The organism is Klebsiella sp. GW_Kp182 (assembly GCF_040062275.1).
In the GTDB taxonomy this organism is placed as follows: domain Bacteria; phylum Pseudomonadota; class Gammaproteobacteria; order Enterobacterales; family Enterobacteriaceae; genus Klebsiella; species Klebsiella michiganensis.
Map to the genome: position 1 here is coordinate 55,299 of NZ_JBEAFQ010000041.1, position 56,681 is coordinate 111,979.

54 protein-coding genes are annotated in these 56,681 nt (G+C 55.0%); 22 read left to right on the forward strand and 32 right to left on the reverse strand.

Annotation, left to right across the window (positions count from 1 at the left end; genetic code table 11):
• The first annotated feature begins 232 nt into the window (after window positions 1-232).
• Complete coding sequence (locus tag ABLU88_RS17760) at window positions 233-2,494, forward strand: TonB-dependent siderophore receptor (RefSeq protein WP_348837388.1); 2,262 nt, start codon at window positions 233-235, stop codon at window positions 2,492-2,494.
• A 269-nt stretch (window positions 2,495-2,763) separates the two neighbouring features.
• On the opposite strand, the gene ABLU88_RS17765 is transcribed toward ABLU88_RS17760, so the two are convergent.
• Window positions 2,764-3,114: an AraC family transcriptional regulator gene (locus ABLU88_RS17765; RefSeq protein ID WP_025107696.1), complete on the reverse strand. Its 351-nt coding sequence runs from the start codon at window positions 3,112-3,114 to the stop codon at window positions 2,764-2,766.
• Between the two features lie 445 nt (window positions 3,115-3,559).
• Here ABLU88_RS17765 and bamA point away from each other — a divergent pair, with 445 nt between their 5' ends.
• A complete protein-coding gene (gene bamA / locus ABLU88_RS17770) occupies window positions 3,560-5,983 on the forward strand; it encodes an outer membrane protein assembly factor BamA (RefSeq protein WP_025107695.1) in 2,424 nt (807 codons plus the stop codon).
• 319 nt (window positions 5,984-6,302) lie between these two features.
• A complete protein-coding gene (iraM, locus tag ABLU88_RS17775) occupies window positions 6,303-6,692 on the forward strand; it encodes an anti-adapter protein IraM (protein ID WP_004097807.1) in 390 nt (129 codons plus the stop codon).
• Window positions 6,693-6,848: 156 nt separating this feature from the next.
• On the opposite strand, the gene ABLU88_RS17780 is transcribed toward iraM, so the two are convergent.
• On the reverse strand, window positions 6,849-7,130 hold the full coding sequence (locus ABLU88_RS17780) for a YjcB family protein (protein ID WP_004097808.1): 282 nt from the start codon (window positions 7,128-7,130) through the stop codon (window positions 6,849-6,851).
• A 543-nt stretch (window positions 7,131-7,673) separates the two neighbouring features.
• Here ABLU88_RS17780 and ABLU88_RS17785 point away from each other — a divergent pair.
• Complete coding sequence (locus ABLU88_RS17785; RefSeq protein ID WP_025107694.1) at window positions 7,674-9,278, forward strand: EAL domain-containing protein; 1,605 nt, start codon at window positions 7,674-7,676, stop codon at window positions 9,276-9,278.
• Here the strand turns inward: ABLU88_RS17785 and soxS are convergent.
• Window positions 9,263-9,592, reverse strand: coding sequence for a superoxide response transcriptional regulator SoxS (gene soxS, locus ABLU88_RS17790; protein WP_004097813.1), 330 nt, complete (start codon window positions 9,590-9,592; stop codon window positions 9,263-9,265). The two genes, ABLU88_RS17785 and soxS, sit on opposite strands and share 16 nt — an antisense overlap.
• A gap of 84 nt (window positions 9,593-9,676) precedes the next feature.
• On the opposite strand from soxS, the gene soxR reads away from it, so the two are divergent.
• The 4 genes from soxR to ABLU88_RS17810 all read left to right on the forward strand — a co-directional run bounded on the left by soxR (window position 9,677) and on the right by ABLU88_RS17810 (window position 14,595).
• A complete protein-coding gene (gene soxR / locus ABLU88_RS17795; RefSeq protein ID WP_004097815.1) occupies window positions 9,677-10,135 on the forward strand; it encodes a redox-sensitive transcriptional activator SoxR in 459 nt (152 codons plus the stop codon).
• Between the two features lie 257 nt (window positions 10,136-10,392).
• Window positions 10,393-11,061: a glutathione S-transferase gene (locus tag ABLU88_RS17800; protein ID WP_025107693.1), complete on the forward strand. Its 669-nt coding sequence runs from the start codon at window positions 10,393-10,395 to the stop codon at window positions 11,059-11,061.
• Window positions 11,062-11,450: 389 nt separating this feature from the next.
• Complete coding sequence (locus ABLU88_RS17805) at window positions 11,451-12,800, forward strand: NCS2 family permease (RefSeq protein ID WP_004097818.1); 1,350 nt, start codon at window positions 11,451-11,453, stop codon at window positions 12,798-12,800.
• A gap of 148 nt (window positions 12,801-12,948) precedes the next feature.
• Window positions 12,949-14,595, forward strand: coding sequence for a Na+/H+ antiporter (locus tag ABLU88_RS17810; RefSeq protein ID WP_004109468.1), 1,647 nt, complete (start codon window positions 12,949-12,951; stop codon window positions 14,593-14,595).
• Window positions 14,596-14,643: 48 nt separating this feature from the next.
• Here ABLU88_RS17810 and ABLU88_RS17815 read toward each other — a convergent pair whose 3' ends face one another.
• A complete protein-coding gene (locus tag ABLU88_RS17815; RefSeq protein ID WP_025107691.1) occupies window positions 14,644-15,525 on the reverse strand; it encodes a LysR family transcriptional regulator in 882 nt (293 codons plus the stop codon).
• 103 nt (window positions 15,526-15,628) lie between these two features.
• Between ABLU88_RS17815 and ABLU88_RS17820 the strand changes: the two genes are divergently transcribed.
• From ABLU88_RS17820 to ABLU88_RS17850, 7 genes are all read left to right on the forward strand, one after another.
• Window positions 15,629-16,039 (forward strand): CidA/LrgA family protein, encoded by a 411-nt coding sequence (locus ABLU88_RS17820; RefSeq protein WP_004097823.1) that lies wholly within the window; start codon window positions 15,629-15,631, stop codon window positions 16,037-16,039.
• Complete coding sequence (locus ABLU88_RS17825; RefSeq protein ID WP_046876820.1) at window positions 16,032-16,721, forward strand: LrgB family protein; 690 nt, start codon at window positions 16,032-16,034, stop codon at window positions 16,719-16,721. Before ABLU88_RS17820 ends, ABLU88_RS17825 begins: the two co-directional genes overlap by 8 nt.
• A 597-nt stretch (window positions 16,722-17,318) precedes the next feature.
• Window positions 17,319-17,858: a fimbrial protein gene (locus ABLU88_RS17830; RefSeq protein ID WP_032747511.1), complete on the forward strand. Its 540-nt coding sequence runs from the start codon at window positions 17,319-17,321 to the stop codon at window positions 17,856-17,858.
• Window positions 17,859-17,919: 61 nt separating this feature from the next.
• Window positions 17,920-18,606, forward strand: a complete 687-nt coding sequence (locus tag ABLU88_RS17835) for a fimbrial assembly chaperone (protein ID WP_025107688.1) — start codon at window positions 17,920-17,922, stop codon at window positions 18,604-18,606.
• Window positions 18,560-21,148 (forward strand): fimbria/pilus outer membrane usher protein, encoded by a 2,589-nt coding sequence (locus tag ABLU88_RS17840; protein ID WP_047724832.1) that lies wholly within the window; start codon window positions 18,560-18,562, stop codon window positions 21,146-21,148. The genes ABLU88_RS17835 and ABLU88_RS17840 overlap by 47 nt, the downstream gene beginning before the upstream one ends.
• Window positions 21,145-21,759: a fimbrial protein gene (locus ABLU88_RS17845; RefSeq protein WP_077265714.1), complete on the forward strand. Its 615-nt coding sequence runs from the start codon at window positions 21,145-21,147 to the stop codon at window positions 21,757-21,759. The genes ABLU88_RS17840 and ABLU88_RS17845 overlap by 4 nt, the downstream gene beginning before the upstream one ends.
• A gap of 23 nt (window positions 21,760-21,782) precedes the next feature.
• Window positions 21,783-22,886: a type 1 fimbrial protein gene (locus ABLU88_RS17850; protein ID WP_025107685.1), complete on the forward strand. Its 1,104-nt coding sequence runs from the start codon at window positions 21,783-21,785 to the stop codon at window positions 22,884-22,886.
• 38 nt (window positions 22,887-22,924) lie between these two features.
• Here ABLU88_RS17850 and actP read toward each other — a convergent pair whose 3' ends face one another.
• The 3 genes from actP to acs all read right to left on the reverse strand — a co-directional run bounded on the left by actP (window position 22,925) and on the right by acs (window position 27,024).
• Complete coding sequence (gene actP / locus ABLU88_RS17855; protein WP_025107684.1) at window positions 22,925-24,574, reverse strand: cation/acetate symporter ActP; 1,650 nt, start codon at window positions 24,572-24,574, stop codon at window positions 22,925-22,927.
• On the reverse strand, window positions 24,571-24,885 hold the full coding sequence (locus ABLU88_RS17860) for a DUF485 domain-containing protein (RefSeq protein ID WP_025107683.1): 315 nt from the start codon (window positions 24,883-24,885) through the stop codon (window positions 24,571-24,573). Before ABLU88_RS17860 ends, actP begins: the two co-directional genes overlap by 4 nt.
• 180 nt (window positions 24,886-25,065) lie before the next feature.
• Window positions 25,066-27,024 carry an acetate--CoA ligase gene (gene acs, locus ABLU88_RS17865; protein ID WP_047724829.1) on the reverse strand — a complete coding sequence of 653 codons (1,959 nt, stop codon included), beginning with the start codon at window positions 27,022-27,024 and terminating at the stop codon, window positions 25,066-25,068.
• 411 nt (window positions 27,025-27,435) lie between these two features.
• Here acs and gltP point away from each other — a divergent pair, with 411 nt between their 5' ends.
• Window positions 27,436-28,749: a glutamate/aspartate:proton symporter GltP gene (gene gltP / locus ABLU88_RS17870; protein ID WP_004109428.1), complete on the forward strand. Its 1,314-nt coding sequence runs from the start codon at window positions 27,436-27,438 to the stop codon at window positions 28,747-28,749.
• Between the two features lie 36 nt (window positions 28,750-28,785).
• Here the strand turns inward: gltP and ABLU88_RS17875 are convergent, their stop codons facing one another.
• From ABLU88_RS17875 to alsR, 8 genes are all read right to left on the reverse strand, one after another.
• Window positions 28,786-29,469, reverse strand: coding sequence for a tetratricopeptide repeat protein (locus ABLU88_RS17875; RefSeq protein WP_014837150.1), 684 nt, complete (start codon window positions 29,467-29,469; stop codon window positions 28,786-28,788).
• Between the two features lie 204 nt (window positions 29,470-29,673).
• Window positions 29,674-31,821, reverse strand: coding sequence for a formate dehydrogenase subunit alpha (gene fdhF, locus ABLU88_RS17880; protein WP_077598876.1), 2,148 nt, complete (start codon window positions 31,819-31,821; stop codon window positions 29,674-29,676).
• Window positions 31,822-32,080: 259 nt separating this feature from the next.
• Window positions 32,081-32,992 (reverse strand): allose kinase, encoded by a 912-nt coding sequence (alsK, locus tag ABLU88_RS17885; RefSeq protein WP_116280007.1) that lies wholly within the window; start codon window positions 32,990-32,992, stop codon window positions 32,081-32,083.
• Entirely contained in the window at window positions 32,976-33,671 is a 696-nt protein-coding gene (alsE, locus tag ABLU88_RS17890) for a D-allulose 6-phosphate 3-epimerase (protein WP_032695089.1), read from the reverse strand. The genes alsK and alsE overlap by 17 nt, the downstream gene beginning before the upstream one ends.
• A 10-nt stretch (window positions 33,672-33,681) precedes the next feature.
• Window positions 33,682-34,662 (reverse strand): D-allose ABC transporter permease, encoded by a 981-nt coding sequence (gene alsC / locus ABLU88_RS17895; RefSeq protein WP_014837152.1) that lies wholly within the window; start codon window positions 34,660-34,662, stop codon window positions 33,682-33,684.
• Complete coding sequence (alsA, locus tag ABLU88_RS17900; protein WP_025107678.1) at window positions 34,641-36,173, reverse strand: D-allose ABC transporter ATP-binding protein AlsA; 1,533 nt, start codon at window positions 36,171-36,173, stop codon at window positions 34,641-34,643. Before alsA ends, alsC begins: the two co-directional genes overlap by 22 nt.
• A 65-nt stretch (window positions 36,174-36,238) precedes the next feature.
• Complete coding sequence (gene alsB, locus ABLU88_RS17905) at window positions 36,239-37,174, reverse strand: D-allose transporter substrate-binding protein (RefSeq protein ID WP_047724826.1); 936 nt, start codon at window positions 37,172-37,174, stop codon at window positions 36,239-36,241.
• Between the two features lie 60 nt (window positions 37,175-37,234).
• Window positions 37,235-38,122 (reverse strand): D-allose utilization transcriptional regulator AlsR, encoded by an 888-nt coding sequence (gene alsR, locus ABLU88_RS17910; protein ID WP_004097852.1) that lies wholly within the window; start codon window positions 38,120-38,122, stop codon window positions 37,235-37,237.
• A gap of 363 nt (window positions 38,123-38,485) precedes the next feature.
• Between alsR and rpiB the strand changes: the two genes are divergently transcribed.
• Both rpiB and yjdP read left to right on the forward strand, forming a co-directional pair.
• A complete protein-coding gene (gene rpiB, locus ABLU88_RS17915; RefSeq protein WP_032747528.1) occupies window positions 38,486-38,935 on the forward strand; it encodes a bifunctional allose-6-phosphate isomerase/ribose-5-phosphate isomerase RpiB in 450 nt (149 codons plus the stop codon).
• 69 nt (window positions 38,936-39,004) lie between these two features.
• The gene (gene yjdP / locus ABLU88_RS17920; RefSeq protein ID WP_032747529.1) at window positions 39,005-39,337 is read left to right on the forward strand and encodes a DDRRRQL repeat protein YjdP; all 333 of its coding nucleotides are present in this window, start codon (window positions 39,005-39,007) and stop codon (window positions 39,335-39,337) included.
• Between the two features lie 33 nt (window positions 39,338-39,370).
• Here the strand turns inward: yjdP and phnP are convergent, their stop codons facing one another.
• The 12 genes from phnP to ABLU88_RS17980 form a co-directional block, all read right to left on the reverse strand.
• Window positions 39,371-40,129, reverse strand: coding sequence for a phosphonate metabolism protein PhnP (gene phnP / locus ABLU88_RS17925; protein WP_109240456.1), 759 nt, complete (start codon window positions 40,127-40,129; stop codon window positions 39,371-39,373).
• Between the two features lie 15 nt (window positions 40,130-40,144).
• Complete coding sequence (gene phnN / locus ABLU88_RS17930; protein WP_014837158.1) at window positions 40,145-40,708, reverse strand: ribose 1,5-bisphosphokinase; 564 nt, start codon at window positions 40,706-40,708, stop codon at window positions 40,145-40,147.
• Entirely contained in the window at window positions 40,708-41,844 is a 1,137-nt protein-coding gene (gene phnM, locus ABLU88_RS17935; RefSeq protein ID WP_275050618.1) for an alpha-D-ribose 1-methylphosphonate 5-triphosphate diphosphatase, read from the reverse strand. The genes phnN and phnM overlap by 1 nt, the downstream gene beginning before the upstream one ends.
• A complete protein-coding gene (gene phnL / locus ABLU88_RS17940) occupies window positions 41,841-42,527 on the reverse strand; it encodes a phosphonate C-P lyase system protein PhnL (protein ID WP_004097859.1) in 687 nt (228 codons plus the stop codon). Before phnL ends, phnM begins: the two co-directional genes overlap by 4 nt.
• A gap of 197 nt (window positions 42,528-42,724) precedes the next feature.
• Entirely contained in the window at window positions 42,725-43,483 is a 759-nt protein-coding gene (gene phnK, locus ABLU88_RS17945; RefSeq protein ID WP_014227581.1) for a phosphonate C-P lyase system protein PhnK, read from the reverse strand.
• A complete protein-coding gene (locus ABLU88_RS17950; protein WP_004097861.1) occupies window positions 43,480-44,328 on the reverse strand; it encodes an alpha-D-ribose 1-methylphosphonate 5-phosphate C-P-lyase PhnJ in 849 nt (282 codons plus the stop codon). The genes phnK and ABLU88_RS17950 overlap by 4 nt, the downstream gene beginning before the upstream one ends.
• On the reverse strand, window positions 44,321-45,385 hold the full coding sequence (locus ABLU88_RS17955; protein ID WP_275050617.1) for a carbon-phosphorus lyase complex subunit PhnI: 1,065 nt from the start codon (window positions 45,383-45,385) through the stop codon (window positions 44,321-44,323). The genes ABLU88_RS17950 and ABLU88_RS17955 overlap by 8 nt, the downstream gene beginning before the upstream one ends.
• Window positions 45,385-45,969 (reverse strand): phosphonate C-P lyase system protein PhnH, encoded by a 585-nt coding sequence (phnH, locus tag ABLU88_RS17960; RefSeq protein WP_196546618.1) that lies wholly within the window; start codon window positions 45,967-45,969, stop codon window positions 45,385-45,387. The genes ABLU88_RS17955 and phnH overlap by 1 nt, the downstream gene beginning before the upstream one ends.
• Window positions 45,966-46,418 carry a phosphonate C-P lyase system protein PhnG gene (gene phnG, locus ABLU88_RS17965; protein WP_004097867.1) on the reverse strand — a complete coding sequence of 151 codons (453 nt, stop codon included), beginning with the start codon at window positions 46,416-46,418 and terminating at the stop codon, window positions 45,966-45,968. Before phnG ends, phnH begins: the two co-directional genes overlap by 4 nt.
• Window positions 46,419-47,144 carry a phosphonate metabolism transcriptional regulator PhnF gene (phnF, locus tag ABLU88_RS17970; RefSeq protein ID WP_032695092.1) on the reverse strand — a complete coding sequence of 242 codons (726 nt, stop codon included), beginning with the start codon at window positions 47,142-47,144 and terminating at the stop codon, window positions 46,419-46,421.
• Between the two features lie 217 nt (window positions 47,145-47,361).
• Complete coding sequence (gene yjdN / locus ABLU88_RS17975; protein ID WP_275050616.1) at window positions 47,362-47,796, reverse strand: VOC family metalloprotein YjdN; 435 nt, start codon at window positions 47,794-47,796, stop codon at window positions 47,362-47,364.
• A gap of 136 nt (window positions 47,797-47,932) precedes the next feature.
• The gene (locus ABLU88_RS17980) at window positions 47,933-48,268 is read right to left on the reverse strand and encodes a zinc ribbon domain-containing protein YjdM (RefSeq protein WP_004097870.1); all 336 of its coding nucleotides are present in this window, start codon (window positions 48,266-48,268) and stop codon (window positions 47,933-47,935) included.
• A gap of 539 nt (window positions 48,269-48,807) precedes the next feature.
• Between ABLU88_RS17980 and proP the strand changes: the two genes are divergently transcribed.
• On the forward strand, window positions 48,808-50,310 hold the full coding sequence (gene proP / locus ABLU88_RS17985; protein ID WP_148849496.1) for a glycine betaine/L-proline transporter ProP: 1,503 nt from the start codon (window positions 48,808-48,810) through the stop codon (window positions 50,308-50,310).
• A 146-nt stretch (window positions 50,311-50,456) separates the two neighbouring features.
• On the opposite strand, the gene cbpM is transcribed toward proP, so the two are convergent.
• The 3 genes from cbpM to ABLU88_RS18000 form a co-directional block, all read right to left on the reverse strand.
• The gene (gene cbpM / locus ABLU88_RS17990) at window positions 50,457-50,762 is read right to left on the reverse strand and encodes a chaperone modulator CbpM (protein WP_004097873.1); all 306 of its coding nucleotides are present in this window, start codon (window positions 50,760-50,762) and stop codon (window positions 50,457-50,459) included.
• Window positions 50,762-51,682 carry a curved DNA-binding protein gene (gene cbpA, locus ABLU88_RS17995; RefSeq protein WP_014227587.1) on the reverse strand — a complete coding sequence of 307 codons (921 nt, stop codon included), beginning with the start codon at window positions 51,680-51,682 and terminating at the stop codon, window positions 50,762-50,764. The genes cbpM and cbpA overlap by 1 nt, the downstream gene beginning before the upstream one ends.
• 150 nt (window positions 51,683-51,832) lie before the next feature.
• Entirely contained in the window at window positions 51,833-52,513 is a 681-nt protein-coding gene (locus tag ABLU88_RS18000) for a TerC family protein (RefSeq protein ID WP_004097877.1), read from the reverse strand.
• Between the two features lie 223 nt (window positions 52,514-52,736).
• On the opposite strand from ABLU88_RS18000, the gene ABLU88_RS18005 reads away from it, so the two are divergent.
• Window positions 52,737-53,519, forward strand: coding sequence for a DsbA family protein (locus ABLU88_RS18005; RefSeq protein WP_025107666.1), 783 nt, complete (start codon window positions 52,737-52,739; stop codon window positions 53,517-53,519).
• 33 nt (window positions 53,520-53,552) lie between these two features.
• Here ABLU88_RS18005 and ABLU88_RS18010 read toward each other — a convergent pair whose 3' ends face one another.
• The gene (locus ABLU88_RS18010) at window positions 53,553-54,149 is read right to left on the reverse strand and encodes a TetR/AcrR family transcriptional regulator (RefSeq protein ID WP_032747545.1); all 597 of its coding nucleotides are present in this window, start codon (window positions 54,147-54,149) and stop codon (window positions 53,553-53,555) included.
• Window positions 54,150-54,264: 115 nt separating this feature from the next.
• On the opposite strand from ABLU88_RS18010, the gene ABLU88_RS18015 reads away from it, so the two are divergent.
• Together ABLU88_RS18015 and ABLU88_RS18020 are read left to right on the forward strand one after the other, a co-directional pair.
• On the forward strand, window positions 54,265-54,852 hold the full coding sequence (locus ABLU88_RS18015; protein ID WP_032747547.1) for an NAD(P)H-dependent oxidoreductase: 588 nt from the start codon (window positions 54,265-54,267) through the stop codon (window positions 54,850-54,852).
• A gap of 256 nt (window positions 54,853-55,108) precedes the next feature.
• Window positions 55,109-55,744 carry a hypothetical protein gene (locus ABLU88_RS18020; protein WP_224354304.1) on the forward strand — a complete coding sequence of 212 codons (636 nt, stop codon included), beginning with the start codon at window positions 55,109-55,111 and terminating at the stop codon, window positions 55,742-55,744.
• A 35-nt stretch (window positions 55,745-55,779) separates the two neighbouring features.
• Here the strand turns inward: ABLU88_RS18020 and ABLU88_RS18025 are convergent, their stop codons facing one another.
• The gene (locus ABLU88_RS18025; RefSeq protein WP_004097886.1) at window positions 55,780-56,589 is read right to left on the reverse strand and encodes a polysaccharide pyruvyl transferase family protein; all 810 of its coding nucleotides are present in this window, start codon (window positions 56,587-56,589) and stop codon (window positions 55,780-55,782) included.
• Window positions 56,590-56,681: the final 92 nt, after the last annotated feature.

Consider the following 56,681-nt stretch of genomic DNA (forward strand, 5'->3'; position numbering starts at 1 on the left):
GTTCGGCGAATGCTATCAAAGAATAGCGCGGTGCGTTTATTTCTTCATTTTTGCCAGAGTAATAAATCTATTTTGGTCGCTCATTATTTATTGCTATCCCTATTTAAACGGGAGGGCCTGACTACGCCAAAAAAAGAGATGTTACGCCAGGCATGGAAGACATGACCGGTGTTTATCTGGCGGATGAAGAAGGCGTGCCCCGACGGCTAAAAAGAAAAACAGGGCATATTCCATGAAATACGATTCACACTACTCGCTGGCCGTGCTGATCCCGATGGCCATCTGGGGAGGGATGCTGCCGGCGCAGGCCGCTGACAGCAACACGCCAGACGATACGAAGAAATCAGAAACGGCTACGGCAAATGATGACGAAACCATGGTGGTCACCGCGGCGGCGCAGACGCTGCAAGCGCCCGGCGTATCGACCATCACCGCTGAGGAGATCCGTAAACACCCGCCCGCGCGCGATGTCTCCGAGCTGATTCGTACCCAGCCCGGCGTCAACCTCACCGGCAACTCCACCAGCGGCCAGCGCGGTAATAACCGTCAGGTCGATATTCGCGGCATGGGGCCGGAGAACACCCTGATTCTGGTGGATGGTAAACCGGTGACCAGCCGTAATTCCGTGCGCTATGGCTGGCGCGGCGATCGAGATACGCGAGGTGATACCAGCTGGGTACCGGCGGAAATGATCGACCATATCGACGTGATTCGCGGCCCTGCGGCGGCCCGCTACGGTAATGGCGCGATGGGCGGGGTGGTAAATATCGTCACCAAACCGGCCACCAGCGAATGGCATGGATCATGGAATACCTATATGAACGCACCTCAGCACCGTAAAGAGGGCGCGACGAAGCGGACAAACTTCAGCCTCAATGGCCCGCTATCGGATGAGGTCAGCTTTAATTTATGGGGAAATCTGAGCAAAACGCAGGCCGATGCCCAGGATATTAATTCCGGTCACGAAGCGGCGCGAACCGGTAGCTATGCGGGATCGTATCCGGCTGGACGCGAAGGCGTAGTGAATAAAGATATCCACGGTAAGCTGCGCTGGGAATTTGCGCCGATGCAGGCGCTGGAGTTTGAAACCGGCTACAGCCGCCAGGGCAACCTGTATGCAGGCGATACCCAGAATACCAATACCAGCACGCTGGTGAAAAGTATGTACGGTAAAGAGACCAACCGCCTCTATCGTCAGACTTATGGCGTCACGTGGACCGGCGGCTGGGATAACGGCGTGACCAGCAATACTTACGCGCAGTATGAGCACACCCGTAACTCGCGTATGAACGAGGGTCTGGCGGGGGGAACGGAGGGGATCTTCTCCAGCAGCGAATTCTCCGATATCGACCTGTCGGATGTGCTGCTGCACAGCGAGGTGAATATTCCGTTTACCCTGGGATTCGAGCAGAATCTGACGCTGGGTACCGAGTGGAACCAGCAGCGGATGAAAGATGGCGTATCGACCACCCAGTCGCTCTCTTATGGCTCCATTGACGGTATCTCGGCAACCGGGCGTAGCCCCTATTCCAGCGCCGAGATTTTCTCGCTGTTTACCGAAGATAATATCGCGCTGACCGAGAGCACTATGCTGACGCCGGCTCTGCGCTTCGACCATCACAGCATCGTTGGCAATAACTGGAGCCCATCGCTGAACCTCTCGCAGGGGCTGTCGGATGACTGGACGCTGAAGCTGGGCATCGCCCGCGCCTATAAAGCGCCAAACCTTTATCAGCTCAACCCGAACTATATTCTCTACAGCAACGGCCAGGGCTGCTATGCCAGCAGCTCAGCCTGTTACCTGATGGGGAACAGCGCTCTGAAGGCGGAAACCAGCGTTAATAAAGAGATTGGCCTTGAGTATAAGCACAACGGCTATCAGGCGGGGCTGACCTGGTTCCGTAACGACTATCATAACAAGATTGAATCGGGCTACTCGGCGGTGGGAACGGCCAGCAACGGCACGACCAATATTTATCAATGGGAAAACGTACCGAAGGCGCTGGTTGAAGGGCTGGAAGGCTCATTAAACCTGCCGGTAAGCGAAACGGTCAACTGGAGCAACAACCTGACGTGGATGCTGCAGAGTAAGAACAAGACCACCGGCGATCGCCTGTCGGTGATCCCGCAGTTCACCCTTAATTCGACCGTCAGCTGGCAGGTACGCGACGATCTTTCGCTGCAGAGTACTTTCACCTGGTATGGCCGACAAAAACCTAAGCGCTTCAACTATAAGGGCGAGGCGGTATCCGGCAGCGAGCTGAATGAAGTGAGCCCGTACAGCATCGTCGGGCTCAGCGCGACCTGGGATGTGAATAAAAACCTGAGCCTGACCAGCGGCGTGGATAACCTGTTCGATATTCGCCACTACCGCGCCGGTAACGCGCAGACCACGGGGAATTCGACGACCGGCGCCTATCTGTATGGCGCGGGCGCGGAGACCTATAATGAATCGGGTCGGACGTTTTATGTCAGCGTGAATACGCACTTCTGATTATCTACTCAAACACCCGCCGGGATAGTGAACTATTCCGGCTTTTTATTTTTTATGTCGGGGAAAAAGGCCGGAGATATAAATGATGACAAAATCTCCACGGCTTCTACACAATTAACTCAACTTAGCAGCTTACACTGTTTCCTGTTGATCGGGTCTGCTTGATCTCGGAAACGATTAACGGTGGCATCCTGCCATTTCCATTCTAACGTTGTGTTCCTCTTCCCCCTTCCATTCCCAACCGCAGCAATGCGGAGGAGGGGGATCCCCTATCCGGAGATACACAGGATTTTGCGAAACTGGCCAGGCGTAATCGCATAGTATCTTTTAAAGGTACGGTTAAAGGCGCTGATATCTTCATAGCCCGCCATAATACAAATATCAACGATGCGAAAAGCCGGTTTAACCTTTAATAAATCAAGGGCTAATTGCATCCGCTGTTGGCGAATATAGGCCATTGGCGACATATTAAAATAGTGACGAAACAGGCGAAAAAGATGCCATTCAGAATAGCCGGAAAAGAGGCTCAGCGCCCGCATGGTGAGCTTCTTTTCAAGATTGTTTTTTATCCATTGCACCAGCTCGCTAAGCACTGAACGCTGAATTTCATTTCGTGGCATGATATCTACTCATTTCATTATAATGGCAATCTGGCTGCATAATTTATTCACTGTCTCTTCATTTTATCTACGGGGTTATAGGTTAGTTTGTGGCTGTTCCTGGTTTATCCCAGAGAGCATCATTCCTAACAAGATCTTTTTCCCCCTTTCAATCAATGAGAAAGGGGGCTTTTTGTTTTTTTAATTAAAAAACAAAAGATGTTGAATTTTAATGTTGTCAGGAAATGCTTATCTGACTGGGTGGGAGAAGGAAAGTTCCATTAGAAAATAATTTTTTCACCATTCTCATATATCCATTTTTTCTCCATTTTCTCGTCATAATTGCGTGCAATTCTGCGCCTCGTTCAGGTTATTTAAAACGGCGTCAGAATCTGTCTGGCGCAATGAACTGCATTATTCCCAGCAGGTATCTGCTATTGCCAAATATCTTTTAGACGACACCTCCATGCTAAAAAAAACGAGTCTCATCGCCGGTCTATTGATTTCCCCTTTAACGCTTTACGCATCAACCGCCTATACGGTAGATGACATTCGTTTCGAAGGGCTACAGCGCGTTACCGTTGGCGCTGCGCTACTGAGCATGCCTGTTCATACGGGAGAAGAGGTTTCTAACGAGGATATCAGTGATTCGGTCCGCGCCCTGTACGCCAGCGGCAACTTTGAGAACGTGCAGATCCTGCGCGATGGCAGCACGCTGGTGGTGCAGGTCACAGAGCGGCCAACCATCGCTAAAATCAGCTTTTCCGGGAATAAATCCGTTAAGGATGATGCCCTCAAGGAGAATCTGGCCGCCAGCGGTATTGAAGAAGGCAGCGCGCTGGATCGCAATGCGCTCACGGAAATAGAAAAGGGGCTCCAGGATTTCTATTACAGCGTCGGGAAATATAGCGCTCAGGTCCATGCTGTCGTCACGCCGCTACCGCGTAATCGCGTTGATTTAACCTTTGTCTTTCAGGAGGGGGTATCGGCAAAAATTGCGCAAATTAATATTATTGGCAACCAGGCCTTTAGCGCAGAAACATTGCTGGACCAGCTGCAGCTTCGCGACAGCGTTCCGTGGTGGAACGTGATTGGCGATAAGAAATACCAAAAGCAAAAAATGGCGGCGGATCTTGAGACCATCCGTAGCTATTATCTCGATCGCGGCTACGCGCGTTTTACCATTAACTCCAGTCAGGTCAGTATTACTCCGGATAAAAAATCGCTGTATATCACGATCAATCTTACCGAAGGCGATCGTTATAACGTGGCCAGTACGGTCGTGACCGGCGATATGGCGCAGCATAACCAGGAAATTGAAGCGCTGGTGAAGCCTTTAGCGGGGAAATGGTACAGCGGCGCGGAAATCACGGCGGCTGAGAACAGCATTAAGACGCTGCTGGGAAAATACGGCTATGCCTGGCCGCAGGTTAATACCGCGCCGGATATTGATGAGACGAAAAAAAGCGTCGTTTTGCATATTAACGTCAATGCCGGACGCCGTTATTCGGTTCGTCAGATTCGCTTTGAGGGTAACGATACTTCCCGCGATGCGGTGCTGCGTCGCGAAATGCGCCAGATGGAAGGCGCGTGGCTGAATGACGAGAAAGTCGAGCAGGGGAAAACGCGGCTGGATCGTACCGGATTTTTTGAAACCGTCGACAAGCAGATCGTTCCGGTAAGCGGTAGCCAGGATCAGGTGGACGTGGTCTATAAGGTGAAGGAGCGCAATACCGGCTCCTTTAACGTTGGTCTGGGCTTTGGTACCGACAGCGGCGTGAGCTACCAGCTCGGCGTCACTCAGGATAACTGGCTGGGGACCGGCAATAGCGTCAGCTTCAACGGCACGCGCAACAGCTACCAGTCCTATATTGAGCTGGGAGCGACGAACCCTTACTTCACCGTGGATGGCGTCAGCCTCGGCGGCAAAATTTTCTACAACAGCTACGACGCCTCGGATGCCGATTCCGGAAGCTACAACCAGCAAAGCTACGGCGTTGGCAGTACGCTGGGATTCCCGATTAGCGAGAATAACGCCCTCAACCTTGGCCTGGACTATGTCCATAACCGCCTGACCAATATGGAGCCGGAGCTCACCACCTGGAGCTATCTTAACTCACGTGGCATCTATCCTGACGTCGTCACCAAAGACGGCGACAGCGGTGCGACCTATAGCGCCAATGACTATTTTGCCAGCGTTGGCTGGAGCTATAACAACCTCGATCGCGGTTTCTTCCCGCGGGCTGGGAATAAAAGCAGCCTGACCGCCAAGGTCACCGTACCCGGTTCGGATAACAGCTATTACAAAGTGACTTTCGATACCACCCAATATATGCCGCTGGCCGAGAGCAAAAGCTGGGTATGGATGGAGCACCTGCGCGCGGGCTATGCCGATGGGCTGAACGGCAAATCGGTGCCGTTTTACGATAACTTTTATGCCGGCGGATCGTCGTCGGTTCGCGGTTTTTCGTCGAATACGATTGGCCCAAAAGCGGCTTATTATCGTTGTAATGGTTCTGAAAGCAGCTACAGCACCTGTCCGCTGGACTCATCATCCGATGCGGTTGGCGGTAACGCGATGGCGGTGCTGAACAGCGAGTTTATTGTGCCGACGCCGTTTGTGAATGACAAATATGCCGACAGCCTGCGAACGTCGCTATTCCTCGACGCCGGTACGGTATGGAGCACCTCCTGGCAAAATACCGGCCAGACGCTGGCGGCCGGGATCCCGGACTATGGCGATCCGTCACATATCCGGATGTCTGCCGGGATTGCGGTGCAGTGGATGTCGCCACTGGGCCCGCTGGTGTTCTCCTGGGCCGAACCCTTTAAAAAATACGATGGTGATAAAGCCGAGCAGTTCCAGTTTAATATTGGTAAAACCTGGTAATCCTGCTGCTTATTATTTGAAGGAGAGCTCGGTTCTTTGTGGTAAATGCTAAAAATAGTACCGCAGGCTACCGCTGTGGGTAGCCTGTAATTAATTGTCAGTATATTCTTATTTATGTATATTCCTGCGGGGCGCGCTTCTGGCTATTATGGTTAACCATTCATTATTAGAATGCTATATTTAAGGTAAGCCTTATTGAGTACGGGTGGTATTGAGTATTGTCTGATATCACATTATTAATCGATAACCTTGCGGTTAGCTATCATGGATGCTATCACTATATAGAGTCATTTATCAGCAATGCCAGCAAGGATAAAAAATGAAATGGACTATTCATAATACGCTTGTCTGCCCGTATTCCGGCGTGGCTTTTTCTTCGATTTCCAGCCTGCGGTTTTTAAAGTTTATTCTTTGGTATGAAGCCGACATTTTATTACTGCCGGGAGAGTCGATGAAGCTCTACTCGTCCAGCGTGTTAATTAACGAGCAATATCATGCGGTAAAGGTTTATAACATCACGCGATACGATGAAGCCCAGTGGGAGAAACTGCGGGAGCGGCCTTCTTGTCCGTATCAATCTACCGCCACGACGGCAAACGCCTGTTCTTACCAGGCGCACTGCGCAATAAAACGCTGCCCGAACAACTTTCCACGCGGGCTATTGGGCAGTCGTCCGTCGGCCAGCGGAAGCGTTATAACCAGACCATAATGGTGTCATCGCTGCGGTGTATATCGGTGATGGGTTTAGGCTGTCGCAGAGGGGGAAATCGCGGGTGGCGGTGCTGTGCACCTGTCCGGGCAACCGGTTCACCGCCGTCTGGTGGTCCGGTCAGCGACATCGGCGCCCGGATAAGGTGGGCCGACATCAGGTCATCATCATCGGCCATTCTGGCGGAGTCTGGCTCATGACTTCAATCATCACGTCCTTGATATTGCCCCAGATTTTCGCCACGTCCAGCAGCGTAATGCCTAACAGACCGGTGGCGAACCAGCAGGCTGCGGCCAGGCCCATACAGCTACAAATCACCGCTAAACCGGCATAATCGCTTTTACGTAGCTGAATGTTCAACGAGCTGGCCAGAAACATCAGCACTGCGCTCACGAGTGGCCAGCGCAAAAGCACGACACTGGTAGTAATGGAAGCCATCAACCTATCCTCAACGAAATTTGGGAGCCTTTGACAACCGGATGAGACTGACGATGGAACGGCGCTCTGGCTATCTTCAGGCAAACAAGATCGTAATGAAACAACGTTTTTGTTTCATCAGCTAATGTGAACTATATCACACTTGTTCTTTTATTCACCAGCCAAAAATGGTGTTTTCTTGCGCTTATTAGCCATGTAAATAGCAGGGTTAATAAGGAGGGCGCGGGGCTTTCTTGCAATGTGAAGGCTGATTATAAGGGATTATCGGCGGTTTTGGTTTTTTAATAAGGTTTATGTTCTGCGGATTTTATTACTTATTCTGGCTAATTATACGGATAAACCGAATGACATAGTGGGGCTAATCTCATTATGTTGAGAATGTTTCTCCAGTGGTCCTATAAGCCAGTATTATTCATAATTCATCGTCATGAGGTTTTTACGTCAAAGCGTGGGTTGCTGAGATGCTCCGTTCATATCACAGTAAGCAGAGTTATCGGGGCTGTTCACCTTGATTAAGGCGTATCGCATGGATAAAAAGCGGAAATGAATCATAGCGCGCCGCATAAGGCGTTGAGAATATTTGGCATCGTGCTGGTCATTCTGCTGCCGGTGCTGCTGGCGTTGTGGTTTGCGCAAATTCGCGCCAAAGCGGAAACCGCCGATCAGCTGAGGCTGTTTTCTCGACTGGCGCTGCAAAAAACGGAGATGGTGATTCGTGAAGCCGACGAAGCGCGCGATAAAGCCCGCTTGTATCAGGGAGCGATATGTTCACCACAGCATCAGCAATATTTGCTCGGTATTGTTCGCGGCCTGCTCTATATCGACGATTTAATCTACGCCAACGGCACCCATTTCTTCTGCTCCACTTCGGTTCGCCGCCAGACGGGGTGGCAAATTCCGGCCGCAACCTACACCAAAAAGCCGGATGTCGCGATTTACTACTACCGCGAGACCCCTTTCTACCCTGGCTATGCGATGAACTATATGCAGCGCGGCAACTATGTGGTGGTGGTTAATCCGCTCTCATACAGCGCGTTGATCACCAGCGACCGCGACCTCGCCTGGGGCGTTTTTGATACCAAAACCCACCAGTTTTTTTCCGTCAGCAAGAATGCCGACCCCGATGAGCTGCATCGCCTGATTCGCGCTGAAGCGTCTTTATTTCACCAGGACGGCCGCGTTTATACCATCGCCCATTCCACCGTTCGCCCGATAGCCGTCATTATGTCCACTTCGCGCGTCAGCTATTATCAGAATTTTTATAATCAGGTGACCCTGACGCTACCGCTGGGGCTGATTTGCAGCGTATTGCTCCTGCTGGTGTGGTCGCGCACCCGTCAGCAGTACCACTCTCCGCGGAAGATGCTGCAGCGCGCGTTAAACCGTCGTCAGCTGTGCCTTCACTATCAACCGGTTATCGATATTAAAAATAACCGCTGCGTCGGTACCGAAGCATTATTGCGCTGGCCAGGCTTTGATGGGCCGGTGATGAGTCCGGCGGAGTTCATTCCGATGGCGGAAAATGAAGGGATGATCGCCCAGGTCACCGACTATGTCATCGATGAGGTATTTTCCGACCTGGGCGAGTTTCTGGCGCGGCAGCCGCATCTGTACGTGGCGATTAACCTCTCCGCTTCCGATTTCCATTCCGCACGCTTGATTGAGCACATCAACGAGAAGATCCAGCGCTACGCGGTCAAGGCGGAACAAATCAAAATCGAAGTGACCGAACGCGGGTTTATCGACGTGGCGAAAACGACGCCGGTGATCCAGGCTTTCCGCGATGCGGGATATGAAATCGCCATCGATGATTTCGGCACCGGCTACTCCAACCTGCACAATCTTCATGCGCTCAACGTCGACGTTCTGAAGATTGATAAATCTTTTGTCGACATGCTGACGAGCAATACCACCAGCCACCTGATTGCCGAGCATATTATCCAGATGGCAAACAGCCTGCATTTAAAAATCGTGGCTGAAGGCGTCGAAACGGCAGAGCAGGTAGCCTGGCTCCAGCAACGCGGCGTGCAGTACTGTCAGGGGTGGCACTTTGCGAAAGCGATGCCGCCGCAGGAGTTCATGCTGTGGCTGGCGAATGAGCGCACCTGCCTCAGCCCCTATCAGCCGCACTATCAGGCAGAAATTTGATGGCGATAGGCGGTCGGCGTTCGGTCAAATTCGCGACGGAACACCCGCGAGAAGGTTTGCTGCGACACGTAGCCGAGATCCATCGCGATATCAAAAATAGGGCGCTGGGTGGTTCTTAGCGCTTCCGCGGCGAGCAGCAGGCGGCGCTGGCGAATGTAATCGCCCAGCGTTTGATGCATCACGGCGCGGAACATCCGCTGCAGATACCATTTCGAGTATCCCGATTTTCTGGCGACTATATCAATGTTAAGTGGTTGATCGATATGTTCATCAATCCATTCAATAAGCGTTTGGATAATATCCTGATGGGACATAAAGCGGCCTCTCTCAATTCTCGATTCGTCGTTTTGTCTGCGGGCGAGTATAATTCCTCAAGTTAACTTGAGGTAAAGCGCTTTATGGAAAAGAAATCACCCCGCATCAAAATGCTGCTAACGCCCGGCGAAGTGGCAAAACGAACCGGCGTGGCCGTCTCCGCGCTGCACTTTTATGAAAGTAAAGGGCTGATCCACAGCCAGCGCAACGCGGGCAATCAGCGGCGCTACCGGCGCGACGTCCTGCGCGCGGTGGCGATCATTAAGATTGCGCAACGCATTGGTATTCCGCTGGCGACCATCGGCGACGCGTTCGGCGTACTGCCGGAAGGGCATAACCTCAGCGCCAAAGAGTGGAAGATGCTGTCGTCCCAGTGGCGGGAGGAGCTGGACCGGCGCATTCATACCCTGACCGCGCTGCGCGATCAGCTCGATGGCTGTATCGGCTGCGGCTGTCTGTCGCGTCGCGACTGCCCGTTACGCAACCCGGGCGATAAGCTGGGTGAAGAGGGGACCGGCGCGCGATTGCTGGAGGATGACTAAAAAACTAAAGCGCCACAACAGGGCGCTTTAGTTGTTTTCCGGTCTTGGTCTTTCGCACTATCCCGCTGGTACGCAGGAGGGTTTCCCCCGACGTCGGCTCACCTCAGTATTGCGCAATCTTTGATGGAGGTTCCGGTTTGCGCCGACAATTTAAGTGTGGCTCTTTTCTCTGAATTTGCCTCTTCAGTTTGCCGAAAAATTCCCGGCATCCGCCGCCTGTTCCTATAGTTAATTTGAACAAACAGCGGGAGAGGCCCATGTTAACGGTACATCATCTCAATCAGTCACGATCGCAGCGCGTGTTATGGGCGCTGGAAGAGCTGCAGCTGCCTTATCAGGTTGTCTCTTATCAGCGTGGCAAGGATATGCTCGCACCGGCGGAATTAAAAAGCGTTCATCCGCTGGGTAAATCGCCGGTGGTTGAGGATAACGGCCACATTCTGGCGGAGTCCGGCGCCATTCTGGAATATTTACAGGAAACCTATGATAGCGCCCGGCGCTTAAAACCTGAGTCGGTGGAAGATAAGCTGCAATATCGCTTTTGGCTGCACTACGCCGAGGGGTCGCTGATGCCCCTGCTGCTGATGAAGCTGGTGTTTGCCAGCCTGGGCAAACCGCCGGTGCCGTTTGGTATGCGCACGCTGGGTAATGCGTTGGGCAAGGGGGTACAGAATGCCTGGCTTAACCGCCAGGTGGACACCCATGCCCGCTTTATTGAAGCGCACCTTTCCCGCCAGCGCTGGTTTGCCGGCGCTGAGCTGAGTATGGCCGATATTCAGATGAGCTTTCCCGCGATGGCGCTGCTGGCGCGCGGCGGCGTGGAGAATTTACCCCATCTGACGCAGTGGGTTCAGCGCGTGGAGCAGCGCCCGGCCTGGCAAAAAGCGGTTGAGCGCGGGGGGCCGTTCACCTTACCCGGCGAATAAACTATTACTAAAGCCGATGACCGGGGAAAATTGCTATCAGCGCAATACAAAAATGTTACCGGATTGCGCATGGACGATAACGTTTGCGCATCGGCTGGTTATTTCCTGAACGTCATAAGCGAAATTTAGCGAAATACGACAAACTTCAGTTGAAAAGGCCCGTCTAAAGGCTGGATAATCGTTTGCCTTTTTATTTTGCTCATCATTTCCTCTGCTGACAGAGGGGAGCAAAGTCATTCTTCACACCGTACTGTATGCGCGGAGTTAAACGTTTGCTTTTTCGCGGCCCCTGGCGCTGCGATGTAGCACAAGGAGATCGCGTTTAGCTGGCAGTGGATGGTCCACCACGCATTCGGACGAACGATAAAAATTCTCAGGGGAAGTTTTCTATGTCTACGCCTTCAGCGCGTACCGGCGGTTCATTGGACGCCTGGTTTAAAATTTCTGCTCGCGGCAGCACCGTGCGTCAGGAAATCGTTGCCGGTCTTACCACCTTCCTGGCGATGGTTTACTCCGTCATCGTGGTGCCGGGTATGCTCGGCAAAGCGGGTTTTCCACCGGCTGCGGTATTTGTTTCCACCTGTCTGGTTGCCGGCGTCGGCTCGCTGGTGATGGGGCTGTGGGCGAACCTGCCGCTGGCGATTGGCTGCGCCATCTCGCTGACCGCGTTTACCGCCTTTAGCCTGGTACTGGGTCAACAGATCAGCATTCCGGTCGCGCTGGGCGCGGTGTTCCTGATGGGTGTCCTGTTCACCGTGATCTCCGCGACCGGCATTCGTAGCTGGATCCTGCGTAACCTGCCGCAGGGCGTGGCGCACGGTACGGGGATTGGTATCGGTCTGTTCCTGCTGCTGATTGCCGCCAACGGCGTGGGCCTGGTGATTAAAAATCCGCTGGATGGTCTGCCGGTGGCGCTGGGTAATTTTGATAGCTTCCCGGTGATTATGTCGCTGGTCGGGCTGGCGGTGATTATCGGCCTCGAAAAACTGAAAGTGCCGGGCGGTATCCTGCTGACGATTATCGGCGTCTCGATTATCGGCCTGATCTTCGATCCTAACGTTCACTTCTCCGGTATCTTCGCCATGCCGTCGCTGAGCGACGATAAAGGCAACTCGCTGATCGGTAGCCTGGATATCGTGGGCGCGCTGAACCCGGTGGTGCTGCCAAGCGTGCTTGCGCTGGTGATGACCGCGGTGTTTGACGCCACCGGAACCATCCGCGCGGTGGCCGGCCAGGCGAACCTGCTGGATAAAGACGGGCAGATTATTAACGGCGGCAAAGCGCTGACCACCGACTCCCTGAGCAGCGTCTTCTCCGGCCTGGTCGGGGCGGCGCCGGCGGCGGTGTATATCGAATCCGCTGCCGGTACTGCGGCGGGCGGCAAAACGGGCCTGACGGCAGTGACCGTCGGCGTGCTGTTCCTGCTGATCCTGTTCCTCTCTCCGCTCTCGTATCTGGTGCCGGCTTATGCCACCGCGCCGGCGCTGATGTACGTCGGCCTGCTGATGCTGAGCAACGTGGCGAAAATCGATTTCAACGATTTCGTCGACGCGATGGCGGGCCTGATTACCGCGGTCTTTATCGTGCTGACCTGCAACATCGTGACCGGCATCATGATCGGCTTTGCGTCGCTGGTGATCGGTCGTCTGGTGTCCGGCGAATGGCGTAAGCTAAACCTGGGTACGGTGATCATCGCCGCGGCGCTGGTTATCTTCTACGCCGGCGGTTGGGCGATTTAACTTTTCCTGCTAACAACGGGCGGCTTTGGCCGCCCGTTTAATTTTTAAGCCACATCCTGTTTCCTTTTGCGTTAATCTGAGTAGCGTATTATGCCGAGACATGACGCCTCAGATGTAAAAAAAAAGACACGCAGCAAACAGGGAACACATGGAAATATTCTTTACCATACTCATCATGACCCTCGTGGTCTCTCTCTCCGGGGTGGTTACACGCGTACTGCCCTTTCAGGTTCCACTCCCCTTAATCCAAATTGCCATCGGCGCGCTGTTGGCCTGGCCTACCTTCGGATTGCACGTTGAATTCGACCCCGAACTCTTTCTGGTTCTGTTCATTCCGCCGCTGCTTTTTGCCGATGGCTGGAAGACGCCAACCCGTGAGTTCATAGAGCATGGACGGGAAATTTTCGGTCTGGCGCTGGCGCTGGTGGTGGTGACGGTGGTCGGTATTGGCTACCTCATCTACTGGATCGTGCCGGGTATTCCGCTGATTCCGGCTTTTGCTCTGGCGGCGGTTCTGTCGCCAACGGATGCCGTGGCGCTGTCGGGAATTGTCGGCGAAGGGCGCATTCCGAAAAAAATAATGGGCATTTTGCAGGGCGAAGCGCTGATGAACGATGCCTCCGGCCTGGTCTCCCTGAAGTTCGCCGTTGCGGTGGCGATGGGCACCATGGTCTTTACCGTCGGCGGCGCGACGGTGGAGTTCTTCAAGGTGGCGGTCGGCGGTATTCTCGCGGGCTTTGTGGTCAGCTGGCTGTACGGGCGCTCGATGCGCTTCCTCAGCCGCTGGGGCGGCGATGAACCGGCAACGCAAATTGTGCTGCTGTTCCTGCTGCCGTTCGCCTCTTATCTGATCGCGGAGCATATCGGCTTTTCCGGGATCCTGGCGGCGGTCGCCGCGGGGATGACCATTACGCGTTCCGGGGTGATGCGCAGCGCGCCGCTGGCGATGCGCCTGCGCGCCAACAGCACCTGGGCGATGCTGGAGTTCGTGTTTAACGGCATGGTCTTCCTGCTGTTGGGCCTGCAGCTGCCGGACATCCTTTCCAGCTCGCTGGTGGCCGCAGAAGCGGATCCCAACGTCGAAACCTGGATGCTGTTTACCGATATCATTCTGATTTATGCCGCCCTGATGCTGGTGCGTTTTGGCTGGCTGTGGACGATGCGCAAACTGAGCCAGCGTTTCCTGAAAAAGAAACCGATGGAGTTCGGCTCCTGGACCACGCGCGAGCTGCTGATCTCCTCCGTCGCCGGCGTTCGCGGGGCGATTACCCTTGCCGGTGTACTGTCTATTCCTCTGCTGCTACCGGACGGCAACGTCTTCCCGGCGCGCTATGAGCTGGTGTTCCTCGCCGCCGGGGTGATTCTGTTCTCACTGTTCGTCGGCGTGATTGTGCTGCCGATTCTGCTGCGCCATATCGAGTCGACCGACCATGTCCAGCAGCGCAAAGAGGAGCGTCTGGCGCGGGCCGCTACGGCGGATGTGGCGATTGTCGCGATTCAGAAAATGGAAGAGCGTCTGGCTGCGGATACCAAAGAGAATATTGATAATCAGCTGCTGACCGAGGTCAGTTCGCGGGTGATTGGTAACCTGCGTCGTCGCGTCGATGGCCGCAACGATGTTGAAACGTCGATGCTGGAGGAGAGCCTCGAACGCCGGTTCCGCCTGGCGGCGCTGCGTTCCGAACGCGGTGAGCTGTACCACCTGCGCGCCACCCGGCAGATCAGCAACGAGACGCTGCAGAAGCTGCTGCACGACCTCGATCTGCTGGAAGCGCTGCTTATAGAAGATCAGTAACGCCGTACCTGTTCCCCGGGTCAGGCGTTGACGCCGCGACCCGGGGACTTACTTCAGCCAGAACGCCTTACTGCACTCCAGCCACGCTCGCGCGCTGTGCGACAGATAAACGCCTTCCCGCCAAATCATCCCCAGCTCCCAGCGCAGATCGCTCTGCAACGGCATCCAGCAAAAGCTCTGCGGGTCGAGGCGCTGGCAAATCGGCTCCGGCAAAATCGCGATGCCAATCCCCGCCTGGACCATGGCGGCCAGAAAATCCCACTGTCCGCTGCGCACGGCGATGCGCGGCTTAACATCATGCTGAGCAAACAGCCGCATCAGCTGCTGGCTGAGGGCGAAATCCTCGTTGTAAATCACCAGCGGATGCGCGGCGAGCGCCTGCGGCGACAATGACCTGAGGCCCTCCCATTGTGCCGTTCTCGGCGTCAGTACGCAGAGCGGATGGCTGAACAGAGATAGCGTCGTCAGGCCGCTGGCCTCATCAACCGGAAGTGCCGTCATGGCTAAATCCAGTTCGCCGTTGCTGACCGCCTGCTGCACGGTCAATCCGCCAAACTCGGAGATTTTCAACTCGATACCCGCATAGCGCTGGCGAAAGCGGCTAATCGGCTCGGCCATCAACATGCCGACCATCGGTGGGATCCCGAGACGCAGTACGCCTTTGTGCAGATGATTAATATCGCTCAGCTCCGACTCCAGCTGGTGAAATTCGCCAAGGATGGCCTGCCCGCGCTCGAAAACCACGCGTCCGGTATCGGTCAGCAGCAGCCGGCGACCGTCGCGGATCAGCAGCGTGCAGTTCAGCTCATCTTCAAGGTTTTTAAGCATCTTGCTGATGGTGGGCTGCGTGACGAACAGTTTCTCCGCCGCGCGGGTAAAGCTTTGCTGGCGAACCACTTCGACAAAATAACGCAGCGTTCGGATATCCATAATTATTCCCTGAGACTATACCTGTGATGATTTTAATTCATTTCTGCCGCGCCGGGCGGCTCTCTATACTGCACGCCTGTCTTCTTTTTCAGGAATACCGCTCATGGCCTTTGCGCCAGCTCGCGTGACGCCCTTCGTTATGCAACGTCTTCAGGTACCGGTTCAGGTCCTGATCTACGCCGGACTGTTCGTCTGCGCTGAATATTTAGTTAACTGGCTGCACCTGCCGCTTCCGGCGAATCTGGTGGGCATGCTGATGATGCTGGCGCTGATCGTCTGCCGGGTGATTCCTTTAAACTGGGTACGCGCCGGAGCCCGCTGGCTGCTGGCGGAGATGCTGCTGTTTTTCGTACCGGCGGTGGTGGCGGTCGTCAACTACGCGCAGCTGCTGATGGTTGATGGCTGGCGTATCTTTCTGGTGATTGGCTTGAGCACTACGATGGTGTTGGGCGCCACGGCATGGGTGGTTGATAAAGTGTATCGCTATGAAGTCAGCAGGATGAAACATGAGTGATTTTCAGCTGAGCCTCCTGTGCCTTCTTGTCACGCTGGGACTCTATTTTGCCAACAAGCGGCTTTATCGCCGCTTCCATAAACTGCCGCTGATGCCGCTGGTTTTCACCCCGATCCTGTTGGTCATGATGCTGGTATTCGGCCATATCTCTTATCAACGCTATATGGGGGAGACCCACTGGCTGCTGTGGCTGCTGGGCCCGGCGACTATCGCCTTTGCCGTGCCGGTATACGACAACCTGGCGATTATTAAACGCCACTGGATGTCGCTGACGGCTGGCGTCACTACCGCGTCGGTTGTCGCGGTGACCAGTTCGGTGTGGCTGGCGCGATTATTTACCTTGCCTGATGAGATCCAGCGCAGCCTGGCGGTACGCTCCGTTACCACCCCCTTTGCGCTGGCGGCAGCCAAACCGCTGGGCGGCCAGCCAGATTTAGTCGCTCTGTTTGTCGTGGTCACCGGGGTATTCGGGATGGCGGTAGGGGATGTACTGTTTCTGCGTCTTTCTATTCGCGAAGGTATGGCAAAAGGGGCCGGATTGGGTGCCGCATCGCACGGCGCCGGTACCGCACGATCCTACGAGCTTGGCCCTCAGGAGGGCGTGGTCGCCAGCCTGGTGATGATGCTATCCGGAGTGGTGATGGTGCTGGCCGCGCCGCTGGTGAGATGGGCCATGTTCTGAACCCCTTTTTAATTAATCAACGCATACTCGCTAAGGTACTTTTCCATATCTCACGACTATTTATACTCATATGAATAGTCATTTCATCTTATCGAGATGAACGGTTAATTAAATATTCGTATTTGTAAGATAATCCGATGGTATCATAGGTTTTATCCTTATTTGTCCCCCTCTTAAATTGTAATTAAATGTTTCAATTTGAGGTTTTTTTGATATTAATGAAGAATGTGAATATGTGAAATGATATTTTTTATGAATAAGTTTAATGTTTAACGCTATGATTTTATTTGGTTATTTATAATATATATTTTGTATTGATTGGTTCAAAGTTATTATTCATTTGAGATGATTCACATATGGTTATTGAGAATAGTCTCGATTTTAGATACCTTATTGACGTGAGCTTTTATTATTGAATGGATTCATGTGGAACTAAAGCTCTTGTATTTATAGGTTAGTAATATTAAATGCAGGTTACTCACTCCCCATGCACATTATCGGCTTATAGTTTTAGCTGATGTCTGGCTTCATTCTCTAATAGACGCCATAAAACAATTGATGGATTGATTGTTAATCTTAATAAAAAGGGGAATACCAATGAACTTCAGTACCAAAACTCTTGCCAAAATATTAGCCTTATCTGCCGGCTGCGCTCTGGTTAATCTGTCTCAGGCCGCGAATACCATTACTTTTAAGGGTAAGGTCTCCGACACTACCTGTACAGCCACTATCGATAATGGCGTTTCGTCCATTGATATGGGGACCTCATCGGTAGCCGATCTGGATGCGAATATCTACGGTGCGGCGAAGAGTTTTTCTTTCACTTTAACCGGATGCCCTAAGACTACAGACGGCGGTACCAGTGTGGCCAAAGTGACGTTTGGTGGCGAAGCGGACACGACGAATAGCGATTACTTCAGGAACCAGGCGACAGACTCACCCGCTACCGGCGTTGCGGTGGCGATTTTTGACAACAAGGGTGCCCTGCTGAAGAACAATACGGAAGGTGCTGACGTCGATATTACCTCCGGCACCGCGACCATTCCTTTTACCGTCAAACTGGCTAAATCTGGCGCGGATGCTCCCACCAAAGGGGCGGTGCAGACAACCGTGACTTACAACGTTACCTACTATTAATTTAGCGTCATATAAACCGACAAAAGGGAAAGCTCGCCGCTTTCCCTTCCTGGACTCTACCATGAAAAAATTAGCTTACTTAATCTGTTTTTTTTCCTGCATGTCTGTTGCACAGGCCAGCGTGGTGGTGGGGGGCACGCGAGTCATATTCGATGGTACCCAAAAGGCGGCGACGGTCTCTGTGCAAAATAAGGATAACGTGACAAATATCGTACAGTCCTGGATCGCGGTTGTGGATGAGGCATCACCAGCAAAAGATTCCTTTATTACCACCCCTCCGCTGTTTCGCCTGAAGGCCGGCGAACAAGGGTTTGTCCGAATCCTCCGCTCAGGTAAACCGCTGCCCGAAGAGCGAGAGTCGATGTTTTGGCTGAATATTAAAGGTATTCCCGCTATGGATAGCGCGCCGGACAAAAACATGGTGCAGTTTGCCATTAACTCGCGGATTAAACTTATTTTTCGACCAGCGGCATTAAAAAATGCCATACCGGAAAAGTTTGCCGAAAAACTGCAGTGGTCTGCTGAAGGCAGAGATATTAAAGTTAAAAACCCCTCGCCATTATATATGAACTTTTCTGATATTACGGTTAATGGTAAGTCAGTTCCTGAAGCATGGTTTGTTGCGCCTTTTTCAACCATAAAAATACCGGTAGCAAACACATCTTCACCAGGGAAAAAGAAAATCACATGGAGCGTGATCAATGACTATGGAATGCCGGGACCAAAATATACCGCCATCATTCAATAACGTTGGACAGAATTTTACATTCCTGTTGAAACGTGGCTACGTTGCCATTATTTCCTGCTTTATCACTATTCCGTTACCCGCTATCGCAGGTGAGTATTTCAATCCTCACCTGCTGGAGGTCAATGAAACCGGTACAACGGCCGTCGACCTGAGCTATATTTCCCAGGAAACCGTCCCGCCGGGCGAATATAACCTTGATGTTTATATTAACGACGAATTTATTGCTTCCGAATCAATCAGCTTCACGCAACAGAGTGAAGATCGTGACGCTTCTTCACCCTGTATCAGCGTCGCGCATCTGAAAGCGTGGTCAATCAAAACGGAAAATTATCCCGAGCTCACGGTCGCGGGTTCCCGCTGTGCCCGACTATCCGCAATCCCTGGATGGGGAACCACGGTATTACTTTCACAACAGCGCGTTGATTTTAACGTGCCTCAGGTCGCGGTGATGCATCATCCGCGGGGATATGTCCCTGAAAGCCGGTGGCAACAGGGTATTACCGCGGGGCTACTTAACTATAATCTCTCCGGGCAAAAGACCGATCCGCGGCACGGCGGCGAAGCGACGTCCAGCCAGTTTGTGAGCCTGCAGCCGGGTTTAAACGTCGGGCCGTGGCGTTTACGGAACTACAGTACTCTCAACCATAATGATGACGGCAACCAGTGGGACTCGGTCTACAGCTATATTTCACGTGATATCCAGGCCCTGAAAGGCCAGCTGATCCTGGGTCAGACCTATACGTCATCAAGCGTGTTCGACAGTATTAGCTTCACCGGGCTACAGCTGAACTCAGATAAAGAGATGCTGCCGGATAGCATGAATGGTTTTGCGCCGGTCATTAAAGGTATCGCCCGCACCACCGCCGACGTGACGGTCTATCAGAACGGATACAGCATTTATAAAACAACGGTTCCCCCTGGCGCGTTTGAAATAAACGATCTTTACCCAACCGGGAGCGCGGGCGATCTGAATGTGACGGTAAAAGAGTCCGATGGCAGTGAACAGAGCTTTGTGGTGCCTTTTGCTTCGCTGGCGATTTTGCAGCGCGAGGGCCAGATAGATTACGCCCTGAGCAGCGGTAAAACGCGTTCGGGGAGTTCCGGCGGAAAAGAATATAGCTTCCTGCAATCTAACATTGCCTGGGGAGCATCGAGCAACGTCACGCTGTATAGCGGTTTTCAGCAGCTGGAGAACAAATACAGTAATGTTATCCTGGGCGCCGGGCTTAACCTGGGCACGATCGGCGCGCTCTCCCTCGATGCGTCCCAGTCCCGGGCGGATATAAAAGAGACGCCAACGTCGAATCACACGTCATCCAGCGAAGGGCAATCTTATCGCGTGCGCTTTAGCAAAGATATTCCGCAGACGGGAACCAACTTCTCCGTTGCCGGGTATCGTTATTCAACCCATGGCTATTATTCTCTGCAGAATTTTATTGATAGGTCGAATGCGCATAGCGGGTGCTGTTCATCAACGGGGCGGACTAAAGATCGTTTTGACGCTTCAGCCTCTCAGACTCTCTCAGGGTATGGTTCACTCTCCTTCTCTTTGGTCAGTGAATCTTATTGGGATAATTCACGCATGGAGTCGTTGGGCGTGAGCTACAGCAATACCATTGGCCGCATTTCCTATTTCATTAACTATTCCTATAGTCGAAATGTCCAGAGTTCAGGCCAGAATAGCGATAGTTCTCAGATCAGCGATAACCTTATTTCACTCACGGTGAGCGTGCCTTTTGGTGCGGATATCTCGGCCAGCTACAATATGAACAGCAGCCGGATGGGCGACACGACCCATAGCCTGGGTTTAAGCGGTTCGGCTTTTGCGGACCGTTCTCTGAACTGGAATATGCAGGAGGGTTACAATGCCAGCGCTAAAAGGACTTCCGGCAACGTCAATCTCAACTATCAGGGTTCAAAAGGTGAAGTCACCGCGGGATACGGGTATGACAGCTATAGCGCCCACTATAATTACTCGCTACGCGGTGGGATGCTGGCCCATTCCAGTGGAATAACGCTGTCACGCTATCTGGGCGAAAGCGTTGCGCTGGTTGAAGCGCCTGGCGTCAGCAATATTGCGGTGCGCGGGCAGACTAACGTGATGACCGACTCTGCCGGATACGCCGTTGTACCCTTCGTACGGCCCTACCATGAAAATAATCTCTCTCTTGATGAACAGCAGGTCTCGGGAGCGGAAATCGATAATATTGCCAAAACGGTGGTCCCGACGCGCAATGCGATTGTAAAAGTTAAATATAATACCTGGATTGGCTATAAGGCGATGATGACTTTGCGTTTTAATAATAAAGAGGTCCCTTTTGGCGCCGTTATTACATTAGATGATGCAAGCCAGCAACCTCAAGAAAAACGCAGCACTATCGTAGGGGATTCCGGACAGGCCTATCTGACCGGGCTATCTGAAAAAGGCCGGTTATTTGTGAAGTGGGGTGATAGCAAAAATAGCCAATGCTATGTTAACTATGATTTATCCACCAATAAATCGGTTGATGATATCGTTTTTTATGCAGCGGATTGCCGATGATGAATAACTGGATGATTGCCTTGATACATAAATTAAGAATGGAATTAATGAGGGTAAATAATGGCGGGCGATTAATGAAATCGTTCGGGGTATTTATTATCACTATCGGACTTGCGTTGATGTTTGTAAGGCCAGCCTGGGCTTATGACGCCAATAGTACTGTTAATTTCAATATCACCGGTAAGATTGAAGAGCCCGTATGTGAGGTATCGGTAAAACCCTCCAGCGCTATCGATTTAGGAACGGTTTCCTATCAAAGTTTGAGCGGTAAACCGGGCGCGAGTAGCGCGGCTAAGATAGTTTCAATCGCCTTTGATAATTGCTCAAAGGGTACGGCGTCAGTGACGCTAATGTTTAGCGGTATTGTATTTGTTGGCAACGATATCAATGTATATATGAATGAGCTTTTTTCTGGTGCTCAGGACGTGTGGCTACAGTTGCAAAGCGCGGTGGACCAGAAAAACCTGGGACCAGGTGATAGCTATACCTATTTTTTCACTGATGGCGCTGAACATGTTTTTAATATGATCGCAAGAATGTATACGCCGAATGGTCGGGTGACGGCGGGCAGTGTCTCCTATACGGTCACGTTCAATGTTGCCTATAAATGATCTATTTTCGCCAGGGAAGAACTATGAAGACGTTAATTTTATTGCTGCTGGCCTGCTTATTACCGGCTTACAGTTGGGCATGCCAAACGGGTGCAAACTCGGGCGATATCGCTTTAACTAATTTACCTCCACAGATACTGGTTAATGCCGGTAGCTACTCGGCGGGGACCATCCTTTATGATTCAGGGCAGATAACGCATCCAACCACCTCCATTACGGATTGTCGGGGTTGGTTATATGCACTGTTCGGATGGAGCTCGGGGAATGCGGGCACCTTAGTGGGGGATAACATCTACTCGACCTCCGTGCAGGGTATCGGTATTCGCGTCAAATTCTGGCTCAATATCACGGGTGAATATGGTGGTGATAACGATGATTTTAATGCTGACTACAGCGTTCATCATATCGGTGATGCAGACTTGTATCTGGGAAAACCTAATGGATCTTTTGATGACAAGGCAAGCACATATTATGCGCCAACGTACCAGGTCCAGCTTGTGGCAACGGGGGGAGCTATTGCCAGTAACAGCACGCTGACGCTGGCCGATCCGATTTCCACGGTTTCTATTCTGGATCTTGACGGAACGATGGCTATTTCCCAGCTGCACGTGACGGGCTCGACAAAAATCCAGCTGACCCCGATGGGGTGTTCGGTTGATTCGACCGCGCTGAATTTCCAAATGGGCTCAGTGAAAACAAGTGAGTTTAATCTTTCTAACAAAGCTGGCTCAGCTCAGCAAACGCTGACCCTAACCTGTGAGCCGGGAACATTCGTGGCGATGCGCGTTACGGCGCCAGAAGCGGAGGGTGATAATTCCGATCATACCGTTATTGCGTTAACGTCCGGCGAAAACGTAGCGACCGGCGTTGGAGTACAGCTGAATCTTTATAACACACCATTAATCGTGAATAATGCAATCTACAGGGTATTTTCAGAATCGAAAAGAACGACTGTGACCAACCCCGGCTCGGAGGCCAGCTATACAATATTCACCGATCCTGATAATCCCGGCGGGGCGGCGGCATCGAACGTCCTGACGTTTACCGCGAACTATTACAAAACCGGATCTAACGTGACGCCAGGCACCGCGAATGCGAGCGGAACGATAACCTTTATCTACCAATAAAATATTCCCCGACCGGCAGGCCGGGGAACGGGCAATGATTAATGCGCCTGGCCTTTCTCGATGCCGATACCGGTCTGCGAACGGATAAACTGAGCGCGGAACAGCTCGCGCTCGCGCGCGCCTTCCGCTGAGCTATCGGTGGCGGAGAAGAACCAGATACCGATAAAGGCCACGGCGATAGAGAACAGCGCCGGATATTCATACGGGAATATCGCCTTTTCGTGACCGAGGATCTGCACCCAGATGGTCGGGCCGAGGATCATCAGAATCACCGCGGTCAGCAGACCCAGCCAGCCGCCAATCATCGCCCCGCGGGTGGTCAGCTTCGACCAGTACATCGACAGCAGGATAATCGGGAAGTTACAGCTGGCGGCGATGGAGAACGCGAGGCCGACCATAAAGGCGATGTTCTGATTCTCGAACAGGATGCCCAGCAGAATCGCCACCACGCCGAGGATCAGCACGGTAATCTTCGACACCTTCAGCTCCTGACGCTCGGTCGCCCCTTTACGGAACACGTTCGCATACAGGTCGTGAGAGACCGCCGACGCGCCAGCCAGCGTCAAGCCAGCGACCACCGCCAGAATAGTGGCGAAGGCCACGGCGGAGATAAAGCCGAGGAACAGGTTACCGCCGACCGCGTCCGCCAGATGCACCGCCGCCATATTGTTACCGCCGATAAGCTGACCGGCCGCGTCTTTGAACGCCGGATTCGCCCCCACCAGCATGATGGCGCCGAAGCCGATGATAAAGGTCAGAATATAGAAGTAGCCCATAAAGCCGGTGGCGTAGAACACGCTCTTACGCGCTTCTTTGGCGTCGCTCACGGTGAAGAAGCGCATCAGAATATGCGGCAGACCCGCGGTGCCGAACATCAGCCCGAGGCCTAGCGATAGCGCCGATATCGGGTCTTTCACCAGTCCGCCGGGGCTCATAATCGCCGAGCCTTTCGGGTGGACCGCCATCGCTTCGGTGAACAGATTATTGAAGCTGAAGCCGACGTGCTTCATCACCATAAAGGCCATAAAGCTGGCGCCGAACAGCAGCAGGACGGCTTTGATAATCTGCACCCAGGTGGTGGCGAGCATGCCGCCAAAGAGGACGTAAAGCACCATCAGCACGCCGACCAGCACCACCGCAATGTGGTAGTTGAGGCCGAACAGCAGCTGGATAAGCTTACCCGCGCCGACCATCTGGGCTATCAAATAGAGCGCCACCACTACCAGCGAACCGCAGGCGGAGAGGGTGCGGATCGGCCCCTGCTTAAGACGATAGGACGCTACGTCGGCAAACGTGTAGCGGCCGAGGTTACGCAGGCGTTCGGCGATAAGAAACAGAATAATCGGCCAGCCGACGAGGAAACCGAGCGAGTAGATCAGCCCATCGTAGCCGGAGGTGTAAACCAGCGCGGAAATGCCGAGGAACGAGGCCGCCGACATAAAATCGCCGGCAATCGCCAGCCCGTTCTGGAAACCGGTGATATTGCCGCCCGCGGTGTAGTAATCGCTGCGCGAACGTACGCGTTTTGAGGCCCACCAGGTGATATAGAGCGTCAGGGCGACGAAAATCAGGAACATGATAATCGCCTGCCAGTTGGTCGGCTGGCGCTGTACCGCGCCGGTGAGAGCATCCGCGGCATTGACGGTCAACGGGAGCGTGGCGGCGAGCGCCGTCAGGACTTTCTTCATGATGCTTTTACCTCGCTGAGAACGCTTTTCGTCAGCCGATCAAATTCACCATTTGCCCGCCAGACGTATATTCCGGTTAAGACGAAAGAGATAACGATCACGCCGATACCAATCGGAATACCCCGGGTGACGCTGGTTCCCGCATGCAGCGGCGTGCCCAGCCAGCCGGGGGCGAAGGCGATAAGCAGAATAAAGCCCACATAAATCACCAGCATAATCAGTGACAGGATGGCGGCAAACCTTTGCCGGGCTGCAACAAGCTCCTTAAAATGCGCACTATTTTCTATCCGCTGACAAATCTGTTCGTTCATCGTAGCGTCTCCAGAGGTTCCCTTTCGTCATTCACGCGCCGGTCGTCGGCAACACTCATCCGCCCGGCAGTTAACTGTCGGGAATCAGCCTGTTTACCGCTTTCCTGCTACCTGAAATCCTTGGGGAGTCGTAATTATATCCTCTCCCCTGGTGGGGAGAGGGTGTAGGGGATCGTTGGTTTACGATGGCATAGCGATGGCCTGCTTCTCTTCGAGCAGTTTTTCCACCACGCCAGGATCGGCAAGCGTTGAGGTATCGCCGAGGTTACTGGTATCGCCCGCGGCAATTTTGCGCAGAATGCGGCGCATGATTTTGCCCGAACGGGTTTTTGGTAACGAATCGGTCCAGTGCAGCACGTCCGGCGTCGCCAGCGGGCCAATCTCTTTACGTACCCAGTTGCGCACCTCGGCGTACAGCTCCGGCGTCGGCTCTTCGCCATGGTTGAGGGTCACGTAGGCGTAGATGGCCTGGCCTTTGATGTTATGCGGAATGCCGACCACCGCCGCTTCGGCGATTTTCGGATGCGACACCAGCGCCGATTCAATTTCGGCGGTACCCAGACGGTGGCCGGAAACGTTCAGCACGTCATCGACGCGGCCGGTGATCCAGTAGTAGCCATCTTCGTCACGGCGCGCGCCGTCGCCGCTGAAGTACATATTTTTAAAGGTGGAGAAGTAGGTTTGTTCGAAGCGTTCGTGGTCGCCAAACAGCGTGCGCGCCTGGCCCGGCCAGGAATCGGCGATCGCCAGGTTCCCCTCGGTCGCGCCTTCCAGCGGCGCGCCTTCGTTATCCACCAGCACCGGCTGGACGCCGAAGAAGGGACGCGTGGCGGAACCGGCCTTCAGCTCGATAGCGCCGGGCAGCGGGGTGATCATAAAGCCGCCGGTTTCGGTCTGCCACCAGGTGTCCATCACCGGGCACTTCTCGTTGCCGATCTTCTTCCAGTACCACTCCCAGGCTTCCGGGTTAATCGGTTCGCCGACGGAGCCGAGAATGCGCAGGGAAGAGCGGTCGGTGCCTTCGATGGCCTTATCGCCCTCCGCCATCAGCGCGCGGATCGCCGTAGGGGCGGTATAAAGAATGTTGACCTGATGCTTATCGACCACCTGGCACATACGCGCCGGGGTCGGCCAGTTCGGTACGCCTTCGAACATCAGCGTCGTCGCGCCGCAGGCCAGCGGGCCGTAGAGCAGGTAGCTATGGCCGGTGACCCAACCGACGTCGGCGGTGCACCAGTAGATGTCGCCCGGATGATAGTCGAACACGTATTTAAAGGTTGACGCCGCATAGACCAGGTAGCCGCCGGTGGTGTGCAGCACGCCTTTTGGCTTACCGGTCGAACCGGAGGTATAAAGGATAAACAGCGGATCTTCGGCGTTCATCTCTTCGGGCTGGTGTTCCGCGCTGGCTTTCTCGATCAGATCGCTCCACCACAGGTCGCGGCCTTCCTGCCAGTCGATTTTGCCGCCGGTACGTTTGAACACCACCACGTTTTCGATGCTCTTCACGTTCGGATTTTTTAGCGCGTCGTCGACGTTCTTTTTCAGCGGGATAGCGCGGCCGGCGCGCAGCCCTTCATCCGAGGTGATCACCAGGCGAGAGTTGGAATCGATGATACGGCCGGCGACCGCCTCCGGCGAGAAGCCGCCGAAAATGACCGAATGGATAGCGCCGATACGCGCGCAGGCCAGCATGGCCACCGCCGCTTCCGGCACCATCGGCATATAGATAGCCACGACATCGCCCTTTTTAATGCCCAGATCGAGCAGGACGTTGGCAAAGCGGCAGACATCGCGATGTAGCTCGCGATAAGTGATGTTTTTGCTCTGGCTGGCATCGTCGCCTTCCCAGATGATGGCCGTCTGGTCGCCGCGCTCCGCCAGATGGCGATCGAGGCAGTTAGCGGCGAGGTTCAGCGTACCGTCTTCATACCACTTAATGGAAATATTGCCCGGCGCGAACGAGGTGTTTTTCACGCGCGTATAGGGTTTTATCCAGTCAAGGATTTTGCCCTGCTCGCCCCAGAAGGCGTCAGGTTCGGTGACGGACTGCTGATACTGCGCCTGGTACTGTTCCGGGTTAATCAGGCAACGTTCCGCAATATTAGCGGGAATAGAGTGTTTATGTATTTGGCTCATGGCTTTTTTTCTCCTGTAGGTTGTTAAATATATGTCAAATAAACGTTAATAGTAGGGGCTTTGGCGGCTTTGTTTGCTATTTGGGGGGCAGATCACGCAATAATTAAATTGAATGAAAAGCAATCAAATGAAACTTTGATATGAAATAATTTCTGAAGTGGATTTATAGAAAATGAATATATTAAATATTTTTTATAACAAATACTTATGCAACATAAGGTGGGGATATTAGCGGGTTTATGCATAAAACCAGAGTAAACCGCTGTTCTTAAAGACTTGCGCAGCATGCCGTGCAAATGATACTGATATTGCGCGTTAAATAACCCTATAAAGCAACGCAACACAATTCATACCCCTTTCAGTGGGTGCCATTACCTCCCGGAATGGCGCTTTTCATCGAGGAAGTCTGTAGTGAAGAAAAAAACAAAAGTCAGCCTGGCCTGGCAAATTTTGCTGGCTCTGGTGCTGGGCATACTTCTGGGCAGTTACCTGCATTACCATGCCGAAAGCCGTGACTGGTTAATCTCAAACCTGCTGACCCCGGCAGGCGATATCTTTATCCATCTGATTAAAATGATCGTCGTACCGATCGTCATCTCGACCTTGGTGGTCGGTATTGCGGGCGTGGGCGATGCGAAGCAGCTGGGCCGTATCGGCGCGAAGACCATTATCTATTTTGAAGTGATCACCACGGTGGCGATCGTGCTGGGGATTACTCTGGCTAACGTCTTCCAGCCGGGGAGCGGAATCGATATGTCGCAGCTGGCGGCGGTGGATATTTCGAAATATCAAAACACCACGGCGGAAGTGCAGAGCCACGCGCATGGCCTGATGGGCACGATCCTCTCGCTGGTCCCGACCAATATCGTGGCCTCGATGGCGAAAGGCGATATGCTGCCGATCATCTTCTTCTCGGTGCTGTTTGGTCTGGGCCTCTCCTCGCTGCCCGCCACCCATCGCGAACCGCTGGTAACGGTGTTCCGCTCTATCTCTGAAACCATGTTCAAAGTGACGCACATGGTCATGCGCTATGCGCCGGTGGGCGTGTTCGCGCTGATTTCGGTGACCGTGGCGACCTTCGGCTTCGCCTCGCTGTGGCCGCTGGCGAAGCTGGTGATTCTGGTTTATTTCGCCATTCTGTTCTTTGCGCTGGTGGTATTAGGCATCGTGGCGCGGGTGTGCGGACTGAGCATCTGGACCCTGATCCGCATTCTGAAGGATGAGCTAATTCTGGCCTACTCTACCGCCAGCTCCGAGAGCGTGCTGCCGCGGATTATTGAGAAGATGGAAGCCTATGGCGCGCCGGCGTCAATCACCAGCTTCGTGGTGCCGACCGGCTACTCCTTTAACCTTGATGGCTCAACGCTGTATCAGAGCATTGCGGCGATCTTTATTGCCCAGCTGTACGGTATCGACCTCTCCATCTGGCAGGAAATTACCCTTGTGCTGACGCTGATGGTGACGTCGAAAGGGATTGCCGGCGTACCGGGCGTCTCCTTCGTGGTGCTGCTGGCGACGCTGGGCAGCGTGGGCATTCCGCTGGAAGGTCTGGCGTTTATCGCTGGCGTTGACCGTATCCTCGATATGGCGCGTACCGCGCTGAACGTGGTGGGCAACGCGCTGGCGGTGCTGGTGATCGCCAAATGGGAACACAAGTTTGACCGCAAAAAAGCGCTGGCGTACGAGCGTGAAGTGCTGGGAAAATTTGATAAAACGGCGCAATAAAACAGAAAGCCCGTTGACATCGCACCGGGCTTTTTCTTATCTTTTACTGATCCTGTCGAACTCTTCACAGCCGGTATCAAACCCCTCCTGACAGCTGACGTTGAGCCAGTGCAGCGCTTTCTGCTTGTTGGGTTCGATAAAGCCTTTTTCTCCCTGCTGGAAAAGCATCCCGGCCCAGTATTCAGCGTAGCCGGTGCGGGAGAGGGCAGAGCTCTCTTTAAAATACTGCGTCGCCTTTACGTCATCTTCCGGGGGATGAACGCCGCTGGCGTAGATAAGCCCCAGCAGCATCTGGGCGTCGACGGCTGAATCGCTTTCCGGATCCTGGGCGGCATGCTGTAACAGGGAGATGGCGTGCGGATAGTTCGGCGTACCGGCCTGCTGGTTCACCAGCACCCGGGCGAGGACTATTTCTCCCGCCCTGCTGCCGGTCTGCACCGACTTTTCCGCCAGCGCTTTCGCCTGGCGGTAGTCGGCCTGCTGCGGATTGCGGATTTTGAGCTGAGCCAGCAGCGCCAGCGCATCGCCGTCGCCCTTGTCTGCCGCTTTCTGCGCCCAGTATTCAGCCTGCGGAAAATCGCCGAAGCTGACGTAAGTGTCGGCCAGGTAGTACTGCGCGCGCGGGTCGCCCGCTTCGGCCAGCGGTTTGTACTGGCTGCCGGGTTCCATGGCGCCTGCGGCGACGCTTGCCATCACCAGCAGTAAATAGAGGTATTTCATTTTTTATTATCGGTAGAGGACATAGCGAGCAGTATAAAGGCAGGTGAAGGAGAAGAAAACGACGGGAACGAGTGGGGGATATGAACGTTTTACTCGAACCATCGTGCCGTCTGTTTCCCGGGTTGCGGCGTAAATTTCTTGCCCGGGCTACGGATTGTGTAGCCCGGACAGGTGCGAAGCACCGCCTCCGGGGAGGCGGCCTGATTAGCCCATCGCGCTTTCGCGCAGGCGGGTTTTCAGCTTATTGTACTCGTCAATTACGTACTGCTCGGCGGCCCGCTGGTCGGCAATCGGCTCAACGTTGACGGCGCAGTACTTGTACTCCGGCGTTTTGGTTATCGGGCTCAGGTTCTCGGAAACCAGCTCGTTACAGGCGCCAATCCACCACTGGTAGGTCATATAGACCGCCCCTTTATTCGGACGATCGCTGACCTGCGCGCGGGTGATAATACGGCCCTTACGCGAGTTCACCCACACCAGCGCCTCATCCTCAATGCCCAGACGTTCGGCATCAGCGGTATTGATCTGCGCATAGCCCGGTTCATCCGCCAGCGCGGCCAGCGCCGCACAGTTGCCGGTCATCGAACGGCACGAGTAGTGGCCGACTTCGCGCACCGTCGACAGCACCATCGGGTATTCGTCGGTGAGCTTATCAATCGGCGCGACCCAGTCGCAGGTGAAGAACTGCGCCAGACCGTTCGGGGTATCGAACTTCTCTTTAAACAGATAAGAGGTCCCCTGGTCGGCGTCGGACTCATCGCGGCACGGCCACATGACGTAGCCCAGCTCGCCCATTTTCTCGTAGGTGGCGCCGTAGAAATCCGGGCACAGATGACGCAACTCGTCCCAGATTTCCTGAGTGTTGTTGTAGTGCATCTTGTAACCCATCCGGGTGGCGATTTCGCTGATGATCTGCCAGTCGGTTTTCAGGTCCCACTTCGGCTCTACCGCTTTAAAGAAGCGCTGGAAGCCGCGGTCCGCTGCGGTATAAACGCCTTCGTGCTCGCCCCACGAGGTGGAGGGCAGGATAACGTCGGCCGCTGAGGCGGTTTTGGTCATGAAAATATCCTGGACGATAACCAGTTCCAGATCGTCGAAAGCCTTACGCACGGCGGACAGCTCGGCGTCGGTCTGGAGCGGATCTTCCCCCATGATGTACGCCGCCCGCACTTCGCCATGCGCCGCGCGGTGCGGCAGCTCGCTGATGCGGTAGCCGGTATGCGCCGGCAGGCTGTCGACGCCCCAGGCTTTGGCGAACTTCTCGCGGTTTTCCGGGAACTTAACGTACTGATAGCCCGGATAGGTATCCGGCAGCGCGCCCATGTCGCAGGCGCCCTGAACGTTGTTCTGGCCGCGCACCGGGTTGACGCCGACGCTCGGCTTGCCGAGGTTGCCGGTGAGGATCGCCAGGCTGGTCAGCGAACGTACGGTCTCCACGCCCTGGTAGAACTGGGTGACGCCCATGCCCCACAGGATGGCGGCGGATTTCGCGCTGGCGTACATGCGGGCGCAGGCGCGGATCTCCTGGGCACTCACGCCGGTAATCTCTTCCACCGACTCCGGCGTATAGCCTTCGACGATTTTGCGATACTCTTCGAAGCCTTCGGAACGGCTGGCGACGAAGGATTTATCGTAGAGATCCTCTTCGATGATCACGTGTCCGATAGCGTTGAGCAGCGCGATATTCGAGCCGTTCTTCAGCGCAATGTGCATATCGGCGATGCGCGCGGTTTCGATTTTACGCGGATCGCAGACGATGATTTTCGCCCCATTGCGTTTGGCGTTAATCACGTGATTCGCCACAATAGGGTGTGAATCTGCCGGGTTATACCCGAAGATAAACACGAGATCGGTGTTGTCGATCTCGGTGATGGCATTACTCATAGCGCCGTTACCGACCGATTGGTGCAGACCTGCAACCGATGGGCCGTGTCAGACGCGAGCGCAGCAGTCGACGTTATTGGTACCAATAACGGCGCGCGCGAATTTTTGCATCACATAGTTGGTTTCGTTACCCGTCCCGCGGGACGAACCGGTAGTCTGAATCGCGTCCGGGCCATACTTCTCTTTAATGGCGCTGAGGCGAGTGGCGACGTAATCGAGCGCCTCATCCCAGGAGACGGACTCCAGCTTGCCGCCGCGCTGGCGACGGATCATCGGGGTTTTCAGGCGCGGGGTAAGGATCTGGGTATCGTTAATGAAGTCCCAGCCATAATAGCCTTTCAGACACAGGGTTCCCTGGTTGGTTTTCCCCTGTGCCGCCTCCGCCCGAACGATTTTGCCGTTATCGACCACCAGGTTGATTTTGCAACCTGATGCGCAATACGGGCAAACCGTGACGACTTTTTTCATCGGTCTTGCTCCAGTTAATCAATTGGCGCATACGCGCTATCGCGCCGTCACTATGCATCTTCTATGCCATGTTTTCACTGTGGGTATTGACTGATGATACGTCGTTTTTTTGGGCGAAATGCTGACGAAAAACAGGCTATCGTCAGTTTTGACGTGTCGACGCGGGCGCCTGTGACGCGGTCGGGTAGCCCGGCCAGGCGCGCAGCACCTCCGCCGGGGGGTGGGAAGAGGCAGGCCCGGGCTATTGGCGTTACCTCGGCTAGCTTAAATACCGGCTTCTCGCCAGCGCCGCCGCGCCCTGAGCGCCGTTAAACGCGGAAGAGGAGGCGGCGATAAAGCGTACGGCCTGATACGGCAGCGGACGGCGGACGTAGGTTTTGACCATGGCGATGACGGCGTCACGCGGGAAGGCGGGCATATCCATCACGCCGCCGCCGAGGATCACCGCATCGGGGTCGAACAGGTTGATGCTGGTGGCGATGGCGCGGGCGGCGTGGTTTAGCAGCTGCTGCACAAACGGCTCCCGCGCGGCGTGAACGAACAGCTCGCCCAGTTCATAGGTGCGCGGCTGCTGTTCATACCAGTGCTTTAGCGCAATCCCGGAGCAGACGGTTTCCAGACAGGCGGGGTTGCCGCAGGCGCAGGTGAGGGCGTCATCGCCCTGCGGAATATGCCCCAGCTCGCCCGCCACGCCGTGGGCGCCGGTCCACGGTCCGCCGTTTAGCCAGACCGCGAAGCCCATACCGGTGCCAAGATAGGCCGCCAGCACCTCCTGCTCCTGCAGGCCGTTCTGCTGCACATCAAAAGAGAGCTGCAGATTCACATCGCGGGAAAACTCCACCGGGCAGCCCAGCGCCGCTTCCAGCCGCTCGGCCAGGTTATACAGGTCGTCGGCGGCCAGCGGCAGATTGGGCGTTGAGATAATCGTCCGCTTGTCTTTTGCCACCAGCGCCGGAAACCCCATCACCAGCCCGCAGCAGTGGGCGTCGTGCTGGGTCAGCTGCTGCTGCAGCAGGTTTTTAATACCGTTGACCAGGCCGTCGGCGCTAATCACGTCGGCGGTGCGCCGCTTTTCGCAGTGCAGCGCTTCGCCCTGCGCCGTTTGCAGGCAAAGCCGGATATGGGTCGCGCCCATATCCACGCCCGCGACGACGTTACGCTGTTTTTGCATGAGGCAGTACCTCGCGTTTTGCCGTCAGGATCTGCTCTGCCATGATCTGCCACGCGTCTTCTATCTTATCGGCGTGATTGAAGAGGCCTGATGTGCCGACGATAAAGACGTCCGCGCCCGCCGCCATCAGTTTTTGATAGGTGGCTTTATTGCAGGAGCCGTCGATTTCGATCTCGTAGCTCAGCCCCTCGCGCTCGCGCCAGGCTTTCAGTTCGGCGATTTTTTCCAGCATCTCCGGGATAAACGGCTGCCCGGCGAAGCCCGGATCGACGGTCATCACCGTGATTTTGTCGGCTTTATGAATGTAGTACTTCATGGTCTCAACCGGGGTTTCCGGGTTAAGGATCAGTCCGACCTTCATGCCGTGGCGACGGATCTCTTCAATCAGGCGGAAGGCCTGGCCGTTAATCGTTTCCGGATGCAGGGTGATAAAATCCGCCCCCGCCTGCGCCAGCTGGCTAATGTAGTCCTGCGGGCGGGTGACCATCAGATGGCAGTCCAGCGGTTTGCTGGCCAGCTTTTTGACCTGGCTGACGAAAAACGGCGACAGGGTCAGGTTTGGTACAAAATGACCGTCCATAATGTCGATGTGAAAATAGTCTGCGTGCTGGTCGATAAACTCGATCTGTTCTTTGAATTTCAGCAGATCCATACACATTAAAGAGGGAGCAATTTTCATGATAAATTCCTTACTTACTGATAAGACGGTCGAGGGCGACAGCCGCGATGATTAATCCGCCCATTACCACCAGCTGGTAGTAGGTTTGTACTTGCAGGATGTTCAGTCCGTTGTTGATAGTGCCGATAATCAGGCCGCCGATGACCACCGAGAAGATGCGTCCTTTACCGCCGAAGAAGCTGGTGCCGCCAATGATGGCGCTGGCGATGGCGTAGGTTTCAAAGCCCATGCCGGCCAGCGGTTCCGCCGCCCCGAGGCGGGCGGTGGAGACCACGCCCGCCAGCCCGGCGCAAACGCCGGAAATGATGAACACCAGCAGCATGTGGAACTTGACGTCGATGCCGGAGTAGAAAGCGGAGTGCTTGTTACCGCCCAGCGCGTAGATGTTGCGGCCCACGCGCATACGGGTGGTCAGGAACCACAGGATCACCGCCACAATCAGCGAGAAGATCACCGGAACCGGAATGCCCAGCGGCGTGGCGGCGAAAAAGTTAACGAAATCAAACGAAAACCCGTACACCGAATTGGCATCAGAGATCACCAGCGTAATACCGCGGAAGATGGCGTTGGTGCCGAGGGTAATAATGAACGGATGCAGGCCGGTCCAGTTGACCAGGCAGCCGTTGATGGCCCCCAGCGCGCCGCCGACCAGCACGCCGCCAATCAGCGCCGCGAGGAACGGGTCGACGCCCGCCAGCATCAGCTTCGCGGTGACCATCCCGGAGAGCGCGAGGATCGCCCCGACCGACAGGTCGATCCCGGCGACGAGGATCGCGAAGAACTCGCCCATGCCGATCAGGACGGTGACCGAGCTCTGGACGAAGATCTGCGTAATATTGTTGGTCGTCAGGAAGTACTCTGACGACAGGGTGCCGAAGATGGCGACGATGATGGCGAGAATAAAAAAGGTGCCGTATTTATCCCAGAACAGCGCGAAGTTAAACGGTTTTTTCTCGCCCATCTCGCCTTTCACTCTTGTGGTAGTGCCCATGCCATAATCTCCTCTTCGCTCATGTCGTCGCGATTGGTCAGGATTTGCGTCAGTCGCCCTTCGCAGAACACGGCAATGCGGTCGCAGACGGCGATAATTTCAGGTAGTTCGGACGACACCATCAGGATGACTTTTCCGTCATCGGCCAGCTGGCGCATCACTTTATAAATTTCGGCTTTTGCGCCCACGTCGATACCGCGCGTCGGCTCGTCAAAAATGATCACTTCGGGGCTGCAGCATAGCCATTTGGAAATCAGTACCTTCTGCTGGTTGCCGCCGGAGAGCTCGGTGATGTTTTGATCGACCGAATGGCACTTCAGCGCCAGCAGCTTGCGCTGCTCCTCCGCCGTTCTGCGTTCGTCGCCTTCGCGGAACAGCCCCATGGCCCCTTTGTAGCCGCCGCGCTTCAGGCTCTGGCTGACCGCCATATTCTGGGCGATGGAAAAATTGGGGAAAAAGCCGTTTTCCCGGCGGCTTTCGGTGATATACCCCATGCCTTTCTTTAAGGCGTCGAGCGGCGAGCGGGGCGAGATCGCGTTGCCGTTGAGGTATATTTCACCGCTGCTACGCTTATCGACTCCAAACAGGCAGTCCATCAGCTCGGTGCGCCCGGAGCCGACCAGCCCGGCAAAACCGAGAATTTCGCCGCGATTCACGCTAAATGAGATATCGCGTACCTTTTTCTTGTCATGGCTGGTGACGTTTTTCACTTCGAACACCGTCTCGCGGGCGATGTTGCCGGTGCTCTCTTTCATGGCGTTGAAGCGGTTTTGCAGCTCGCGGCCGACCATCAGGCGTACGATGTCGTCGTTATTCACTTCGCTGACCTTCCCGCTGCAGACGCTGCTGCCGTCTTTCATCACCGTGTAGCGGTCGCAGATGCGGCGTATTTCCGCCAGCTTGTGCGAGATATAAACAATGGCGGTGCCCTCTTTACGCAGCTGGTTCATGATCAGGAACAGATAGTCCACCTCTTTATTGGTCAGCGAGGAGGTCGGTTCATCCATGATCAGCACTTTAGCGTCGAGCATCAGCGTCTTGGCGATCTCCAGCATCTGCTTGTGGCTGATGGAGAGATTCGCCACCTTTTCGTCTAAATCGATCTTCAGCCCGACGCGCAGCAGCATCATCGCCGCCCGTACGCGCATTTCCTTCCAGTCGATAACGTTGACGCCGCAGACTTTTTTCGTCAGATGGCGGCCAATATATAAATTCTCCAGCACCGTTAATTCATCAATGACGCTGAGCTCCTGGTAAATAATACCAATGCCGAGCTGGGCTGCTAATTTATGGTCAAGCTTGTGGTAGTTAACGTTATTAATCGTAATGGTGCCTTTGGTCGGTTCATGTATTCCCGACAATACTTTCATCAGCGTTGATTTACCGGCACCGTTTTCCCCTAGTAACGCATGTATTTCATGGGGGTAAATAGTTAAATCAACCGATTTTAATGCGTGAACCGGGCCAAAGGATTTGCCGATCCCCGCCATTGAAATATATGGCGTGAGCATAGAAAATTTCCTTTATTACCGCTGCGTGATTTCCCCTCTTCCAAAGAAAGAGGGGATGCACAGACCTATTTCGTCACCAGAATGGAATCCACCAGCGTAAACTGCGGGGCTTTATCCAGCGGGATGACTTTGCCGCTCTTCTCGGCGTCGACCATCAGCTTAAGACCCGTAGCGCCAATATCCGCCGGGTTCTGCGCGATAGTGGCGGTCATTTGCCCGGCTTCGACCATTTTGCGCGCTTCCGGAATACCGTCGGTACCCACCACCAGCACCTTGCCGGTTTTGCCGGCGTTCGCGACGGCCTGGGCGACGCCCATTGCCATGGTGTCGTTGGCGCAGTAAATCGCTTTAACGTTCGGGTTACGCTGCAGCACGTTCGTGGCGACGTCCAGCGCTTTGATGCGGTCCCAGTCGGCAGGCTGGCTGGCCACCAGCTTGATCTGGCTCGCTTTTTTGAAGGCTTCGGTGGCGCCGCTGCGGCGAGCTTCGCCTGAGGCGTTACCGGCTTTGCCTTCGATAATAGCGACTTCGCCGCCTTCCGCGCCCAGCTTGTCGATAATAAAAGCCGCGCCTTTCGCCCCCACCGCCACGTTATCGGTGGTGACGAAACCTTCGACGTTGCCGCCGGCTTTCTTCAGGTTATCCATATCGATTTTTTCATCGAGGTTGACCAGAAAGATGCCCTTTTTCCACGCTTTGGCTACCGGCATGACCAGGTTTACCGAGGAGAGCGGCGCAAAGGCGATACCTTTGTAGTTTTTGTTGCTCAGGTCTTCAAACAGCTGCAGCTGCGACTGAAAATCCCCTTCGGAAGGCGAGGCAAAAATATCGACGCTTACGCCCAGCGTTTTGGCTTCGTCTTCAATACCCTTTTTCATATCCACCCAAAATGGATTGGATAAGGTTTTTAATACCACAGCATAATCGGCGGCGGCAAAGGCGCTGGTGGATAACATTACGCCCATGAGCGTGCCGCTGAAAAGTTTCAGATATTTATTCATGGCAGTATTCTCAGTGTAGGATACAGTTATATTGATCCCACCAGTGTGGGATCGGTTTTTTTATTTAAGCGCGCCGGGTGAAAAGAAATTAACAATCGCGCCAGTTTTTTGCATATTTAAATTCGCTTGCTCAATGTTGAGCTGTGCAACGGAAACAAAAAACGCATCTAATAATGTGAGTTGTAATATACGCGCTGAGGCGTTACGCCCTAATAAAGGCGTCTCTGGTGCTGGCGAACAAATAATAAAATCAGCTAACTTGGCAATCGGCGAATGATAGCTATGGGTGATACAGATAATTTTCGCCCCGTTCTTTTTCGCCAGCTCCACCGCTGATTTGATATCGCTGGTGCGCCCGGAGTGAGAGACCACCAGCACGACATCGCCTTCCTTCAGCAGCGAGGCGGACATCATCATGATATGCGCGTCCGGGTAGGCCTGGCAGCGTACGCCGATGCGTAAAAACTTATGCTGCACGTCGGCGCAGATGGCGTTGGAGCCGCCCGCGCCGTACAGGTCGCGCTGGTTGGCTTGGGCAAAAAAGCGCGCCGCGCGGTGAATTTCGTCAACGTTCACGATCGACTGGCCTTCCATAATGGTGCGCAGGGTGATGTTGAACACCTTATTCACCACATCCTGCGGCGCATCATCAAAGGAGAGTTCGGTCGGTAACACCTGTTCAGACTGCGAAAAGTAGGCCTCCAGCGCGCTGCGCAGGTTACGAAAACCGCTAAACCCCAGCAGCTTAGAAACCTTAACGATCATGGCTTCTGATACCGACAGCGCTTCCGCGACGTCCTTGATTGCCGGCGCATCGCTGAGATTGCCGGGGGTAAGCAACCATTCGACGATACGGCTCTCGTTTTCGGTCATTCCTTCCTGCTTCATGCGAAGCCAGGGGGCAAGGCCGATGCCGTTAGGGAGCGAACTGGATTCTGTCTGACTCATCGCTTTCTCATTGTCCATAAAATGAAGACGACACTATATCACCACAGGCGAAACAAAAAAGATACCACCAACTTCACAAAATTATATTTTTTATAAAGTTATGTTTATCGTGAAGTTTTGTTAATGTTGATTTTATCTTAATTTCTTATTAATTCATTATAAATCATTTAATTACTGTTTTTTTCAGTTCTTTTTTTGCAAGGTGAAAATCAGGTTAAATAACGCTTTCGTCTTGATTTGTAAAATTTGCCCGTGTAGAAAGGAGCCTGACGATGCTGTTTTCAGCGTTTCCTGGGGCATTTTTAGGCGTTTAAATCACAACGCCAGTCATCCTTGTAAAGTTAACAACAGGCGAGGCTAAGTATGAAAAGGATTGCATTTGGCTGCGATCACGTCGGGATTATCCTGAAAGACGATATTCTTGCGCATCTGCGCCAGCGCGGTATTGACGTCGTAGATAAAGGCGCATGGTCCACGGAACGTACCGACTATCCGCGCTATGCCAGCGCCGTCGCTCAGGCCATTGCCGCCGGCGAGGTCGACGGCGGGATCCTGATCTGCGGCACCGGCGTCGGAATCTCTATCGCCGCCAATAAGCACCCGGGTATTCGTGCGGTGGTGTGCAGCGAGCCCTACTCGGCGCAGCTTTCACGACAGCATAACAACACCAATATTCTGGCCTTTGGCGCGCGGGTGATCGGCCTTGAACTGGCGAAAATGATCGTCGATGCCTGGCTGGCTGCCGAATTTGAGGGCGGGCGACATCAGGGGCGAGTGGACGCCATCGGCGCGATTGAACAGCAGCGGATTTGAGATTCCTCCGCTACTCCCGGCGATAGCCCTTGATTAACGTAGAGCCAGCCCCCCGATGAGACTGGCTTTATGAAACGTTACTCTACCGCTTTGCTTATCTGCACCTTGTCCCTCGCCGGCCAGCTGGCGCACGCCGATATGATTGATGACGCGATCGGCAATATTCAGCAGGCCATTAATGATGCTTACCATCCGGGCGATAGCCGGTCTGACGATGATGACTATGATGATGGGCGCTATCAGGACAGCCGCCAGCAGAGCGCCGATCGCCAGCGGCAGTATGACGACCGGCGGCGACAGTTTGAGGATCGCCGACGCGAACTTGACGAGCGCCAGCGCCAGCTTGATCGGGACCGCCGTCAGCTGGAAAGCGACCAGCGCAGGCTGGATGATGATTATTGATGCGGCACGACTCTCGGCCTTCGCCGCGCCCGCTTAATCCAGCGCTATCTCCATGCCGTCAAATCCCGCTTCAAATCCCGCCGGTAGAGCATTCTCCATCATCCATGCATCGAAGCGGTGGCTGATATGGGTGAGGATCACCCGCGGGCAGCCGATGATCTGGTTAATGGCCCGCACGGTGTTCAGGTCGCAGTGGTTGCGCGGCGGCTGCGGGCGCGGCTCGTGGCTACAGTCGATAATGATAAGCTGCGGCTGGTTATTCAGCAGGAACTTCAGCGTTTTCTCCGGCAGCGCGGCGGTATCGGATAGCCAGGCGACCCGGCTGTGGGCCGACTCCAGCAGATAGCCAAACGTGAGCCTTGAGTGGTTCAGCGGCAGCGGCGTAACGCGCAATCCCTGAAGTTCAAATCTTACAAAGGGTTCGACGGTATGGCTGAAATCCAGCAGGCCCGGATGCTTAAACAGATCATCGCAGCCCTGTTCATCCGGGGGGCCGTATACCGCAATAGGTTCGCCCACGCCCCAGCGCAGCGGGAACAGGCCTTGAACGTGATCCATATGATAATGGGTGAGCAGAAACTGCTGAAAGCTGCCGGCGGGCCACTGGGTCATCAGGTCCGGTAGCCCGGCATCGAGCAGGGTCACCGCGTTGTTGTATTTGACGACCGCGCTACAGGGACGGCGACGATGCGCTTCGTCGACGCGGGCGCGGCGGCAGGCGGGGCAATCGCAGCCGAAAACCGGTACCAGCTGCGCGCCGCCGGTGCCGGTTAAGCGGATAGTCAGGCTCATCTCTTCTCCTCGCGTTCAGGCAGTCTGCTGTTCGCGCCGGTTGCCGTGAATACGAATCAGCGAAACCAGGGCATCCACCGACTGGCTAAGTCGGCCATCGTTATTCAGCGTCAGACACTCGTTCGGCGTATAGCGCGCCGCGCGCGCCAGGCGCTGGGCGATTTCCGTCTCGTTCTCCCGTCCGCGCTGCTCCAGGCGCTGTCGCAGCACCGCCGGAGAAACCTGCAGACAGATGGGCAGCAGCGCGTCGGCATAGCGCGCCTGCGCCTGCGGCAGATGGGCGCGTGAACCGTTAGCGACCACGTCGAACCCGGCGTGCAGCCACAGGTCAATCTCGATGCCAATGCCATAGTAATTGTTGTTAGCATGCCAGCTAAGAGCAAACAGATGCTGTTCGGCGCGGGTAAAAAACTCATGCTCGCTGAGGGCGATATGGTTTTCACAGCCCGCGTTGTGCGGACGGGTAATGTAGCGGTGCGCCACCAGCAGCTGCGGATGCTCCCGCTGGCGCAGCGCCGCCAGCAGGCTGTCTTTGCCGGAGCCGGAGGGGCCGACCAGCCAAATCAGTTTCCCTGTCATCAGAAGACCCTCTTGCCTTGCCGCCAGACGTGATCAATATGGATATGCTCGCCGTGACGGCGCGCCAGCACCAGATCCGCCCGCTTACCTTCGGCAATCGCCCCGCGGTCGTGCAGCCCCAGCGCCTGGGCCGGGTTTTTGCTCACCAGACGAATGGCCTGCGCGAGGGTAAAGGCGTTGCCCTCGTCGTCGGCGATGCGAAAAGCGGCATCCAGCAGGCTGGCGGGATAATAGTCGGAGGAGAGAATGTCCAGCAGGCCGCTGGCCGCCAGATGGTGGGCGGCGACGTTCCCCGAGTGCGAGCCGCCGCGTACGATATTCGGCGCGCCCATCAGAACGTTCATCCCGTGCTGGCGCGACGCCTGTGCTGCGGCGATCGTGGTGGGAAATTCGGCGATGACGCTGCCAAGCTGGCGCGATTCGAGCACATGTTCGCTGGTGGCGTCATCGTGGCTGGCCAGCGCGATATTTCGCTCGCGACAGATGGCGGCGATGCGCTGCCGGTTAGGCTGAGACCAGGTCGCCGCCAGCGCCATCTGCTCCTCTTCGAATTTGTCCATCTCTTCGTTGGTCAGGTGATATTTGCCCTGATAGTAGTCGCGGTATTTGCTGCGGTCGGCATACTGGCGCTGGCCAGGGGAGTGATCCATCAGGGAGACCATGCTCACCGGCTCGCGGCCAACCAGCTTCTCAAACAGCGGCAGGGTGGTGTGATGCGGCAGTTCGCAGCGCAGATGCAGCCGATGTTCAGCGCGGTTGAGGCCGCGCTTCTGCGTCTCTTCCACGGCGTTGATCATTTTTTCGAGATTTTCCAGGCGATCGCCGCCGTCGCGCACATCGCCAATAGCCACAGCATCTAGCACGGTGGTGATGCCGCTGGCGACCATCAGCGCGTCGTGGCTGCTCATCGCCGAGTGGGCGGGCCAGTCCACTTTCGGTCGCGGGGTGAAAAACTTGTCCAGGTTGTCGGTATGCAGCTCGATAAGCCCCGGCAGCAGCCAGCCGCCCTCTCCATCGATGGCCTCCGCCAGTCGGCTCTGGCTTTCGGCAAAGGCCGAAATTCTGCCGTCCTGCACTTCCAGCGAGCCGTTAATCACCTCGTCTTCGAGAACCAGCTTTACATTATTGATAATCATGCTGAAATCCCCATCGGGTGCAGACGGTCGGCGACCTGGTTGCGCGTGGCCTCGTCGTGAAAAATACCGACGATCGCCGCGCCGCGGGCTTTGGCTTCATGGATCAGTTCCACCACCGCGGCGCTATTTTTGCCGTCCAGCGAGGCGGTGGGTTCGTCGAGAAGCAAAATCGGGTAGTCAACCGCGAAGCCGCGGGCGATGTTAACCCGCTGCTGTTCGCCGCCGGAAAAGGTCGAGGGGGCGAGGTGCCACAGGCGTTCGGGTACGTTCAGCCGCGTTAGCAGGCGGGCGGCTTTCGCGGCGCTCTCTTCGCGCGGGATGCCCAGTTCGAGCAGCGGCTGCATCACCACGTCGAGGGCGGAAATGCGCGGGATCACCCGCAGAAACTGGCTGACCCAGCCAATGGTGGTTTTGCGCACTTCCAGCACTTTACGCGGCGTGGCGGTGACCAGGTCCACCCATTCATCGCCGTGGCGAATATGAATGTGGCCGCTATCGGGGAGATAGTTGGCGTACAGCGAACGCAGCAGGGTCGATTTTCCGCTACCGGAATGGCCGTGCAGCACCACGCATTCACCGGCATTCACGGTCAGCGAGGCGTCGGCGAGTACCGGCAGACGGACGCCGTGCTGCTGGTGCAGAACAAAGGTTTTATGGATGTTTTCAACGCGGATGGCGTTCATTTTTAGCCTCATCGTGCCTGAATTTCCCCGGATCGCGGCGTAAACGCCTTATTCGGGATACCTGATGCATTAACTCACGAAGCGCGACCGGGGAGTCCCGGAGGCGGCGCGTTGCGCCTGTCCGGGCTACCGGCCCGCAGACGGCCCGGGATCCGTAGCCCCGGTATGCGCAGCGCCACCGGGGAGTGGACATTCACTCAGTTCTGCAACACCGACGACACCAGCAGCTGGGTATAGGGGTGATGGGGATCGTCGAGCACCCGGTCGGTTAAGCCGCTTTCGACTACCTGGCCCTGCTTCATCACCAGCAGACGGTTAGCCAGCAGGCGGGCGACGCCGAGGTCGTGGGTCACAATCACCACCGCCAGGTTCAGCTCGACGACCAGGCCGCGCAGCAGATCGAGCAGGCGCGCCTGCACCGATACGTCCAGCCCGCCGGTAGGCTCATCCATAAACACCAGCCTCGGCTGCGTCACCAGATTGCGGGCGATTTGCAGGCGCTGCTGCATCCCGCCGGAAAAGGTGGTGGGCAGGTCGTCAATGCGCGAAGGCGGGATCTCCACCTCCTGCAGCCACTGTCCGGCTGTAGCGCGAATATTGCCGTAGTGACGGGACCCGGTGGCCATCAGGCGTTCACCGATATTGCCGCCGGCCGAGACCTGGCGGCGCAGGCCGTCCATCGGATGCTGATGCACCACGCCCCATTCGGTGCGCAGCAGACGTCGGCGCTCCGCTTCGCTCATGGCGTATAGCGAGCGCTGTTGATACAGTACTTCTCCCTGCTGCGGGGCCAGGCGGGCGGAGATCGCTTTCAGCAGCGTGGTTTTTCCGGAGCCGGATTCGCCGACGATACCCAGCACCTCCCCCGGCCACAGCTCAAACGAGACGTCGCTGAAGCCTTTGCCCGGCGCGTAGAGGTGGGTCAGGTTGTTCACCGCCAGTAACGGATGACTCATTTTTTCTGCTCCTCGCTCTGTTGGCGGCAATAATCGGTATCGGAGCAGACAAACATCCGTTTGCCGCTGTCGTCGAGCACCACTTCATCAAGATAGCTATGGCGAGATCCGCAGATGGCGCAGGGTTCATCCCACTCCTGAACGGTAAACGGATGATCGTCGAAATCGAGGCTCTCAACCGGGGTATACGGCGGTACCGCGTAGATGCGTTTTTCGCGTCCGGCGCCGAACAGCTGTAGCGCAGGCATCATATGCATCTTCGGATTATCGAATTTTGGAATCGGCGACGGATCCATCACGTAGCGGCCGTTGACCTTCACCGGGTAGGCGTAGGTGGTGGCGATATGGCCGAAGCGGGCAATATCTTCGTACAGCTTCACCTGCATCACGCCGTACTCCTCCAGCGCGTGCATGGTGCGGGTTTCGGTTTCGCGCGGCTCGATAAAGCGCAGCGGCTCCGGGATCGGCACCTGGAAGATCAGGATCTGATCGTCAGTCAGCGGCGTTTCCGGGATCCGGTGGCGGGTCTGGATCAGCGTGGCGTCTTCGGTGCGCTCGGTGGTCGCGACGCCGGTCACGCGTTTGAAAAACTGACGAATCGATACCGCGTTGGTGGTGTCGTCGGCGCCCTGATCGATCACCTTCAGCACGTCATTTTCCCCGATGACGCTGGCGGTAAGCTGGATACCGCCGGTTCCCCAGCCGTAGGGCATCGGCATCTCGCGACCGCCGAAGGGCACCTGGTAGCCGGGGATGGCCACCGCTTTCAGGATGGCGCGGCGGATCATGCGTTTGGTTTGCTCGTCGAGATAAGCAAAGTTATAGCCGGTCAGTGCGTTAGCCACGTTGATTCTCCCGTTGCAGGCGTTTAAGCAGCGCCAGTTCGGCCTGGAAATCGACATAGTGGGGAAGTTTAAGGTGCGAAACGAAACCGGCGGCCTCGACGTTATCGGCATGGGCCAGCACAAACTCTTCATCCTGGGCAGGGCCCGCCACCTCTTCGCCGTACTCCGGCGCCTGGAGCGCGCGGTCAACCAGCGCCATCGCCATCGCTTTGCGCTCGCTCATGCCGAACGTCAGGCCGTAGCCGCGGGTAAAGTGCGGCGGTTCATTCTGAGGGTCGACAAAGCCGTTGACCATCTCGCATTCGGTCATCAGCAGTTCGCCGATAGTGACGGTGAAGCCCAGCTCTTCGGGAGCGATCTCCACCGCGACGTAGCCGCTGCGAATTTCACCGGCAAACGGATGGTTGCGTCCGTAGCCGCGCTGGGTGGAGTAGGCCAGCGCCAGCAGGTAGCCCTCGTCGCCGCGCACCAGCTGCTGCAGGCGCGAAGAGCGCGAACAGGGATAAACCGGCGGATGGCGGGTGATATCGTCGGGTTGCGTGTCGGTATCCCGCTCCGCCTTCGCCAGCCCCTGCTGGACGAGCAGATTAAAGACGTGCGGCGTCGCTTCCTGCGGTGCGCTATCGGTCGCCAGCGGCGGCGTTTCGCCGTTGGCCAGCAGGGTAAAATCGAGCAGACGGTGGGTGTAATCGTAGGTCGGGCCGAGCATTTGGCCGCCGGGGATATCTTTATAGACCGCCGAGATACGGCGCTCAAGGCGCATACCTGCGGTGTCGACAGGCTCGCTGACCGCCAGCCTTTGCAGGGTGGTGCGATAAGCGCGCAGCAGAAAAATCGCTTCGACGCTGTCGCCGCTGGCCTGCTTCAGCGCCAGCGCCGCCAGCTCCCGGTCGGCGATGCCGCCTTCGGTCATGACCCGATCCACCGCCAGATTAAGCTGTTGGCTAATCTGATCAACGCTGATTTCAGGAAGCCGTCCCTCGCCTCGGCGTTTCTGTTCCTGTAGGGCGTGAGCGGCGACGATCGCCTTCTCGCCGCCTTTGACGGCTACGTACATTAGCAGACCTCGACGTGGGTGGTGCGCGGAATCGCCAGCAGGCGTTCGCCGCAGGTGAGGATCAGATCGATTCCCAGCGGGAACGGATGCGGACGCTCGGTCAATTCTTCAATAATGCATTCCGGCAGCTGCGGGGCGATCATCCGCTCTTCGGCGATCCCCGCGCCGGTCAGCCGCAGCATCCGGCCGCCGCTCAGGCTGGCAAGCTGAACCACCAGCGTGACGCCGGTTTCCGGGGCGACGACGGTACCGGCGGAAAGCACGTTCAGCTGCTCGGCGCTGATGCTGTCGCTGGCGACGGCGAAGGTCGCCTGCTGCGGCTGCTCAACCAGCGGCGCGCCGGTATGGAAGCGCAGATTCTGGCCGACAAGATCGTTATGCAGCGCGGAAGCGAGCCAGACCGGCGTGTCGTGATCCACCAGCGTCAGCAGCAGGCTGGTGGAGGCGACGTTCAGCGGCTGCCAGCCGTGCTGAAGCTGCTGCAGGGAGACAATCACTCCCGGCTCGCTCATCGCCTTCAGCAGGCGGCGGAAACTGTGCTGGGCATCCTGCACAGCCAGGGTAAAGGCGGGTTGTAATGTCATGCGTTATCTCCGCGAACCAGAGTAAAGAAGTCGACCCGGCTGGCGTTGACTTCGGCGCGTCGGGCTTCAATGCGCGCGCTGCGTTGTTCTTCCAGCGGGGTTATCAAGGTTTCCATCAGGGTGTGAAAATGGTGTGGCGACTGCATCAGGGCATCAATGGCCGCGCAGCGTTCAGCGTGCGGGCGGTCGCGGCCCAGAATCCAGCTATAGCCGAGGGTGCCGTCGGCCAGGCGAATGGCGGCGCGGGTTAAGGTGGCGTCTCCGGCGAAGAATCGGTCGCCGATGCCGCCCATACGCGCCTGCAGCTGCACCAGCCCGGTCTCCGGGGCGCGAATCAGCTCATACTGCGGCGCGAGCTGCAGCGTCTGCATCCGCGCCGCCAGTTCTTGTGGTTCACTGTGGGCCAGCACGGACATCCAGCGCTGGCGGGTTGCGGTATCAAAGTGCATTCAGTGCTCCATGGTGAATTCAATCATGTCGGCGCGGGTCAGGCTGACGGAGTACTCCGTCGCGCTCTGCTCGCCCTGGCGATGATTCAGGGTGCGCACGCACAGCAGCGGCGCCATGTTGGGAATGCCGAGAATATTGCTCTCTTTGGCCTGCGCGCGGCGGGCGCTGATTTTGGTGCGCACGCGGGTCAGTTCGATATCCAGCCGATCGCGCAGCAGGTCATGGAGAGAGCCGTGGGTAAAGGTTTGCAGAACCGGCCACAGCTGCAGGTCGGTAAAGTAGTGGTCAATCAGACACAGGGCGACGCCGTTCACGCGGCGCAGGGTGCGCAGGTGAATGACGTTATCGCCTTCACTGATAGCAAACGCCTCGGCAACGTGGCTGCTGGCCGGACGCACCACCGACAGCAGCTTCTCGCTGGTCGGGTGGCTGCCCTGTTCGAGAAGATTTTGGCTAAAGCGGGCCTGGGCGTTGAGCGGATAATCTATCGGGCGCATCAGCACCAGCACGCCGACGCCCTGACGGCGCTGGACCCAGCCGCGTTCGACGAGCTGATCGATGGCCCGGCGCAGGGTGTGGCGGTTAACCTCAAAGCGGGACGCCAGCTGCTGCTCGGCGGGCAGATAGTCGCCGCAGCGGTAATGATGGCGAAGCTCTTGCTCCAGTTTGGCGGCAATTTCCTGATATCGCGTTGGATAACTGGTCGGATGTCTGGATAGGTACATGTCAATCGAGCCTCACTAAGGACAAGGAAGTATTTCCCTCTGAGCGTGGGCCGATCCTGACGGTTTTTTGTTACATTTCGGTTAACTCATGATGACCGGGGGATGAAGAGTTGATGCCGGTGGAATGACAGGGTAAGGGGGAGTGAATGCACAGATGCCCTCACTCCGCCCTCTCTCCCTTTCGGGGGGAGCACAGGGTGAGGGGAAAAGGCCAGCGTTAAGGCTCTTTCACCACGTTGACCATCCACGGGACGCCAAAGCGGTCGATAACTTTACCGAAGCCGTGCGCCCAGAAGGTTTCCTGCCAGGCCATCTCAATCTGCCCGCCGTCGGCGAGGCCGTCAAACCAGCGTTTACCCTCAATAACATCCTGCGAGTCCAGCACGACGGTAAATCCGGCGTAGCGCTCCATGTTGCTGGAGGGGCTGTCGCTGAGCATCAGGATACTATCGGCAATGCGCAGGCTGGCGTGCGCGATACCGTCGGCAGCCAGATGCTGGCCGGAAGGGCAGCCATCTTCGGCATTCTGCGTATTCTGCGGCATTTCACCCCAGGTGATTTTGTGGATGAGCTCCGCGCCCAGCGCCTGCTGGTAGAAAGCGATGGCGGCAGCGCAGTTGCCGCTAAAAGCGATATAGGGACTTAAGGGCATAACCATTACCTCAGGTAACGAATATTCCATTAAGCGTAGAAGGGGATTGCAGAATTAAGCCAGGCGGCAGCGAGGGATTCCGGGAGGCCACGGGAAAATATATTTCCCCCCGACAACGGGCGTCGGGGGAATAAAATCAGTTCTTTTTAACAAATTCGGATTTTAGCTTCATCGGGCCAAAACCATCTATTTTACAGTCAATATTATGATCGCCTTCAACCAGGCGGATATTCTTCACTTTAGTGCCGATTTTTAGCATCGAAGAGCTGCCTTTAACCTTCAGATCTTTTACCACGGTGACGCTGTCGCCGTCGGCGAGTAAATTACCGTTGGCGTCTTTGACCACCAGCGCGTCGTTATCGTCCGCAGGCTCGGCATTGTTCCATTCGTGGGCGCATTCCGGGCAGATAAACATGCCGCCGTCTTCATAAGTGTATTCAGAATGGCATTTTGGGCAGTGTGGCAGTTGCATGACGTTCCTCGCGATTACTGGGTAAAACAGGACGTTGGTCCTTTAAATGGCGGCTGATAGCCGAAAGCAATGCTGATTATAGCGCAATCCCGCACTTTTGTCGGGCCTTTTTTATGACTTATCGCAGCGGAGAAAGAGGATATATATCGTGAGGCCTGGCGGGCTTATTTTCATAAAAAGCGCAGGATATTTCCGGAAATGTATCGCTAAGTTCCAATATTCATTGAACTTATTGCTTTTGGATGACTCTGTTTAAGGGTAGGTAAATTTTTGTGAAGTTGATCCCAAATTTAAACGCTGTTAGGGTAAAAAGGCGAGAACGCAAATTCACTACACTTATTAGCGTACCGCTTATTTCATTATGGCCAGAGCAGGCGTCAACAGGTTCGGTTGTACGGACTGTCAGCAGACAGTGCAGGCAAACCTGCTACGCTTGAAATGTGGAGCACAGCAATTCGCCGCTCCCAACGCATGACGCGAATGACCTTGTCATTCGGCGGAGATTCGTGCGCTCAAGGCGAGAGCAAAAGAGGATAATTATGCTTAAAAGGAAAAAAGTAAAACCCATCACGCTTCGGGATGTGACCATCATTGATGATAGCAAACTGAAGAAAGCGATTACCGCAGCGTCGCTGGGTAACGCGATGGAGTGGTTCGATTTTGGGGTATATGGCTTTGTTGCATATGCGCTTGGTAAGGTCTTTTTCCCCGATGCCAACCCCAGCGTGCAGATGATTGCCGCGCTCGGTACTTTCTCGGTTCCCTTCTTAATTCGTCCATTAGGCGGCCTGTTCTTCGGGATGCTGGGCGATAAATACGGTCGACAAAAGATTCTGGCGATAACCATCGTTATCATGTCGATAAGTACATTCTGTATCGGCCTTATTCCGTCGTATGCCACGATTGGTATCTGGGCGCCGATCCTGCTGCTGCTGTGTAAAATGGCGCAGGGCTTCTCGGTGGGCGGCGAATATACCGGTGCCTCTATCTTTGTTGCAGAGTACTCGCCTGACCGTAAACGCGGCTTTATGGGCAGCTGGCTGGACTTCGGTTCGATAGCCGGTTTTGTCATGGGCGCGGGCGTAGTCGTGCTGATTTCCAGCGTGGTGGGCGAAGAGAACTTCCTCGACTGGGGCTGGCGTATTCCGTTCTTCCTGGCGCTGCCGTTAGGGATTATCGGTCTTTATCTGCGTCATGCGCTGGAAGAGACGCCGGCGTTCCAGCAGCACGTTGATAAAATGGAGCAGGGCGACCGCGAGGGCCTGCAGGATGGGCCGAAAGTCTCTTTCAAAGAGATTGCGACCAAACACTGGCGTAGCCTGCTGACCTGTATCGGTCTGGTGATTTCCACCAACGTGACCTACTACATGTTGCTGACCTACATGCCGAGCTACCTGTCGCATAACCTGCACTATTCTGAAGACCACGGGGTGCTGATCATCATCGCCATCATGGTCGGGATGCTGTTCGTTCAGCCGGTTATCGGTATGCTCAGCGACCGTTTTGGCCGTCGTCCGTTCATCCTGATTGGTAGCGTGGCGCTGTTCGGGCTGTCGATTCCGGCCTTTATCATGATTAATAGTAACGTCCTTGGCCTGATTTTCGCCGGTCTGCTGTTGCTGGCGGTGGTGCTGAACTGCTTTATCGGGGTGATGGCCTCGTCGCTGCCGGCGATGTTCCCGACCCACATCCGCTTTAGCGCCCTGGCCAGCGCCTTTAACATCTCGGTGCTGATTGCCGGTCTGACGCCGACTCTGGCGGCGTGGCTGGTGGAAAGCACGCAGAACCTGATGATGCCGGCTTACTATCTGATGGTGGTGGCGGTGATTGGTCTGATTACCGGCCTGTCGATGAAAGAGACCGCCAATCGTCCGCTGAAAGGGGCGACGCCAGCGGCTTCGGATATTCAGGAAGCGAAAGAAATTCTCGGCGAGCACTACGATAACATCGAACATAAAATCGAAGATATCGATCAGGAAATCGCCGACCTGCAGGAAAAACGTTCTCGTCTGGTGCAGCAGCATCCGCGCATCAACGACTAAATCGTTTTGCTGGTAACTCATGCCGCCGCGGGCTTCCCCCGGCGGCATTTTTTATGTCCTGAGCGGCTACGGGCTTGAGGTCATTCGCGGACCGCCCGGGCCCGGTGAGGACCGGGCGGTGCCACAGGAAGAGAGCGGGCTACGGCTTAGCTATGGGTCAGAAAGCGCGCCAGCCGCTGCTGCAGAATTTGATTTTCGCGGCTCAGGCGCGCGTTCTCGTCCAGCAGCGTTAAGGCCACAGCGATGCCCGGCCAGTCCAGCTCCAGCTCTTTTCGCAGGCGTACGGCGCGGTGAACGATGGTCACCGCGCTATCGTCAAACAGCCAGTTTTCCCGCTGCGGCTGGCGCGGCTCGATCATGCCGAGGCCGACAATCTCGTTAAGCTCCTCTTCGGAAAGGCCGGTGTGGAGACAAAACTCGGTAATCGTGAACGTCACTGTTATCTTAGCCATCAGGCTTTCCCCCATGTCTTACGCGGCTCGAAGCTGGATTGTGCATCCGCCAGCTGCTGCCAGAGCTCACGGCTCTTCTCATCTGGTTTTGGCGGCATGACGATTTTGATCACCGCATACAGGTCGCCGGTGGTGGTTTTGCTGGTCAGCCCTTTGCCCTTCACCCGCAGCCGCTGACCGGCCTGGCTGCCCGGCGGAATGGTCAGCAGGATGCTCTCTTTCAGCGTCGGGATAGTGACCCTGGTGCCTAGCGCTGCTTCCCACGGCGCCAGCGGCAGGACGATTTCAAGGTTGTGTCCGACGATATCAAACAGCGGATGCGGGGCGATATGAATCACCAGCCACAGGTCGCCGTTAGGGCCGCCATTTTCGCCAGGGGTGCCCTGGCCTTTCAGGCGGATCCGCTGGCCGTCGACGACGCCCGCGGGAATTTTCACGTTCAGGGTTTTCGGCGTTTCGCTTTCGACCATGCCAAAGACGTTATAAACCGGCAGCTTATAGCTGATGGTGCGCGTCTGCTCGGCCAGGGTCTCCTCAAGGAATACCGCGACTTCTATCTCTAAGTCATGACCGCGGACGCCGTGCTGGCGGCGGCTATGGTGCGCCTGCTGGCCAAACATGGAGGAGAAGATGTCGTCGAAGTCCTGCTGGCTATAGCTCTGCTCGTGGGAATGCTGCTGCTGACGGCCAAACTGCGGATCGTTACGGTGCTGCCAGAGCTGGTCGTATTCGGCGCGGCGCTGGTCATCTTTAAGCACTTCCCAGGCTTCGGCGAGATCTTTGAATTTGGCTTCGGCATCGTTTTCTTTGCTGACATCGGGGTGGTATTTACGTGCCAGACGGCGATAGGCGGTCTTAATGGTTTTCAGATCGTCCGTTGGCTGAACCCCTAAAATGGCATAATAATCCTTTAATTCCATGGTTTTATCTCATTTATGCACAATATTATGGTTACAGATCCCTGGATCAGGTGTCTTTACTAAGCGTAGGGCAAATGAGGGCGGATGTGGGGGAAAAATGGCGCAAACTTGACGCCGTCGGGATTGACGGCGGCCAAGCGTGAACGCCAGCTATTCGCTGGAGCGCCTGCGGTTTCTGCGCAACCCTTCCAGCAGCACAAGGGCGGCGCCAATGGCTCCGCCCATCACGGGGAGCGCGGCGGGCGCGTTGGGGAACAGATGAACGATGGTCACATCGGTCACCATCATGGAACCGGCTATCCAGCCGATGAGCGCCCCGCCCAGCATCACCACGGACGGGAAGCGGTTGAGGATAGCCAGCACCAGCTTGCTGCCGAGGACGATAATCGGAATGCTGATCAATACGCCCAGCGCGACCAGCAGCAGATGGCCTTTTCCGGCGGCGGCCACCGCCAGCACGTTATCCAGCGACATAATGACATCGGCAACGGTAATGGTGACCGCGGTACGCCACAGGCTGCTGGAGCTGCTGACATCATTCTCTTCTTCCTGATTGGTCACCAGCTTGATGCCAATCCACAGTAGCATCAGCGCGCCGACCACTTTAAGCCACGGCAATGAGAGTAAATAGATCGCGATGGCCAGCAGCAGCACGCGCGCCGCTATTGCGCCGACGGTGCCGATGATAATCGCTTTGGTACGCTGCTGAGGCGGCAGTTTACGGCAGGCCATCGCGATCACCACCGCGTTGTCGCCACCCAATAACAGATCGATAGCAATAATTTGCAGCAGAATAACCGCCACGTCCCACTGACTGAAAAACGCATTCATACCCAACTCATCGAACCAAAAAAGAGAACCTACGGAAAAACGCAGGGGCGAAGCGTACTCTCGTTAGGGCGCTCTGGCCACCTTACCGAGAGACCGCGCGCAGCGAGTGATTGAAAAATATCGTTACCAATCATTGCATGGTCCGGCAATGATTCGCAGGCAAAGGATGATATTTTGTTCGTAGAAATACATCTGCCGTTCACCTATCGCAAGGACTAACTACATGCCCGGCCATAAGAATTTACTCACATTTGCCTTTATCGGCGCTACCCTGTTTCCGCTTATGGCGACCGCTGCTGATGCGCCGACTTTTACGCCTGAACAAGAGGCCCGTATTGGCAAAATCGCCGCGGATTACTTAGTCGCGCATCCGGAAGTGCTGCTGCAGGCCAGCCAGAAGCTACAGCAAATTCAGCAACAGCAGCAGGCCAGCGCCGCGACCCAGGCGGTACTGAAGAATGCGGCTGCGCTGACCCAGGATAAAAATACGCCAACCTACGGCCCGAAAGAGGGCAAAGTCACGGTCATTGAATTCTTTGATTATCAGTGCGTTTACTGCAGTCGTCTGGCGCCGGTAATGGAACAGGTGATTAAAGAGCACCCGCAGACCCGCTTTGCCTTTAAAGAGTGGCCGATCTTTGGCAGCCGTTGGGAAACCTCGCTTGAAGCGGCCAAAACCGGCCTGCAGATTTATCAGCAGAAGGGCGCAGAGGCTTATCTGACCTACCATAACGGGATCTATTCCACCGGACATAACGAAGGCAAGCTGACGGCTGCCGACATCCAGCAGCAGGCGAAGAAAGTGAATTTCGACGCGAAGAAAGCGGCGGACGTTGAGCCGGTACTGGAAAGCACCAATCAGCTGGCGCAGGAAATTGGCCTGAGCGGGACGCCGGGCGTTATCGTGATGCCGACTACCGGCGCCACGGAAGCGACGATCACCGTATTCCCGGGGCTGGCGGATAAAGCCTCGCTGGATGCGGCGATCAAGAAAGCGGGCGGCTGATAATCAACGCGTCCGCCGGACGGCGGGCGCGATTTAGCGATGACAGCAGCGCTGCAGCATCGACATAATGACCTGAAAGAGTTCATCTTTAGCCTGCTGCTCCGTGATGACGCCGTTCACTACCGCGGCCGATAGCCCGTCTGCGGAGCCGAGCATGGCGAGAATGGCCGCCTCGCTGAGATTCTCACTCTCGCAAAGCGGCGAAAAATAGTCCCGACATTTTCCGGTAAAGGTGGCGATGCACTCTTGTTTGATCTTCTCCAGCTCTGGCGTCCCGGCCAGCGCGGCCATGACGCTGGGCATCTCGCGCCCCTGAAGCAGCACGCACTCGATATAGGCGTTGGCGATCGCCGAGGCCAGCTTCTCCGCATTCGGTTCGGTATTGCGCAGTATCTCATCCATGCGCGCCGTCTGGCGTTGGTCGTATTCGCGATAAAGCGTCGCGAAAAGCCCTGAACGGCTGTCAAAGTGATCGTAAACCACGGGTTTAGTCACGCCCGCCTGCGTCGCCAGATAACCCAACGTCAGGGCATCGGTCCCTTCTTGCCGAATAATATGCCAGGCGACATCAATCAGCTGCTTGCGCCGCTCTTCTCGCGTTAAACGCTGACGTACGAGTGGTTCAGACATGGAAACATTCTCCCGTTGACATATTAATATACTAAAGGTAACTTACTAATGGTAGGTTACTGTTGGTATATAAGACTACGTCCAATATCGTTATAGCGCAACTGGGGTATCCGTCATGCATGCATTAATCGTGGTTTCTCATCCTCTCAAGACGTCGCTGACTCACAGCGTAGCGACGGCGATTGCGCAAGGAATTGCCGAATCCGGCCCGCAGCATACGGCTGACATAGCGGATTTAACGCAGGAAGGCTTTAACCCGGTATTTGCCGAGCCGGATATCGCCGCATTTCTGCAAACCGGCGACACGCCGCCCGACGTGATGGCCGAGCAGGCCAGAATTGATAACGCCGACGCGCTGGTGCTGGTTTTTCCCGTTTACTGGTGGTCGATGCCTGGGCTGTTAAAGGGCTGGGTTGACCGCGTGTTTTCAAACGGCTGGGCCTATGAGGAGACCGCCGACGGCGATGTTGTGAAGAAGCTGGGCCGCCTGCGGGTGCATCTGGTGGCATTAGGCGCAGCGAGTCAACAAACGTATGACAAGCACGGATTTACCGATGCTTTTAATGCGCAGATTGTCCACGGGATTTTTGATTACTGCGGGGCGACGGTAGCCAGTTCGCAGATGCTGCTGTTGCCGGACCTGAAAACGGCGGAGGCGCATCTGGAGGCGGGGCGCCAGCTGGGAAGAAAGATGTTTGCCTGAGGCTCGCTTCGCTCCCGAGCCTGGGTTTCCGCCGGGCGGTTTTATCCGGGCCCGGCCTGAAAAAAAATATATTATCAATGGTTTATGTGCGTCATATCGGGACAGAACGCGCGATAATCTCACGAGGGGGCGTCATGCTGATATGCCATGTTTTCACCGCGTTATGTTGCCCTGCGCGGACGGCATCTGACGACATTTTTGGTGTTAGCCAGAGGTACCTTATTGTATAATCCTTCGGTTCCCCTTCTGGAAAACAATGATGAATAAATTACAGCGTTTCGAAAGTCTCGGTGATAATTGTGAGTTTGCTTTCTTTCTCAGAGAGTCAGGTTATGATGAAGGCAGCTTGTTTCGTTGGACTTTAATAAAAAACTATCATGCTCTTCTAAAACTAATAGAATCTGATTTTGCTGGTTTGTATGTCTATGAAAACCTGACCCCATCCTGGCAGGATATGGTGCTTGATCAACAGTATGATATTTGTTTTCATACTGAAATGTATAGCGATAATAAAAATGATAGCTGGGTCTGGCGTTATTCTGAACAGGAAAATGATCTTATTTATAAAAAAGAAGTAGAGAAGATTAATTACCTGATAAGCAAATTTAAGAAAAGCCTTGTTGATGACAATAAAATTTTTGTCGTAAAAAGCAATGGCAATAATCTTGATGATATAGTATTCGCTTTAGCAAAAGAGTTTAAGAAGCACGGTAACAGTAAAATACTTTACGTGAAAAGTAACGTGGAAAGTTCAGCTCCAGGTGAAATCAAGAAAGTGACTGATAATCTTTTTATTGGCGCAATCGATAGATTTGCCGACTATAGCCGGGCAAATGAATACTCGCGTGAAGGCTGGCAGGCAATAATTGATAATGCTGTAAAGGTTATGTGATTTTTTTTGCAGCGTATTAATATACGCTGCATTTTTTAGCTGGTAGTAATAAAGCACGTTTTTGGGTAATGATTTAACAGCGAGTAATTATAAACGGCTTCATTCTTGTAGTATGAGTTAGGGTAGAAGTTGACTTCTTTCCCCAGCAGGGAGGCTAAAATTGCCACGTGAAGTCTGTCGGTATTTACAACTTTATACTCTTCAAGAAAGTTGATCATGCAGCGGGTAGAGTTTCGTGCCAGAAATTCATTATCCCAATAGTCGCCATTCCACGTGAGCGAAATATCATGATTGTTTTCTTTATGTTCTCCTGTCAGAGACTCTGAGTCTGTTCTGAAACAGTTTGCCTGTTGTTTATAGGCAGGTTTAAGAGACAGGTACTGGCTAAGATCGAGATAAAATGCCATGTCATCAGCAATGAATACGTTCTTATTTGGCTCATAGCTAAGAGATTTTATATAATCGAAAGTGGTATTTTCTCGGCAAAAGACAACTAACTTATCTATATTATTAGTGAATAAATCGCTATACCCTCTGATGGTCGAAGGCATAATGATCGTTTTGTGAAATTTGTGAATATTACTTTGAATAAAATCGCGGCCCTCAGCATACAGTCCTTCTATGAGGTTTCCTCCGCCACCAAAAATTAAAATATCAGTATCAGCGCTGTAGCGCTCATCGGCCCTGTAAGGAACATAGGTAAGCGCATTTCGTTCGAAAAAGTCGTACGTTGCCGATGCAATCACGCCATCACCCGCGTTACCGGGGTTTGCCTTATAGACAAATCGATGAGATGGATGATAGGATTTTAGAAATAAATCAAATTTTAACTCTGCACTGGTCATTTTTTATCCTGTTTAACAGAAGCTATTGATTGCTATCTTAATATTGCTTCAACTCACTCATTATTATAGAAAAGTCTAGGTTACTAAGGAAA

Bases quoted from the DNA above. Each gene is read 5' to 3' on its own strand.
- ABLU88_RS17860 (WP_025107683.1), bottom strand. From the start codon at position 24,885: ATGAACGAACAGATTTGTCAGCGGATAGAAAATAGTGCGCATTTTAAG.
- ABLU88_RS18020 (WP_224354304.1), top strand. From the start codon at position 55,109: ATGATGAATAAATTACAGCGTTTCGAAAGTCTCGGTGATAATTGTGAG.
- soxS (WP_004097813.1), bottom strand. From the start codon at position 9,592: ATGTCCCATCAGGATATTATCCAAACGCTTATTGAATGGATTGATGAA.
- ABLU88_RS17980 (WP_004097870.1), bottom strand. From the start codon at position 48,268: ATGCAACTGCCACACTGCCCAAAATGCCATTCTGAATACACTTATGAA.
- ABLU88_RS17840 (WP_047724832.1), top strand. From the start codon at position 18,560: ATGACTATGGAATGCCGGGACCAAAATATACCGCCATCATTCAATAAC.
- ABLU88_RS18010 (WP_032747545.1), bottom strand. From the start codon at position 54,149: ATGTCTGAACCACTCGTACGTCAGCGTTTAACGCGAGAAGAGCGGCGC.
- phnK (WP_014227581.1), bottom strand. From the start codon at position 43,483: ATGAGTCATCCGTTACTGGCGGTGAACAACCTGACCCACCTCTACGCG.
- cbpA (WP_014227587.1), bottom strand. From the start codon at position 51,682: ATGGAATTAAAGGATTATTATGCCATTTTAGGGGTTCAGCCAACGGAC.
- phnN (WP_014837158.1), bottom strand. From the start codon at position 40,708: ATGACAGGGAAACTGATTTGGCTGGTCGGCCCCTCCGGCTCCGGCAAA.
- iraM (WP_004097807.1), top strand. From the start codon at position 6,303: ATGAAATGGACTATTCATAATACGCTTGTCTGCCCGTATTCCGGCGTG.
- phnP (WP_109240456.1), bottom strand. From the start codon at position 40,129: ATGAGCCTGACTATCCGCTTAACCGGCACCGGCGGCGCGCAGCTGGTA.
- yjdP (WP_032747529.1), top strand. From the start codon at position 39,005: ATGAAACGTTACTCTACCGCTTTGCTTATCTGCACCTTGTCCCTCGCC.
- ABLU88_RS17875 (WP_014837150.1), bottom strand. From the start codon at position 29,469: ATGAAATACCTCTATTTACTGCTGGTGATGGCAAGCGTCGCCGCAGGC.
- rpiB (WP_032747528.1), top strand. From the start codon at position 38,486: ATGAAAAGGATTGCATTTGGCTGCGATCACGTCGGGATTATCCTGAAA.
- actP (WP_025107684.1), bottom strand. From the start codon at position 24,574: ATGAAGAAAGTCCTGACGGCGCTCGCCGCCACGCTCCCGTTGACCGTC.
- ABLU88_RS17835 (WP_025107688.1), top strand. From the start codon at position 17,920: ATGAAAAAATTAGCTTACTTAATCTGTTTTTTTTCCTGCATGTCTGTT.
- ABLU88_RS17800 (WP_025107693.1), top strand. From the start codon at position 10,393: ATGTTAACGGTACATCATCTCAATCAGTCACGATCGCAGCGCGTGTTA.
- proP (WP_148849496.1), top strand. From the start codon at position 48,808: ATGCTTAAAAGGAAAAAAGTAAAACCCATCACGCTTCGGGATGTGACC.
- ABLU88_RS17845 (WP_077265714.1), top strand. From the start codon at position 21,145: ATGATGAATAACTGGATGATTGCCTTGATACATAAATTAAGAATGGAA.
- ABLU88_RS18000 (WP_004097877.1), bottom strand. From the start codon at position 52,513: ATGAATGCGTTTTTCAGTCAGTGGGACGTGGCGGTTATTCTGCTGCAA.
- soxR (WP_004097815.1), top strand. From the start codon at position 9,677: ATGGAAAAGAAATCACCCCGCATCAAAATGCTGCTAACGCCCGGCGAA.
- ABLU88_RS17830 (WP_032747511.1), top strand. From the start codon at position 17,319: ATGAACTTCAGTACCAAAACTCTTGCCAAAATATTAGCCTTATCTGCC.
- phnL (WP_004097859.1), bottom strand. From the start codon at position 42,527: ATGAACGCCATCCGCGTTGAAAACATCCATAAAACCTTTGTTCTGCAC.
- ABLU88_RS17765 (WP_025107696.1), bottom strand. From the start codon at position 3,114: ATGCCACGAAATGAAATTCAGCGTTCAGTGCTTAGCGAGCTGGTGCAA.
- alsC (WP_014837152.1), bottom strand. From the start codon at position 34,662: ATGGGCACTACCACAAGAGTGAAAGGCGAGATGGGCGAGAAAAAACCG.
- phnH (WP_196546618.1), bottom strand. From the start codon at position 45,969: ATGACATTACAACCCGCCTTTACCCTGGCTGTGCAGGATGCCCAGCAC.
- ABLU88_RS18015 (WP_032747547.1), top strand. From the start codon at position 54,265: ATGCATGCATTAATCGTGGTTTCTCATCCTCTCAAGACGTCGCTGACT.
- ABLU88_RS18025 (WP_004097886.1), bottom strand. From the start codon at position 56,589: ATGACCAGTGCAGAGTTAAAATTTGATTTATTTCTAAAATCCTATCAT.
- ABLU88_RS17785 (WP_025107694.1), top strand. From the start codon at position 7,674: ATGAATCATAGCGCGCCGCATAAGGCGTTGAGAATATTTGGCATCGTG.
- phnF (WP_032695092.1), bottom strand. From the start codon at position 47,144: ATGTACCTATCCAGACATCCGACCAGTTATCCAACGCGATATCAGGAA.
- phnG (WP_004097867.1), bottom strand. From the start codon at position 46,418: ATGCACTTTGATACCGCAACCCGCCAGCGCTGGATGTCCGTGCTGGCC.
- ABLU88_RS17825 (WP_046876820.1), top strand. From the start codon at position 16,032: ATGAGTGATTTTCAGCTGAGCCTCCTGTGCCTTCTTGTCACGCTGGGA.
- ABLU88_RS17780 (WP_004097808.1), bottom strand. From the start codon at position 7,130: ATGGCTTCCATTACTACCAGTGTCGTGCTTTTGCGCTGGCCACTCGTG.
- ABLU88_RS17760 (WP_348837388.1), top strand. From the start codon at position 233: ATGAAATACGATTCACACTACTCGCTGGCCGTGCTGATCCCGATGGCC.
- acs (WP_047724829.1), bottom strand. From the start codon at position 27,024: ATGAGCCAAATACATAAACACTCTATTCCCGCTAATATTGCGGAACGT.
- phnM (WP_275050618.1), bottom strand. From the start codon at position 41,844: ATGATTATCAATAATGTAAAGCTGGTTCTCGAAGACGAGGTGATTAAC.
- ABLU88_RS17850 (WP_025107685.1), top strand. From the start codon at position 21,783: ATGAAGACGTTAATTTTATTGCTGCTGGCCTGCTTATTACCGGCTTAC.
- ABLU88_RS18005 (WP_025107666.1), top strand. From the start codon at position 52,737: ATGCCCGGCCATAAGAATTTACTCACATTTGCCTTTATCGGCGCTACC.
- alsR (WP_004097852.1), bottom strand. From the start codon at position 38,122: ATGAGTCAGACAGAATCCAGTTCGCTCCCTAACGGCATCGGCCTTGCC.
- ABLU88_RS17810 (WP_004109468.1), top strand. From the start codon at position 12,949: ATGGAAATATTCTTTACCATACTCATCATGACCCTCGTGGTCTCTCTC.
- alsB (WP_047724826.1), bottom strand. From the start codon at position 37,174: ATGAATAAATATCTGAAACTTTTCAGCGGCACGCTCATGGGCGTAATG.
- cbpM (WP_004097873.1), bottom strand. From the start codon at position 50,762: ATGGCTAAGATAACAGTGACGTTCACGATTACCGAGTTTTGTCTCCAC.
- ABLU88_RS17955 (WP_275050617.1), bottom strand. From the start codon at position 45,385: ATGTACGTAGCCGTCAAAGGCGGCGAGAAGGCGATCGTCGCCGCTCAC.
- alsK (WP_116280007.1), bottom strand. From the start codon at position 32,992: ATGCAAAAACAGCGTAACGTCGTCGCGGGCGTGGATATGGGCGCGACC.
- ABLU88_RS17820 (WP_004097823.1), top strand. From the start codon at position 15,629: ATGGCCTTTGCGCCAGCTCGCGTGACGCCCTTCGTTATGCAACGTCTT.
- yjdN (WP_275050616.1), bottom strand. From the start codon at position 47,796: ATGCCCTTAAGTCCCTATATCGCTTTTAGCGGCAACTGCGCTGCCGCC.
- ABLU88_RS17815 (WP_025107691.1), bottom strand. From the start codon at position 15,525: ATGGATATCCGAACGCTGCGTTATTTTGTCGAAGTGGTTCGCCAGCAA.
- ABLU88_RS17805 (WP_004097818.1), top strand. From the start codon at position 11,451: ATGTCTACGCCTTCAGCGCGTACCGGCGGTTCATTGGACGCCTGGTTT.
- bamA (WP_025107695.1), top strand. From the start codon at position 3,560: ATGCTAAAAAAAACGAGTCTCATCGCCGGTCTATTGATTTCCCCTTTA.
- alsE (WP_032695089.1), bottom strand. From the start codon at position 33,671: ATGAAAATTGCTCCCTCTTTAATGTGTATGGATCTGCTGAAATTCAAA.
- alsA (WP_025107678.1), bottom strand. From the start codon at position 36,173: ATGCTCACGCCATATATTTCAATGGCGGGGATCGGCAAATCCTTTGGC.